Source organism: Vibrio sp. 397 (assembly GCF_033339395.1).
GTDB lineage: Bacteria > Pseudomonadota > Gammaproteobacteria > Enterobacterales > Vibrionaceae > Vibrio > Vibrio alginolyticus.
Map to the genome: position 1 here is coordinate 172,871 of NZ_JAWOUN010000001.1, position 57,671 is coordinate 230,541.

Here is a 57,671-nt window from a genome sequence, read left to right on the forward strand (position 1 = left end):
AGAACTGCTTGTCGAGTTGATCGCCCAATGATGTGAGAAATGACGAAACCAGTAGGTTAGAGATATTCAAGATGATTTCATTATGAGGCGTAAACTCAAGGAGGTAACCTAATTTTTCCCCAATCTGATTGATATCCCTACCACGTAAGCACACCAGTGCCTCTCCGTGAATACCACCACCGACAAACCTCTGCGCTACCGCAACGGAACTGTCACGCCCAACCACATCAACCAGTGTCATATGAAGCTCGCCGTAGGACAACGGTCCAACATGAGGAACAGGAAGTTGTATGAACTCATGTAAATGGTCGGCCATAATCGCAGCCCCTTTACCAAGGGCAATGTTCGCAATTTCACGGAATTTGGCTAGTAAGGAAAGCTCTTCGCAACCCTGGTTTTTAGAATCAACCGAATGACAAGGTTTGAACGCATAATGCAGTCCTAATTGTTCGTATAGTGGGAGCACCTGCTCTTCTGTCAGAGGCTTAGCGATAAAAGCTTGAGCACCAAGATCGAGACAGCGCTGTTTTGCCTCTTGTTGAACATCTCCAGAAATAATGACAATGTTGGTCGGGTACTGACTAACAGGTAATGATTCGAGGACCTCAAAACCATCCATTATGGGCATCGTTAAATCGAGAAACAAAATATCGATATTTTGCTCAGCAAGAATATTAAGCGCCTCATAACCATCTTGCGCTTCAATAAGATGCAATGATGTATCTTGTACGATAGAACGCGCAATAAGCTTTCTTGCAACAGCTGAGTCATCACATATCAGTATTTTCATGCCACCAATGGAACTAACGTCAAAAAAATCATAATACCTGTTGTAAACGTTCATCTCCATATGCTAAGCCAACAAATCAGAGGCTTATAAGCGATTTGATTCACATTTATACAAATTGACTACACTAAGAGGAAGGTTTCTTTACTAAGTATGCTCAACATAGCGCCAACTCCCTGCTATTTATCCTAAACTATTGGTAGTCAAATAGATTCGCGAGGTTTTGTATGTGGCAAGCAATATCGCAACAGCTTTCTGATACTTTATTGTTCGATTACCAGATCACGGAAAAAGTAAGGCTGTCTGGTGGGGATATCAGTGAAAGCTACATGATCAATGATGGCGAGCAACGTTATTTTGTGAAAATTAACGATCGCGAGTTTTTGTCTAAATTTGAGGTAGAAGCTGAAAGCCTGCATCTTTTGCGTGAAACATCAACCCTATTTGTACCTGAGGTGGTATTGGTTGGTAAAACCAAAAATGCCTCATTCCTAATTCTTAACTACCTTCCAACGAAACCATTAGAAGATGGTCCCAACAGCTTTAAATTTGGGCAGCAATTAGCTCACCTACACCAGTGGGGCGAGCAAAAAGAGTTTGGTTTTGATACCGACAACTATCTCGGTTCGACTCTACAGCCCAACAAATGGCACAAGAAATGGTGTGTATTCTTTGCTGAGCAACGCATAGGTTGGCAATTACAGCTCCTTAAAGAAAAAGGCGTCACCTTGGTTGATATCGATGACTTTATCGACGTCGTAAAACAGCGGCTAGCAAACCATGCTCCGAAACCTTCTTTGTTGCATGGCGATTTATGGAATGGAAATGCGGCACTCACTGCATTCGGTCCTATCTGTTACGATCCTGCGTGCTATTGGGGGGACAGGGAGTGTGATATTGCGATGACAGAGCTTTTTGGTGGATTTCAGCCAGAATTTTATCAAGGCTACGAATCGGTTATGCCACTTTCTTCAAGCTATGAGGAACGTAAAGATATCTATAACCTTTACCATGTTCTCAACCATTGTAATTTGTTTGGCGGCCATTACTTGGAACAGGCTCAACTGGTTATTAATAAAATCATTTCTTATTAATTTGGAAGCCACTGCATATTTCAAGATGTAAAATCTCGAGGCACATCACTACAGAAAATCACCCTAAGCTCAAGGTTGAGTTTGGGGTCAAGTTTTGTACTTATTTCGACTCAATTAGCAACAACTCTGCCTAATATCAAAGGAGACTTAACTTTGGATTGTGCCTATTTTCCTTGTAGGCAAAGTAAGTAAAGGGCTGTACTTCCTTGATGAATAGTGTGTTTAAAAGCCCTGCGAGATTAGGAGTTGTTGTATGAAAAATTATACCGAAAGGTATGTAAAGTGCCCGCATTGCGGACACTCTATCGGCATTACACTGGATGCAAGTAATGGTGACCAAGAGTTTTATGATGATTGCCCAGCTTGTTGCCACGCTATCCACCTAAATATGCGAGTGGATGAGTTACAAGATAAGGTCGAACTATTTATCGATGACAATTACGAATAGCAGCTCGAGCATGTGAACATCAGAAATATAAAAACGCTTAAATGAAAAAGGAGCACTAGGCTCCTTTTTCTCATTCTAAAGCTGTTTTGCTGCAAGAACGCGCTCAACAGTATCAACAATTGCTTGAGTCTGAGGATCAAACTCAATATTAACACGCTCCCCTACTTGTCTCACTCCGAAAAGCGTTCGCTGCAAGGTTTCTGGAATTAGGTGTACCGAAAAACGACACGCTTCAACTTCACCAATAGTTAGCGAGCAGCCATCTAAACCAATGTAACCTTTCGCTAATACATATTTCATTGATTCTTGCGGCAGTTGGAACCAAATCGTGCGGTTATTGGGCGTATCGATGATATCGACAATATCTGCCGTTAAACTAATATGACCAGACATGCTATGCCCGCCTATTTCGTCACCAAACTTAGCCGCGCGCTCAATGTTTACGCTATCCCCTTCCACCAGCCGACCTAAATTAGTAAGAGCCAATGTCGCTTGCATTAAATCAAAACTGATAAGGTTGCCTTCGATCTTAGTCACAGTTAGACAACATCCGTTGTGTGCAACGGATGCACCAATTTCTAACCCTTTACAAAGTTCATCGCTTAACTCGACAACGTGCGTTTGAAAGCGTTCTTTTTTATCAATTTTAACGACCTTCGCCGTACCCTGAACTATTCCTGTAAACATTTCTTTTTACCTATTGATTTCATACCAACTGTAGTTGAAGACTAAGCCTTAAACACTGCGCTACGGGCCGGAAATAAAGACCGCAGACGATAAAGCAACGGCTTAATGAACACTGGTTTGTTCTCATGCATGCTTCAACATTACCATGATTCGCTGCTGTTCTCAGTAAAAGCGTATCCTTAGCGTGGAGAGCGTCCAGTCAGTGTTATCGACTATTCGCTACCTAGCTATGGAATATAAACATACAATTGTTTATCATTTGCGCGGAGTTTCTCCGAGGCATTTTTTCACCTTATCGTGACTAAAATCAACCATCAGATCCGTTCACCACATCTTTTGCCCTCGAGTACTCTCATTCTTTCAACTTATTGTTCCGCTCTGGAGTATTTTTCGTGCATCGCTATAAAGAAGAAGCATCAAGTCTTATCAAATTGGCGACCCCGGTATTGATCGCATCTGTCGCTCAAACTGGTATGGGGTTTGTTGATACCGTAATGGCTGGCGGCGTTAGCGCCACCGACATGGCTGCGGTTTCTGTCGCTTCAAGTATTTGGCTACCATCCATTTTGTTTGGGGTGGGTTTATTAATGGCATTGGTCCCTGTTGTCGCACAGTTAAATGGCTCTGGTCGTCGAGTGAAAATCCCGTTTGAAATTCAGCAAGGCGTCGTTTTGGCATTGCTGATCAGTGTGCCGATAATTGCAGTCCTGCTTCAAACCCAGTTTATTCTCGGGCTGATGGATATTGAAGCACTGATGGCTGAAAAAACGGTGGGATACATTCATGCCGTTATATTAGCAGTACCCGCTTTTTTACTTTTCCAAACGCTTAGAAGCTTTACGGATGGTATGTCATTGACGAAACCGGCAATGGTTATTGGCTTTATCGGTTTGCTGCTCAACATTCCTCTAAACTGGATTTTCGTGTACGGCAAGTTTGGTGCACCTGAATTAGGCGGTGTTGGCTGTGGTGTAGCAACCACGATTGTTTACTGGGTCATGTTTGCCATGCTATTGCTGTATGTGATGACATCAGAGCGATTGAAAAGCATCAACCTATTTGGAGAATGGCATCGCCCACAATGGAAAGCGCAAGTTCGTCTATTCAAGCTCGGCTTTCCTGTTGCAGCAGCGCTGTTTTTTGAAGTGACACTGTTTGCTGTTGTTGCACTGCTCGTTTCACCACTGGGTCCTATCATTGTGGCAGCGCATCAAGTCGCGATTAACTTCTCCTCGTTGGTATTTATGCTACCAATGAGTATTGGTGCAGCAGTAAGCATTCGTGTCGGCCATCGACTTGGTGAAGAAAACGTCGATGGCGCGCGCGTAGCGTCACGAGTCGGCATTATGGTTGGTCTAGCATTGTCCGTTCTCACAGCGATTTTAACCGTCTTGTCTCGTGAGTGGATCGCCGAGCTTTATACTAGCAACCCAGAGGTAATCACTCTAGCGATGCACCTGCTCGTGTTTGCCGCTGTTTATCAATGTACGGATGCGGTTCAAGTGATCGCAGCTGGTGCATTACGCGGCTATAAAGACATGCGAGCCATCTTCAACCGTACTTTTATTGCTTATTGGATTCTTGGCTTGCCAATTGGTTACGTCCTTGGCCGTACAGACTGGATTGTTGAGCCAATGGGAGCACAAGGCTTCTGGCTTGGTTTTATCATCGGCCTATCTTCTGCGGCCTTTATGTTAGGCGTCAGAATGCGTTGGATGCATCGCCAAGAGCCAGAAGTGCAATTGAACTTTTCAGTTCAATAAAAAGTAAAAAAAGCCAGCATCCGCTGGCTTTTTTGATCGAATAATCACACGGTTGAGTATACTTATAACAAGATTACGAAGCGGTTGATTTTGCTCTCTAGACAACGGATACGAAGTTATAAAAAAGGATATTTGTGCGGTCTATTTTATTGTTCTTAATCTTGATTCTTAATGGTTGTGATAACTGGTTCAATCCAGAGAACGCCATGTTTGATAAGTATCATCAACGTGTAGCCAATGTATTGGACGTTCCTGCTATTCCAATAGAATTACAGTCTACGGTAACGATTCCTGCGAAACGCGTTTTGTTCGAGCCATTGCCAAGGCTATCTATTGGCCTGCTAGAGAGCTATCAATTACGACAGTGCGGACTCTTCAATTTACTTGCTGAGAAAAACTCGCAACTTGGAAAGGTGCAGGATGCCTTTCATGATTTTGATTATCAAACTGCCCTTTTAAGAGTCATGCATCGATGTTTATCCGAATTTCCACTTAGCGATGAAGAACGCGCGACATTGACAGAGCTTTACTCAACCAAGTGGCAACATTTAGACATTCATCTCGACAACTTACTACTCGTAAGTGACGCCATGCAAAAGCAACTAACTGCCTCTGATTGGCTATCTCAAAATACGACGAATGATATTGCACGCATTAACGATGTCTATCGTATTTTCAGCGAAATGTATGATTTACCCCACCGCGCGGTCTCACGTCTACCCGACGTGGAAGTTACGCAATATCAAGAAGAGTTAGAGAAATCTCGTTTACTCGGACGACTTTACTATTCAATGGTAAACACATCCCTTTGGTTAAAAGCGACAACTCAGCTACTTGAGCAGAACCAGAGCAATGTATTGTGCGGGCCGAACAGAGACACCACTCAGTTCCGCTACTTAAGAAATGTCTTTCAATCCATTTACGTTGAAGAAGTGCAACCTTATTTGGCTTATTTAGACAGTACCTATCAACAACTTAATGATGGTGCCACCTTGGTGGAGAACCGTATGCAACTCCATGGTCACCAGTATGGCATCATTGAGGCACATAGGAAATTTAGGCAAGAAACCCTAAACCACGTTCAGTTTTGGCAGGGTCTCTTCAAACGATGTGGCGTAACCGTTGGCAACTAGTAAGTGCAGAGCGTTCTATTCCTTCAACCTTTCACGCAAGAATCGAGCAAAACGTGGTTTACCAGTATGTGTAAAACCGTTATATCTAAATGTAATGGTTGAACCAATTTTCGGAGGCTGGCGACGCACTTCATCGGTAAATCCGCTACCGATGTAAAACTCAATGCCATTTGGTAAGCGAACTAACATTGCTCCCATCATACCTAATAAGCGCCCTGTTCCTGGCTTATAACCCACAACTAACGCTTCATCATCTGCGTATCGTTTTAGTTTAAGCAAATCACTACCGCGTCCAGCCTGATAGCGGCTTGATACCTTCCGCAACATCACCCCTTCACCGTCGGATATTGAAATTTTATCCAACTGTGTAAACAGATGAGCTTCATTTTGAATGGCTCGGTGCTCGACATATTTGATATGAGGCTGGTCGACTTCAAGCACTAAGGCTTTGATGTTGTAATAACGCTTCCGATAATCACCAGCGGAATATGGCATATCAAAGATCATAAAGTCGATATGTCGCCAAGCAGACTCTACAGGAGTTTTATCTAATACCGTTTGCTGAACAAGATGGAAGTTACCTCTCCCAGCCCAAAGTTCACCGTCCAACGGATAATCAGGCAAAGGTCCTGTAAACCAATCTGGGGCGTAGATTCGATTACCATTTCTCGTCACGAGATGTTGCCCAGTCCAATAAGCGCGAACACCATCAAGTTTTTCGCTATACCAATATTCAGACACATCAATGCCATCCTGATAGCTTTGTGCAAGAGAAACTGGTGGTGCGAGAGAAGTATCCGCTTGAAGCTGTGAAGACGCTGCCATAACAGCCAGCGCAATTAATGTCATTTTTAATGGCATAAGAAGACCTTGTACAAAAAATCGTCTTTATTGAAACGTAAGTCCTCTCGATGACCTATTTATTACTAGTTGTTCTTCGACTCATAACAATCAACATTAGTAATAATTTGCAAAGATAATCATAAACTTTAGACAGGTTTTGCATTTAGTCGTTACACGCTATTCACGTAAGGCGGATGGTTCGTCAATCGAGTTGGAATCTAATCATGACGAGATCCCCAGCTCTAAAGACTTCTTTCGGCTCAAAACCTCTTATAAGCAAACCATTTCTCTGTGCGTTTTTGATTCTCAATTTGAGAATCAGTCCTTTCTCAAATTGAACAACATCATTAACAATATTTAAGCTTTTGATTTTTAGCCAATTTAAAATTGGCACGTTACCTGCTCTATATTCAATTAGAAAAACAAACGGAGACAGAGCCATGGAATTACGCAAACTAGAAATCAATCAAAACAAGTTAGCCATTGAGTTTTTTGGTGACTTAGACGCAAGCGGCTGTCGACAAGCACAACATCACATTGATGAGGTAATTCACAACAATCATCACAAAGAAGTCGAAATTAACCTACAGCACGTCCAATTTCTTGATTCTTCAGGGATTGGTGCCATTGTTTACTTATATAAGCGTCTAGTTGAACGTGAAAGAAGCATGAGTATTGAAAACGTATCAGGCCAACCTTTAGAAATCATGAGCTTGCTTCGTATCAACCATGCCATTCCCGTTAACTCAAAAGGACACTAAAAATACCGGTTTAAACGGAGGTTGGCATGGTAAATCTTATACGACGATATGCAGTAAGCGGTCTTGTTGTCGGCATGTTTGGTTGTTCGTCGTTTGACTACCCAGAACACGGAAAAGGTGGCTTGGCGGAAAGCTATCAAGATATCTCGATCGAGAATTATCAGTTTTCCCCTGTGATGCCTGACGAGCCTTTAGGTCCAGAACATGGGTTAAGGTTTGATTGGCAACTGACCAAGTTACATCTAGACGCACTAATCCAAGAGGGAGCGCGCTGGTGTTTTCCTGCGGCAGTTGTTCAGGCCCTTGAAAAACAAAATAGAATTGCGCGCGAGTTAGAAGGTGGGCTTTTACTCGACGCTGCCAACGACCTTGTGATTCAGCGTCGACGCTTAAACCAGCTCGAACAACAACTCGACTACGTACTGAGCCAAACCACTTGCACACCGCCCGATGATATTGAAGCACTACGTAGCGACCTAAACATAGTCTCGGATATCTATGCACTACTTAATATCGACAACCAGTTTGCTGTCGATTCAGCAGAAATCAACCCGAAGTACATGGGACATTTGGCAGAAGCAGCCTACATTTTACGTGACCACCCCAACCTATCTCTTGTAGTAACGGGGCATGCGGATGCAACTGGAACACCCGATTACAACCAGAAACTTGCTCAAGCGCGTGCGGAACAAGTAAAGCGTTACCTAACCGTATTTGGTATCACTTCAGAGAGAGTCACTACCAAATCTGTCGGAGATAACCTGCCACTCTATGAAGGTGAAACATCCGCCGTGCGTTTAACTAATCGTCGAGTAAGCATCGAGGTTATTAGCCCTAATTCAGATAGCGATACCTCAATAAACCGCAACCCAACGGCAGGAGGCGCGCTATGAACACGATGAAACCATTTATCCTCTTAATGTTGTTGTGTCTGGTTGCGTGGGTACCATCTTCCATAGCGGATGAGAGCAATATTGTTAAGGTCGGTGATTTAATACAGATTAACTTACCCGGAGAGGCGTCGTTAAACCAAGGGTTTCAGGTTGATCGTCGTGGACGAATTAATTTACCAGAAGTCGGCCCTGTATTAGTGGCCGGCTACAATGAACAACAACTACAAGACGTGATTATCGACAGGCTAAAGACCGTGTATCGTGACGTTAACAACGCTCGAGTTTTTATTAAACAGCAACAGTTGTTAGTGTCCGTTCAAGGCTACGTGGTCAAACCCGGTGAATATACCTTACCTTCTGGGTCCAACATTCAAATGTTTGTGTACGAAGCTGGCGGCCTGCGCGCAGGGGCTCAGCTCGATAAAATGATAGTGAAACGTGGAAATAAAAACATTGAATTTGACTACAAACGCTTCCTTGATACGGGTGACAATAGCCAGCTGCCAAAACTAGAATCACTGGATGTCTTATTTGTCCCCGCTTCCCCACTCGTAGGGAATATTGAGCAAGAGTTTGATGCAGCAAAACTCGCGAATTCAGGTGACAGCGCAGATTCCGCTCGTGCAATCAAAGTCTTTGGTGAAGTCAACGCACCTGGCTCGTTCTCATACAAGCCAAACACCACGCTAGTTGATGTCGTAATGCGAGCTGGCGGCGTGACACGATATGCCAGTGTTGAGCAAATTCGCGTGATAACAAACAATAACCCAACCATGTTTAACCTGAAAAAGTACCTTGATACTGGAGACCAAAGCCTACTGCCAGAGATCCTGCCAGGTGCCACCATCTTTGTCCCAAAACAGGAAGAAGAAATCAAAGCAGGTGCAAATGTGGTTTACGTGATGGGTGAAGTCGCCCATCCTGGGGCATACGAAGGCAAGCAAGGCGCTAGCTTCATGGATATCCTCGCCAACGCTGGCGGGCCCACTCGCTACGCAGAATCTCGCCAAATTCGCGTTATAAAATCCGATGGCAAAGTCATCAAATTCGATCTTACCGCGCATACAGAAGGACTATCTTCAGCCAGACCACCAAATGTTGGACCAGGAGACGCGATTTTCGTACCGGAGAAAACCGATTTCAATGAGAAGTCTTGGTTAAAAGTAGCACCTAGTCGAGCGGTCGCAGTGATGGGAGAAGTTGTTCGCCCTGGACGCATCGAGTGGTCAGACGAAATGGATTTGATTGATCTGCTTGCACACGTTGGAGGCCCAACTCGACGAGCTGATACCACCAAAATTGAAGTCGCCAATAACGGTCAAATGACACAATTTGACTTAGACCAATACATTCTGGATGGCTCACCAACATCAAGCCTACCTCAAGTTTCCGCTGGTACAGTCGTAAGGGTACATGCATTGCCTGACGACCCATCCGATAATAAATCGCAATGGGTAAGCCAAAGCTCTGACGCATCGATATACGTTTTCGGGCAAATCAATGCACCTGGGCGCTATCGTTTCACTGAAGATATGCATTTTCTGGATATTTTGTCTGCCGCCGATGGACCGACAATGGATGCAGATATTCACAACATCCGTGTCACACACCGAGGCCTAGGTTATGCCAAAGTGAGTAAATTGAATTTATCGATGTACTTTGAAACAGGTGATGAATCAATTCTGCCCCACGTTCGTCCTGGTGATACCATTTACATTCCAGAAAAAAACAAAAACTGGTTAGATCGTTCAAAAGAGTCCACGGTACGCGTATTAGGTGAAGTAAGAGACCCAGGGCGATACGTATTCAATGACAACATGACTGTGCTTGATCTGTTAGCGGAAGCAGGAGGACCAACTGACAATGCCTACCTTGAAAAGATCAGTGTGGTCAATATGTCTTGCTGCCAGGGCCAAGCCCGAACATTTGATTTGGTGAACTTTAGTAAAACAGCCAACATTTATGAGCTGCCAGTCATTCGCGCAGGCGACACGATTTACATTCCCCATAAAGACGAAAGCTTTGTTGAAAAAGCGAGGGCCGGATTAAGAGATATTTTACAAATCACCACAACCATCGTGTTAATAGGAGCGTTGTAATGACTATTCCTGCAACTCACGCTGAGATTGAGCAAATTTATCTTCAGAGTGAACAGAAAGGCCACAAAACGATTTGTGTTGTGGGTTGTAAATCTGAAGATGGTGTCACTTCCGTGGCTTCATCTCTTGCAGAGCGCTTGGTTTTAGCAGGCCACAATACTTTGTATGTAGACCTTAACTTATTCAAACCCGCTTATCACACTGTTCACGAATTTGATGATGACGAGAAGGTTGGCCATTTGATCACACGAGAGAATACACACCAAACTTTAGTCGGCCTCCCTGCTCCATCTCTCGCCAGCACTCAGTTAGCGTACCGAGACCCAACAATGCTGAAACGAAACATTGCACAATGGTTAACGCAGTACGAGCGCGTCGTGATAGATACATCACCACTTCTCAGTGTCAACCGAAGCAATATTGCGCCTCAAGTGATTGCTGGCGTATGTGATGCTACTTTGTTAGTAGCGCATTATGGTTCTACGACTGCAACCCAGCTCGAGCAAGCCAAAAAGCTACTCGATGCTAGCGATGCGAACTTGATTGGTTCTGTCTTGAACATGAAGCATACACCAAGCCTGAAAGATGAGTTAATCCGCCAAGTTTCCAAGCTGCGTTTCTTACCAAAAAAGTGGAAAGAAAAACTGTCTCAGCAAATTAAAAAAAGCGAACTGTTTATGTTATAGGGAGCGCTATTATGACGATAAATAACACATTGACTATCGAGCAAGAATTAGTGGATGAGCATATTCTTCAGCAAATGATCAAAGATACGTGCGCCGAAATCATCCCTACCTTGATTGATCACTATGTCGAAGAGTCACGCGATCGCATGGAGAAAATAGAGCAAGCATTAAGCACAAAAGACCTTCAAACATTAGAGTTCGAGGTTCACACACTGGGCAGTTCTGCTCTCGCTCTAGGCAATCGAACGCTTTCAAGACAAGCAAGAATGATTGAGAAGTACTGTGTCGAAGGAAAAATACCAAAAGCATTGGAGCTTTGTGAAACACTTCCTCAACTCGCCAATGAATCGTTTGATGCGTTAGAAAAGCGAAAAGCTCAAGGGTTTGAGTAGTATCAGTGTCTTACTCCCTAGCGAAGCATCGCGTTTGATAAAGCGCGATGCCGACATCATCTCAGAAATTTAGGCTCCAAATTCAGTCACCCTCGCCAAGCCACACACCTTGAAGTTATTTGGGCATAACTTAATCAATTAAAAAGTATGGATTTTTCGCAAATTTCCTACCTTGTGCTAATACTTAAATAACGCTTTCTCAAATTGAGAATTTTCAGCACTAGAAAGCAATAAACCACTCATAACGCCAAATAGTAGTGCTGACAAAAATCATAAAAAATGAAACAAACTACGTTGGGATGGGACTATGAGACCAAGGGTGTTACTGGTAGAGGACTCTACTTCACTAGCCATACTTTATAAGCAGTATGTGAAAGACGAACCTTATGACATTTTTCATGTCGAGACAGGTCGCGAAGCGATTCAATTTATTGAAAGAAGCAAACCTCAGCTCATCATTCTCGATTTGAAACTGCCCGACATGTCTGGCGAAGACGTGCTGGATTGGATCAACCAGAATGACATTCCTACGTCCGTTATTATTGCTACGGCACACGGCAGCGTCGACTTAGCCGTTAATCTAATTCAAAAAGGTGCGGAAGATTTCTTAGAAAAGCCCATAAACGCTGATCGCCTAAAAACGTCAGTTGCATTGCACCTTAAACGCGCCAAATTGGAAGATTTGGTGGAAAATATTCAGTCCAAGTTTGATCGCCACAACTATCACGGATTCATCGGTTCAAGCCTCCCGATGCAGGCGGTATACAAGACCATTGATGCTGTTGCGCCAACTTCTGCCAGTGTGTTTATTGTGGGAGAAAGCGGCACAGGTAAAGAAGTTTGTGCTGAAGCCGTCCACCGCCAGAGCGACCGTAAAGACAAGCCTTTTATTGCAATTAACTGTGGGGCTATTCCACGAGATTTGATGGAAAGTGAGATTTTTGGTCACGTTAAAGGGGCCTTTACTGGAGCAACAACAGATCGAAAAGGTGCGGCGACGCTGGCACATGGTGGTACGCTTTTTCTTGATGAGCTATGTGAAATGGAACTTGAGATGCAAAAGAAGTTGCTCCGCTTTCTACAAACGGGCACTTACACTCCTCTTGGTGGCACTCGAGAAATGAAAGTGGATGTGAGAATCATTTGTGCCACCAACCGAGATCCATTAACAGAAGTAGAAGAAGGTCGTTTTCGTGAAGACTTATACTACCGTGTGCACGTTATACCTATCGATATGCCCCCATTACGTGAACGAGGAAGTGACATCGTCACGCTTGCCAAGCACTTCTTGACCACTTACGCCAAACAGGACAAAAAGAAATTCTCAACAATCGACAGCGAAGCTCAACATATCATCAAGCATTACGAATGGCCGGGTAATGTAAGGCAACTACAAAACATCATACGTAACATTGTGGTGCTTAATAACGACGAAAAAGTCACGGTGAGCCACCTACCCGCTCAACTTACTAAAAAGTCTAAAGTGACGAAAACAACGACGCCTGCGCATGTTGCTCAAGAGTCAGCAAACATTGCACCAATCACACCACCACCTGTTTATACTGAGGAACTTTCACCTTCTGCGGTCGAACCGTCGATTACCGCAGCGGAGCTGCCTGGTACACCGTCCTCTGCTGCTACCTCACCGTACTTTAACTCTGATGGAACCATTCGTCCTATGTGGCAAGTAGAGCGTGAAGCAATTCAAAACGCAATCGCGTACTGTGATGGCAACGTCCTCAACGCCGCTGTCATGCTGGAGTTAAGCCCATCTACGGTTTACCGAAAAAAACAAGCGTGGGAAGCGGATGAAATTAATCTCGAACAATCTTGATAAACCTGCCATTGGTGAAATTTGGATCTTGCTTGATAGCCGTCTATTCGGTGGCATTGAAAGTCACGTTATCGAGCTAGCTCGGGGATTAATCGCCTTTGGACACAAAGCTCGAGTTGTGCTAACCACTGAGTATTCACCAGCCGCTCAGATTGTACAGAAGGCAAAAGAAGCCGCGATCCCTGTGAGTTACTTAAACTATTTGTCTGGCGAGCCCAATAAAGCTTTAAAAATTAAACACCTAACAAGCGCCGTCGCCAATCACCAACCCTCAGTGGTTCACTCCCATGGTTATAAAGCGTCGATTTTGTCGCGCTGCGCCAAACTGCTCACCCGTACGTTTCCTCGTTTGATTTCAACTTATCATGCTGGTGAATCGTCCTCAGGGAAACTATGGCTATACGATTGGCTTGATAGAAGCTCAGGCAGCCTATCTGACCATTGCTTTGCTGTCAGTCCAAGTATTCAGCGCAAAGTTTTTTGTTCTTCAGAACTGCTGAATAACTTTGTTTCGATTCCCAACAGTCAACTCAACTATCAGGAGATCGCTTTTGTCGGCCGATTGAGTCAGGAAAAAGGCGCCGATCAATTTATTGAGGTAGCGAGGCTCTGTCCAACATTACAGTTTAGTGTGTACGGTGATGGCCCAGAAAAAGAGTCGCTTAATCAAACTGCCCCTTCAAACGTGACTTTCCTCGGCCATCAAACCGATATGGAAGGTGTTTGGGAAAATATCAGTGTACTTATCATCTCTTCTCGTTATGAGGGGCTTCCAATGGCGGCGCTTGAAGCCATGTCGAGAGGCATTGCCGTGATGAGCTTACGTGTAGGTCGTCTTCCAGATATTATCCAAACGGGTAAAAATGGTTTTATCGTCGAAGACATTCCCTCTCTTGCTAAATGTCTTCATGACTGGATGTCGATTGGTGAAGCGCAACAATCACTCATTCGCCAGAATGCTCGACAAACCATCATTGATGATTTCTCAGCGCAAAGTGTGATTCCCGTATTGCTACAAAAATATCAAATTGAAACGGATCACTAATCCATATTGGTTCTCAATATGAGAATGATGAGTTCCAAACATAAATATCATATAAGATTCAATCACATAAACTAATAGCATATTTTGGCATCTCTATTGCAGCTCAGCAGTTAACGCAGATTAATGATGAGACAGAGGTGACTTATGACTACGCCAAAACGCATTCTATATGTTCATTATGGTGATAATTGGATTCGCGGCAGTGAAGTGGTGCTTCTGGATCTCATTTCAGGAATCGACCGCAATAAGTTTGAGCCATTCGTATGGTCAAACTGCCAACCATTAATCGATAAGTGCCAATCGCTCGGAATTGAAGCGGAACATTCAGCCTTCAATTTGGTGGGTGGTTGGAGCGCTCCACGCTGGGATATTAGCGGGTGGAATAGCCTTATCAAACAAGGCTCAGCATTGATCGAAAAGCACAACATCGACTTGGTACACGTCAATAGCGGCGGCCCTTGTCAATGGATGTGTTTGGCTGCTCGCATGAATCATATACCACTTGTCACGCAACTTCATTGCCATTATACATTGCGCGATCGCTTCTCTCTCGGACTTCACCTCTCTCCAAAATTGATTTGCGTTAGCAAAGATGTTGGACGCGAAATTCTTCAGGACGGCTACCCACAAAACCAACTTCATGTCGTACACAACGGCGTGTCACTTCAAGGCGTGGATACACCCATCGACATTAAAGATCGCCTCGGAATCCCATCACAGGCCTTTACCTTTCTGTCGGTGGGTTCGCTGATTAAGCGCAAAGGGTTCGACCGCCTTATTCGCGCAATGCGCATGCACAACTACCACCACAACAACCCTCACCTTGTTATTGTTGGTGACGGCGAAGAAAGAGAAGCATTGCAACAGCTTGCATCGGATCTTGGTATCCAAGAACGAGTGCACTTTGTCGGAGAACAACACAATGCCGGAGCGTGGATGTGTGGTAATGCAGACGCTTTTATTAGCGGCGCCTATGAAGAGGCCTTTGGTCTCGTGCTCGGGGAAGCGGCTTTAGCTCAACTGCCTATCGTGGCTCCTAAAACAGGAGGCATTCCTGAGTTGTTCGAGCATAATCACTCTGCATTGCTGTACCAGAACAGTGGAATGGCGAGCCTGTTAAACGCGATTCAACAAGTCATGCAAGACGCGGCATTAAGAAACAAGCTGGCGGAAAACGCTTACCTACATGCTAGCCAGAACTTAACGACGACTGCATCTATCAACGCTATTGAACGTATTTACGAAGGTGAACTTAATAACAACGCCATTACACCAATGCCAATGACTCACTGCATGAAGCCTCTTTCACGCTGGTTGAGCATCAATTGAGGAGCCCGGTCATGAAACGTGTATTGATGTTCGACGCCATCCCAATGCAAGGTGGATCCAAAATCGCGAATGCAGAGCTCCTTAAGCAGTGCGATAAGCTGAACGTGATTGGTTATCTACTCACTACAAATCCAGAGCATTGGGCGTCACTGCTTAGTGATACACCGCGTGTGCAAGTTATAAAAATAAAACCATCACCATTTAACTCGACTCATGGACTGACCTACTGGTTGATGAACGCTTACTACTTTCTCCAACTTCTCTACGCGTGCATGAAGCTGCCAAAAATAGATAGCTTTTTGGGCCTATCTTGCCCAAGTAATGATATGCCTTTGTACTTACTACGATTAATTAGCAAAAAGCCTGTGGTACAGATGGTTCATGGCCCTATTGGACGATCGAGATCTGCTGGCTACTGCTTAGTAAAAGCATCGGCAATTTACTACTTGGCAAACACCCGCGAATCAATGGTAGAAGCATTACAGGCCTACCTCAAAACAGAGAAGCCAGCCACCGAACGCTATTGGTGTGGTTTGAATACATCTACATTTGTTAATGGATTATCGAAAGATCGCTGGCCAAAACAAGCGAATCCGATTTCAAGCCGCGTTTTCTGGGCAGCTAGCTTACTAAAATGGAAGAACATCGATCTTTTGCTTGATGCTTTAACACTTGATGAGTCGAAAAAGATCAAATCCACCGTGTGTTACATCAAACCTAACGTGGCAGGTGTGGAATATTCAACACCGGACTTCAACACACAAGGTGTTGAATGGCATGAGTGCCCAAACAACTTAGATGAATTGCGTTCACAGTGTGGTGTGTTTGTTTCCACCAGTCTCAACGAACCTTTTGGGTTATCTATTTTGGAAGCGCTCGCTGCAGGTATGTGTGTCGTCATTCCACATGATGATAGTTATTGGGACCGCGTGTTAACTCACGGCCGAAATTGTATTAAATACACGCCTAACAATGTGGCTTCGTTACACAACGCAATTCGCCTTTTGAATGAATCGCCGTGGATGAAAGTAACGATGGGTATCGAAGCACTCAATGTTTCTCAACTATACACAGCCGAACGTTGTTATTTGCCAATCGCCCAGCACCTTGCTGCCGAAATTGCTACCAACAATGATTGCACACTCAAGACACCGCGAGACATCAAAGGATATGACCATGTCTAAAGCAATGACCAACATGACGCTATTTGCTATCGCCTTAGTAATCAATAAAAGCATCAGCCTAATCATGCTGCCTGTATTGCCCCACTTTCTCTCACCAGAACAAATGGGCAAGCTTGAGCTTCTAACAACCTTTGGTGTTGTTACGACCTTGTTTGTCAGTTTCGCTTTGCATGAAGCGCTTTATCGATTCGTCGGCGTTGAAAAGGATAAAAATACGCGCACAAGCCTACTAAACCAGCTGTACTCACTTGCTTTACTCATCGCTGGCGTCGTTGCTCTTAGCTTGCTCACTATCATTTTAATCGCCCCCATTCCCGCGCCTTTTACGCGAGTCGAATTTGCTATTGTTATGTTTGCCATCGTTCTAGAAGGCAGTATTGCAATCGGCACTGCCTGGTTAAGAACACAAGACGACAAAGCAAGAACACTGCTTAACGTCATGGTCACTACCACCATTTTTCAGGTCATTTTTATCGTCGCGGCGCTGTCTGTTCATCCCCATGTTATTTCTGTTTTGTGGGGGGGCTTGTTGGCTGCTATTACTCAATTTGTTTGGCTGCACATCGTTAACAGTTACAATATCACCCTTCCTAAACTGACATTGGCAAAACAATACCTAAACTACTGCCTACCAATGATGATGGCCGGTTTAGTAGCATTTTGTCTCAATGGCGCTGAACGCTGGTTCATTGGTGCCAACACTTCTCTTGCGACGTTAGGGATTTACGCGATAGCGGTAAAATTTGCAGTGGGCATGTGTATTTTAGTGCAGCCATTTGGCATGTGGTGGATGCCACGTCGATTTAACTACTTAGAAGGGCGCAATAACACTGAAGCAGTGCGCATCTCACACTTAGGTATGATTTACATTACAGGTTTGAGTGTAGTGGTCGGCACATTAGCAATGGTGATGATCACCCACTTACTGCCAGAAACCTATCATGAGGCGGTACTATTCAGCTTATTCTTGCTGCCTATCGCTATGTTAAAAGAATGGAGCGAGCTGATTAACATCTCCATTTTGTACAAGCGTCGTACTCGCTGGCTACTGGGTATAAATGTCGTCTCTGCGTGCGTTGCGATTGCTTTGCTGTTTGGCTTATCTTCTCTGGGTATTTATGGTGTGTTCATTGCGCTTTATTACGCACAACTGTGTAAGCTGGGCCTGACTTATGTAGTAGGCCAACAATGTATGACGTTGCCTTTTCACCTAAGTCTGATGGTTTTATTACAGATTATATCCGGTGTGGCACTGTTCCTGCTTCACTCTTCACAATCAATAGGAATCGCCATCGCAATTTGCATTTTGACATGCAGTTTGCTGGCAGGGATAGCCACTCGCTACATGAGTAAAGAGACGCTAAATGCGCTCACTCGATACATAGTGAAAAGGCGTGGACAGGTGAAGAGATACTCGTTATGAATGAAACCAAGGTGAGAACAAAACAGTCCATCGCAGCACTGACGATCACTGTCTGTATCGGCCTGCTTTGGATTGTTATGCCTCATCCCATTTTGATTGTCGCGTTGTGTTTCGCACCACTCGCGTTACTGTTTGTTCTCAATCAAACGTTTTGGCTTGTCACACTGTTCGTTATTTTTTCATTCTTTCGTATTCACGAAGCCTTTCCTGTTATCTATAACTTCAAGATCCCATTACTGTTATCACTGGGGGCACTCGCCGCACTCGCTTTTCACCTTCTTATAAGCCGCCAGATTACAGCTTTTTGGCACCCTTCATTAAAGTGGCTGTGTATATTTTGGGGTCTGGTGATCATCGGAATCATATTCGCTTCTAGTCGTGATATCGCAATAACGGTGTTCAAAAATACCTATTGGAAAATCATCATTATGACGTTGGCCATCACCTGGCTTATTACTAAACCTTCACAGCTCGCACAGATGTCAAAAGCAATTATTTTCGCCGGATTATTGATTGGCTTAGTGGCATTACAAAACGCAGCGAATGGCATTGATTTAGTCGAAGGAACGCGCGTGTCAATAGGACGCTCCATAGGTTCTGTACTTGGCGATCCTAACGATTTGGCACTAGTACTGATGTTTCCCCTTGCCTTTACCGTTAGTCAATTGATGGAAAAACATTCCCCCAAACATCTCAGACTCTTTGCCCTTATCACCTGTTTGGTTTTGTTCTTTGCGATCATTGAGACGCAGAGCCGCGGTGGGTTACTAGGTTCACTGTCTGTATTTGCCTACTTTGCTTTTAAACACATCAAAAGCAAAACATTAGTCTTGGTATTAGGCGCTATCGCAGCGATCGTACTCTACGCATTCGCTGGTATTTCAGGACGAGAATCGGGGGGAGCCGCTGAGGATGGTATAGATGCCTCAGCGATGGGGCGACTTTATGCGTGGGAAGCGGCATTTAAAATGGCGCTGCATCACCCGTTGACTGGCGTAGGTCTAGATAACTTCTACTTTAATTACTATTTCTACAGCCCACACTGGGATGGTATCAACCACGCCGTCCATAGTACTTGGTTTGGCGTGTTAGCAGAAACGGGTTTTGTCGGGCTCGCGGTGTTCATTACTTTAATTGTGTCATTGATCCGCACCTCTTTGCATTCCATCTCATTGCTAACACCAAAATCAGATTACACCCTCTCTGTAGGAGCAAACGCCGTGTTAAGTGGGCTTATCGGTACCATCGTATCAGGCACGTTTCTGACTCAAGGTTTCACTTGGCCAATTTACATTCTAGCGGCGTTAACGGTTGTCGTTAGCCGAATCGTTCAAAGTGATTTTCAAAATGAGAAATCCTAGTTTCAAACATAAACAAAACCCATAACTCACTGTTTTAAAATGGCTAATTCCTTGGCACGCATTGTGATTACTCACTTAATTAGTAATCAAATAACCAAGACTCAAGGAGAGCCACATGACGGACATCGTAGTATTTGGAGAAGATTTTGGTGGGTTACCCTCTTCCACTCAGCATATTGTCAAGCAACTAGCAGCGAACCATCGAATCCTTTGGGTGAACTCCATTGGCCTTCGTCAACCTAAGCTGGATTCTAAAGACATACAGCGTGCGTTAAACAAACTCACTCGTGTATTTCATAACGTAGGCTCACACAAGCCAACATTGGACTCTGAAACAAACCCAAACATTCACATCATCAACTTGCTCACCATTCCTGCCCCTAGTTCTGCATTAGCAAGAAAAGTGGCCGCTAAGATGATGAAACACCAACTCAATAAACAATTACAAGCTCTTGGTTTTGATAAGCCTGTATTTTGGACGTCGCTCCCGACTGCTGCCGATCTTTGTGCAGAAATGAACCCACGTGGACTGATTTACTATTGTGGCGATGACTTTAGCGCTTTAGCTGGTGTTGACCACGACACGGTGGCCAAGCACGAACGTACTCTTGTTAATGCGGCCAGCGTTATCTTTACGGCAAGCGAAACACTCTCCACCAAATTTCCATCTGGTAAAACCGTCACTTTGCCTCACGGTGTCGACTTTAGTTTGTTCTCTGAGCCAGCACCTAAGGCTGAAGATTTTCCTAATAATGGTCGCAAAGTGCTGGGCTTTTATGGCAGTTTGTCTGAATGGTTAGACTACGACTTAATTGCCCAAGTCGCAGACCAAGCGCCTGACTGGGATCTCGTGTTCATCGGCCCCAACGAGTTCAGTGACAATCCACTTCCACAAAGAAGCAACATATACTACCTGGGCCCGAGAGCGCATCACACTCTGCCACGTTACTCTCAACACTGGGATGCCAGTTGGTTGCCCTTTGTTGATAACGCTCAAATCAAAGCGTGTAATCCGCTTAAACTTCTTGAGTACTTGGCAACAGGAACCTCTGTTATCAGCACACCCTTTCCCGCATTAATGCCGTACAAGCATATGCTCCACATAGTTCAAAATGTCGAAGATGTATGCGCCAGTCTCGATCACCTGATCCCACCCCCGGCAAACTCAAAGCAATACGTTCAACAGCAAAGCTGGGAAGCAAGAGCCAACCAAGTTGATAAATTAGTGAGGGCGCTATGAACGATTTAAGAGAAAACCTTAGTGTATTACTACATGGCGCTTGGCGACGTCGTTACATGATCGTTATCCCTATGCTTGTCTTGCCGGTGCTGGGTTTCATCGTAAGTAAGCTGGTTCCGACGACTTATGTTGCTCACACCAGCATGCTTATTCAAGAGACAGCGAAAATGAACCCGTTCCTTCAAGACCTTGCCGTCTCAACAATGCTTAAAGACCGATTGAGCGCACTCAGTACTCTGCTAAAAAGCCGACACGTTTTGTATTCTGTCGCAAAAGAACAATCGCTGATCAATGACGAGATGAGTGCAAAAGAGCAAGAGTTCATCATAAAAGATCTTGCGTCGCGCCTGTCTGTTCAGCCACTCGGTAAAGACTTCATTCAAATTCAATTGCAAAGTGGTAAATCAGAAGGAATGGAGTCGATGCTGCTGTCTGTCAGAGAGCATTTTGTCGAACAGCTTTTGGCTCCTGAGCGTTCTTCGATTAAAGATTCGAGCCATTTTTTGACTATCCATATCAACAAACGCAGGGAAGAACTAGACAAGGCTGAACAAGCCTTTGCAGAATATAAAAATACTTACTCAGACGCGACGCCCGAAATGCAAGCTCAAAGCCTTACTCGCCTTGCTAGCCTCAAACAAACGCTAGCCGAAAAGGAGGCGGAGCTTGCTGGTGTTTCACGAAGTCTAGGCAGTTTGGATCAACAACTATCCAAAACGAACCCGGTTATCGGTAAACTGGAAGAGCAAATCATCGACATTCGTAGTGAACTTACCCTGCTTCGCGCTAAATACACAGAGGCGCATAGTTTAGTGCAAGGTAAGTTGCGAGAATTAAACCGGTTGGAGCAGGAACGCTCGGTACTCTTGAACTCTAAACAACCAGAACTAAACAGTGCTCAACTATGGGATATCGCGAGCAATACCACAGTAAACAGTCTTGGCGAAGCACAGCCTCTACTTGTCTCCCAACTACATCAATTACAAATGATGCGCGGACGTTTTGAAGCACTTACGGAAGAAACCAACAGCTTGCGAGACATGATCCAAGAATTAGAGCGAAATGCGCACCAATTTGGGAGCACAGCAACAGAAATAAACCGCTTAGCTCGTGACGTCGCAGTGAAGAGAGAAATGTATGATGAACTCGTCGAACGCTATGAGATGGCCCAACTAACGGGTTCTTTGGGAGAGTTTGAAGAGAATAAGCGCGTAAAAATCATTGATGAACCGTTCACGCCAACAATTCCAACTAACTTACCTAGTTTTGTATTTGTCATTTTAGGATTTATTGGTGGCGCTGGTTTAGGCATTGGATTAGCGACGATACTAGAGTTAGCCGATAACTCTATCCGCTCTAAAAGAGCATTAGAAAAACACCTTGGTGTTCCTGTCATCACCACTTTACCTAACGTAGTGTACGGAAACTAACCGCCATAAGAACTCATTTACAAGCACTCGGTCGGCGAGTGCTTTTCTTTTACTACTGCCTTATACAGCCTCATAGCATGTCCACTAATATGAATCTCAAATTGAGAATAAACATAAAGCCTCACAAACATCAATATTAACTTATTGTTTTTAAATGATTAATTTTTTGGCACGCAGTCTGCAATTCCTAAATAAACAAAGAACTCAACGAGGGTTTGAAAATGGAATTCAGACAAAAACACAATAACACTAAGCACAGCAAAAAAGTGATATTACACGTCGTGCAACACTTAGCTCCTGGTGGTTTAGAAACGCTCGTACTAGAAATGCTTCGTTTTGCGCAGCCAAACCATTCCGTTTTTGTCGTGAGCTTAGAAGGAAGCAAAGAACATGCACTACAAGGCTGGCAAAAACTATTGCCCTACCAAGGCCAACTGCACTTTCTTAATAAGAAACCTGGATTCAGCGAAAAAACCATCAGTACGCTGACTTCCATGCTCAAAGGACTTAAGCCTGACGTGGTCCACACCCATCATATCGGCCCACTTCTGTATGGTGGTATTGCTGCACGTTTAGCGCACGTACCTGTAGTGATTCATACCGAGCACGACGCATGGCACCTTAATAACAAAAAATCAGCTCGACTACAGTCCCTTTTGCTAACGATGATTCGCCCGCAAGTAGTTGCCGATGCTAACTTTGTCGCCCATCAAATACAGACTAAGTTAAAGTATCGCAAAATTTGTACTATCCATAACGGGATTGACTGTCAGAAGTTTAAAAGCGGTGACCAAACGGCAACAAGACACTTGTTTGAACTTCCAACCGACAAAATCGTGATTGGCGTTGCCGGGCGTCTAGAAGCAGTTAAAGGCCATAAAGTGCTTATCGAAGCCTTCTCTCATCTTGCGCCAAACACACACCTAGCAATAGCCGGTGATGGTTCTCAGCGAACTCAATTGGAAGCACAAGTTAGAACGTTAAAACTTGAAGATCGAGTAACCTTTTTAGGTTTGGTGGACGATATGCCCAGCTTTTACCAAAGCCTAGACTTGTTTTGCTTACCATCACTTCAAGAGGGCTTTCCTCTCTCAACCCTCGAGGCTCAAGCATGTGACATTCCTTGCGTCGCGACGGATGTTGGCGGCGTGAAAGAGACGCTCTGTCCGAACAACAGCACACTGGTTGAAGCAAATCGCGTGTTTTCGTTGGCCGAAGCGTTATCACAACAACTGGAATCATCACACCGCTCTCCTCGAACTTTTATTCTCAAACACTTTGATATCAGAGACATGGTGAGTCGCTACTCACGTTTGGCCAAGGAGGCTAGCTATGATTGATTTACTTTGGATTATAGGGTTTGGTTTATCCGCATTTTTGATTGTCTATCATCACGTTGGGTACCCACTGCTCCTTAAATGGCTTCCTTTAAAACAGCAAGACGAAACCAAAGCACCATTTGTAGAGCGAGCTTACAAAGCCTCCAAAGCAGATAACCAGCTACCCTCTATTACTGTCATCGTGCCCGCCTACAATGAAGAACAATGGATAGCAGAGAAGATCCGTAACCTTGCGAGCCTAGATTACCCGAGGGATAAATTAAGGGTAGTGATCGCATGTGATGGCTGCACAGATAACACAGCCGAGATTGCTCAAGCGACAATTCAAGAAGCAATCTGCTCTGATACTCTGTTCATTATTAATGATCACCAAGTCAATCGCGGTAAAGTTGCCCTACTCAACGAAGAAATGCGTCATGTTAGCTCGGACATTACCGCACTGAGTGACACGTCGGCATTGATTTCTTGCGATTCTCTGTTGCTAGCTAGTCAGCATTATCAAAATGAGAACGTTGGAGTGGTTAACGCAACATATCAAATAATGAGCACTGATAACCAAGGTGAAGCGGCGTATTGGCAATACCAGTCTCGAGTAAAGCACCAAGAGTCCTTGTTAGGTTCAACGATTGGTTCCCACGGTGCGTTTTACACTTTCAGAACTCACTTATTTGAACCACTGGAAGTTAGCACCATTAATGACGACTTTATTCTCCCTATGAGAATCGTTTTGCGAGGCTATAGCGCTATTTACGAGCCAAACATGCTGGCTCTTGAACTAGAGCAGAGCTCAGACAACGCAGATTTCAAGCGGCGCCTAAGAATTTCAGCGGGTAACATGCAGCAGCTCATGCAATTAAAGAAATTACTGCTACCTCGTTATCGTGGCACTGCCTTTGCATTTCTATCGGGAAAGGTTCTGCGCTTAGCAACACCCTATTTGATGATTGTTTGCTTTATTTGCTCACTACTACTGGCACACAATCCGCTGTTTCAAGTAATGCTGTCCGCACAAGTTGGTATTTATAGCATCGCGCTTATCACTTACTTGATGCCAGCACTTAACACAATTAAACCTTTTAAGCTGATTAGCTACATCGTCATTGGTCATCTCGCCAACTTTATCGGCGGTATGAAGTATTTACTCGGAATGGAAAATGGACGTTGGAAACGCGTCAACCAATAAGGAAAGCATCATGAAAAACTCACGCTACGATTCAAATGTATGCCACGCGAAAAGAACGTTTGATGTACTGGTTGCAATGCTTATTTTGGTCGTCACTGCACCACTATTCCCATTTATCGCGCTAGCGATCAAAACCACATCGAAAGGCCCTGTGATTTATCGCCAATTGCGAGTAGGACGCTGCACACCAGAAAAAATGGATCTTTTTCAAATCATGAAGTTTCGCACCATGTATATTGATGCAGAGCAACGCTCTGGCGCAGTATGGGCAACTGAAAATGATCCCCGCATCACGCCAGTAGGACGCTTTTTACGCAAAACGCGTTTAGATGAACTACCTCAACTGTTTAATGTGTTGAGAGGTGAAATGTCGATGATTGGGCCGCGCCCAGAACGCCCAGCTTTCTACCAGAAATTGGAAGATGAAATCCCCTATTTTGTAGAGCGCACATATGGCGTGTTACCAGGTATCACAGGCTTAGCTCAGGTTAACCAAGGCTATGATGCATGCATTGAAGATGTAAGACGCAAAGTTGGGTTTGACCACAGTTACGCACTAAGCTTAGGTTCGTTTTACTCTTGGATTTCAATGGACCTTTCAATCATGAGCAAAACATTCGTTGTGATGATTGACGGACGAGGTCAATAACTTCCGGTTCTGGTAACGGTCATTCTTGCCACTGGCGTCGCATCTTTTCTATCGTCGCTGGTGGTACATCATGAATGCTTTGATACGCTCCGTGGCACACTTTAATTTCCACCTCGATGCGCTTCTTCATGCAGTAGTCCATGTAACGCTTCATCTCCCAATGTCGAACAAACGTATTGCTCACAATCACGACTCTCCCTTTGTTCAACCACTTTCTAGTTTGCTGAAAACACCACTCATGCGCTTGAGGTAATTGAACTGGTTCAAAGTGATAATCACCTTCATCATTTTCAAAATACATGTCAGCTTCAAAATGCTTAGCACCAAGCTCTATCGCTAGTTGTTTTGCTAAGGTTGTTTTACCTGAACCCGGAAGTCCACGAATAAGAATGAGTTTAGCCAGTGACATAATGCAGTTTAATGAGGTGGGAATAAGCCTAAACTGTAACGAAATTATTGGAAAAGAAAAGTAGAAATAAAAAATGCCGAGCACATTAGGCTCGGCATTTAAACTCAATCATGGATCGTGTTGTATTTATTTGTAAGCTGGCAGTTCTGTTCTTAACCCTTTCACCAAACTTACGCACATCAACAGCAGAACAAAAGTAAACGGTAATCCTGTTGCAACAACACCTGATTGCAATGCTTGCAGGGCTTCTTTACCACCAACCCAAAGCATTACGGCTGCAATTGCACCTTCAATACACGCCCAGAAAATGCGTTGCGGTACTGGTGCATCAATCTTACCACCGGCGGTAATACTATCGATAACCAGTGAGCCAGAGTCTGACGATGTAATAAAGAATACCAGAATCAGCACGATAGAAAGCATTGAAATCACTGAGCTATACGGAAGCGCATCGTAAACATGGAACAGAGTCAATGAAATATCAGTTAGGCCATTTGCACCTAGCTCACCAACTTTATTCACCACTTGGTCAAGCGCGATACCACCAAACACAGACATCCAAATCAAAGTAACAACTGTAGGAATAACGATGACTGCGAATAAGAATTCTCGAACCGTACGACCTTTAGACACACGCGCGATAAACATACCAACAAACGGTGACCAAGATACCCACCAAGCCCAGTAGAATACCGTCCAGCCGTGCATCCAAGTTTCATCTTCACGACCGTGAGGGTTACTCAATGGAATAATATTTTCAATGTAAGCCATTGTTGTGTCGCGTAGCGAGCTCCACGCCGTATCAAACGTGATGAAGGTAATGAAAATAAGCAGCGCAAACGCAACCACCATATTGACGTTACTCAGTAGCTTAACACCACCATCAATACCACGAATCACTGATAGCACCGCGATAAAGGTAACGAAGGTGATCACAATCATTTGTGTACCAATGCCGCCTTCTAGACCAAAGACATGGTTAATACCACTGGTCGCCTGCTGAGCACCCAGACCTAGCGACGTTGCAAGACCAAATAGCGTCGACAAAACGGCAAGGATATCAATAACGTGACCTAACCAGCCCCATGCACGGTCACCAAAAATTGGATAGAACGCCGCGCGCAATGAAAGTGGTAAACCTTTGTTAAATGCAAAAAACGCTAATGCTAGTGCAACGAGTGCGTAAATACTCCAACCATGCACACCCCAGTGGAACATAGTGGCACCCATCGCGAGGGATTTTGCTTCTTCGGTGTATGGTACTGCGTTCAGTGGCATTCCCCACCAATCAGTGAAATACGCGGTCGGCTCAGCCACACTCCAGAACAGAAGACCAATACCCATACCCGCGGCGAAAAGCATCGACAACCAAGAAACGGTTGAGTGATCCGGCGTTGCTTCTTTGCCACCTAAGCGGATTTTACCTAGCGGAGAAAAAAGAAGAGCAACGGCGAACAATAAGAAGAAGTTTGTCGACCACATAAAAAACGCATCAAACTGTTCGATAATTCCGTTTTTTAGACCGTTTAATACGTCTCGAGCAGTGGTTGGCTCAACAAGAAGAAGTGAAATCAGACAGAAAACAACGAGCCCCGCACTAATGCCAAAAACCGGGTTATGTATATCGAATCCCCACTTTTGAACGTTATCCTGTCCAACCTGATAATCGGTTGTATCAATACTATATTTTTTAAATGCATTATCCATAAATACAAATTTAACGTGAATTTGAAACGCCCCTCAGGTGAGAAGAACTCCAATACCGCCCTCCATTAATTTGAACTCTAAAGTTTTAAAGCGGGAAGAATTTTAGCAGCAATCACATATTTTTGCAAAAAGTCGTGATTTATTGCATTTTAAGCTCAATTCGAGACAGATGAAGGGGAAATAATATCAACACAAAAATTATGAGGTCTAACGATTGATTTTGTCGTAGGTTGTAGACTAGAAAAGACACAAGAAATACTTAAGTTCATAGCCAGTCACTGCGCAAATAGAGAAGACCTGCGCTGATTTGGTTTCACAATTAACGACGAAACCAAATCAGCAAACCTTTCATCCAGCGAGCGTTATAAGAAATGGAAGGTGATGTTCCCTGTTACGCTGCTAACGGTATCGCTATCGCCTTCAATATCCACGCCAAACGCTTGATAACTCGCGCCCACAGACACATTGTCAAGCAAGAAGTATTCGGCACCAACACCATACATATAAGAGACGCCATCATCTTTGTCTAAGTTTCTCAGTCCACCGTCATAATCAACGTTGAATGCATTGATGCCGCCTTTTGCGTAAACGTGTAACGGGCCGAAGTCGATACTAGGTTTCGCCGCTAAATAGAATGAATCAAAATCAGCGCTACCCCTGCTGCCACTCAAAGATAAATCCACTTTGCCGTGGTTAAAGTAGCCTGCCTCAATGCCAATGAATGGCAAAATACCAGTACCGACATGAATACCATAAGTTGTATCATTTTCGCTGTCGATATCGGACTGACCAATTTGGCCACCAGCGTAAATCCAAGAGTCAGCCATTGCTGACGTTGAGCACAACGTTAGAGCGAATAACGAGAGTGTTTTTTTCATACTATCCCTTCCTGATCGATTCCTAAGCGAAACATTACGCAAATATGCGCATTTAATCGCCACTATATATTGGAAAGCATAGGCATTTTAAGACTCTAAAAGTGAATAATTTATGTTCAACTTTTGTTTTGTGACTTCCAGACAAAAAAACACCGACATAAAGCCGGTGTGTTTCATATGGTGTTAGAAAGCTTGACGCTTATAGGAAATGTAGTGTTGCGTTAACAGAGAACGTGCTGATATCGTCTTTACCAGCAGTGTAGTTCATGTAGCTAGCACCAACAGACATTGGGCCAAAAATGAAGTACTCAGCACCCACACCGTACATTAGGTCCAAATCGTCATCGTCTTTGCCGCCTTTAACTTTTTTGTCCCACTGATGGAAACCACCTTTTGCGTACACGTGTAGCGGACCGAAGTCGATGCTTGGCTTAAGTGCTGCGTAGTAAGAAGTTAGCTTAGTGTCTTGACCATTTACGTTAAATTCACCGTGTTGTGTTACACCAGCTTCAACACCAATGATAGGTAGAATGCCTGTACCAACGTGAACAGAGTATGATGTGTCTGTCTCACCTTTGTAGTCAGACTGACCTACTGTTGCACCACCGTAAATCCAAGAATCCGCCATTGCCGCAGAAGATGCGCCAAGTAGCGCCACTGCTAATAGAGTTTTTTTCATCATCTACCTTTACTCTTTATTATTCCCACGTCTGCATAACTCAGTCGTTGGTACTACAAATAAAGGGAGGCGAACTATTGCCTCCCAGAACTAAAAAATAATGCTTATTGAGTTACTAGCAATTAGTGTACCAGCAACTTCTTAAGCGATAATTACAAACCTGACACTATTTTACTGGTTGATTAGCAAGCATCAATCGCGTTTTTGACTCGTTTATCAGAAACAGGATAAGGAGTGCCTAATTGTTGAGCAAAATAACTCACGCGAAGCTCTTCAATCATCCAACGCACTTCTTTTACATTTTCAGGAATGGCCACACCTTTCGGGATCTTGTTCAGCAACTCTTTATAGTCTTGAGTCACAGATTCAATCTTCAGCATATGTAAACGATCTTTGTTTGGATCGATTGGCAACTTCTCCATACGACGCTCTATCGCGCGCATGTAGCGAAGAATATCCGGCAAGCGTTTCCAGCCACATTCCGTTGCAAAGCCTTTGAAGATCAAGCCTTCAATTTGTGCTTTGATATCGGACAGAGCAAACGCCATTGTGAAGTCGATCTTGCCTTTTAGCTTCTTATTGATGCTAAACGCCGTGGTCAGAATAGTCTCAACCTGTTGAGCAATCTCTACAACGGTGTCACCCAATTCAGCACGAACGTGTTCTTTCAACGCTTCGAACTTCTCTGGCTCCCAAACTAAACCACCCTGCTCTTCAATAAGCTTATCGACACCACAGGCAATGCAGTCATCTATCAGATCAAGCACTTTGCCGTATGGATTAAAGTACAGACCCAGCTTCGATTTGTTCGGTAAGTTGGCGTGCAAATATTTAATTGGCGACGGTACGTTCAATAAAATTAGGCGACGCTGACCAGCACGCATTGCCGTTATCTGCTCGTACTCCGTTTCGTAGAGTTTGATTTCAACGCTGTCTTTGGTATCAACAAGCGCCGGATACGCTTTTACATCGTAGCCGCCACGTTTTTGTTGATACACTTTCGGCAATTCTCCAAAACTCCACGTATGCAGACCTTGCTGTTCGATATCGTCATCCGCAACTTTGGAAAGCGTTTCTTGAACTTTGTCTTTCAAACTTTCTTTCAGTTCATGAAGGTCTTTGTTTTCCTTCAGTTTACGATTTCGGTGATCAACCGCACGAAACGTGACTTTCAAGTGCTCAGGTACTTGTTCCAAGTTCCAGTCTTCACGCAGCACTTCTACGCCCGTCATGCGTCGCAACTCTTTCTCCAATGAATCTAACAGCGGAGCTTCCATTGGCGTAACGCGCGCTAAGAATGCATCGGCATAGTTCGGCGCAGGCACAAAGTTCTTACGAATTGTCTTTGGCAACGATTTAATCAAGCTAACCACAAGCTCATGGCGTAAACCTGGGATCTGCCAGTCAAAGCCCGCTGGTTCAACTTGGTTTAAAATCGGCAACGGCAAATGCACTGTGACACCGTCACTATCATCGCCTGGTTCAAATTGGTAACTCAATTTGAGCTTCAAACCATTTTGATGCCAGAAGTTCGGGTAATCCAAATCGGTCACATGGCTAGCATCACCCTTGAATAGCATCTCTTTTTCAAAGTTCAGCAGTTCCGGATTTTCTTTAGATGCCTTTTTCCACCACGTATCGAAATGCTTACCAGACACCACTTCGGTGCCAATGCGTTGGTCATAGAAATCAAACAGCTCATCATCATCCACTAAGATGTCTCGACGACGAGATTTATGCTCAAGCTCTTCCACTTCTTGCAGAAGCTTACGGTTTTGCTTAAAGAACGCGTGTTTGGTTTCCCATTCACCCTCAACCAATGCACTACGAATGAAGATTTCGCGACTTATGGTCGAATCGATACTGCCGTAGTTGACCAAGCGTTTCGGTACGATTGGTACGCCGTAAAGCATGACTTTTTCGTGCGCCATCACCGCAGCGCGTTTCTTCGACCAATGTGGTTCGCTGTAACTGCGTTTAATAAGGTGTTTAGCTAACGGCTCAATCCATTCTGGCTGAATCTTTGCGATGATACGACCCCAAAGTTTTGAGGTTTCCACCAACTCAGCAGACATGATCCACTTAGGCTGTTTCTTGAATAGACCTGATGCAGGGAAGATATGGAAACGAGCATTACGCGCGCCTTGATATTCATTCTTTTCTTGGTCTTTCATGCCGATGTGCGACAGCAAACCAACCAAAATGGCACTGTGTACGCCATGGTAAGAAGCGGGCTCGTCGTTAAGCTTGAACTCCATCTCACGCATCGACTGATGAATTTGGAAGTACACGTCTTGCCACTCGCGAACGCGCAAGTAGTTCAAATAGTCTTGCTTACACTGTTTGCGGAACTGATTGCTAGACAAGGCTTTTTGCTGCTTTTGGATGTATTCCCACAAATTCACAAATGTCAGGAAGTCCGACTCTTCATGGAAGAAGCGACGATGTTTATCGTCTGAAGATTGTTGTTTGTCGGAAGGACGCTCGCGTGGATCTTGAATCGACAAGGCAGCTGCGATGATCATCACTTCTTTAAGCGCACCATATTTTGGCGCTTCCAATACCATACGCGCCAAGCGCGGATCGATTGGCAAACGCGCTAATTGGCGACCAATGGAAGTCAGGCGCTTTTTCGGGTCTTTTACCTCAGAGTTAATCGCACCAAGCTCTTCCAGCAAACGCACGCCGTCTTGGATGTTACGTTTATCCGGTGCTTCCACAAACGGAAACGCTTGAATATCACCCAAACCAAGTGCCGTCATTTGCAAGATAACCGACGCTAGATTGGTACGTAGGATTTCAGGATCAGTAAACTCTGGGCGTGACTCAAAATCTTCCTCTGAGTACAGACGAATACAGATACCCTCTTCCACACGACCACAACGACCTTTACGCTGGTTCGCACTCGCCTGAGAAACTGGCTCGATTGGAAGACGCTGAACCTTAGTACGGTAACTGTATCGACTGATACGCGCCGTACCTGGGTCGATAACGTACTTAATGCCCGGAACAGTTAGCGAGGTTTCTGCCACGTTGGTTGCCAGTACAATTCGGCGACCAGTATGAGGTTGGAAAATCTTATTCTGCTCACCTGCCGACAAACGCGCGTAAAGCGGCACAATTTCCGTGCTCTTCAGATTACGTTTGGACAATGCATCTGCGGTATCACGGATTTCACGTTCACCGTTCATGAAAATCAGGATGTCACCTAAACCTTCATCGCACAGTTCATCTACCGCTTCGAAGATGCCTTCAAGCTGGTCACGATCATTGTCGTCATCACCGCTTAGTGGGCGGTAACGTGTTTCTACTGGGTAAGTACGACCCGATACTTCAATGATTGGTGCATTGTTGAAGTGTTTTGAGAAGCGTTCTGGGTCGATGGTTGCCGACGTGATGATCACTTTCAAATCAGGACGACGTGGCAGCAACTCTTTCAAGTAACCCAAGATGAAATCGATGTTAAGGCTGCGCTCGTGCGCTTCATCGATAATGATGGTGTCGTATTGATTCAAGAAACGGTCATGCTGAATTTCAGCCAACAAGATACCATCCGTCATCAATTTGATTTGGGTATTTTCAGAGATCTGATCGTTGAATCGAACCTTGTAACCAACAAACTCACCAAGCTTGGTTTCCATCTCTTCGGCAATACGGTTAGCAACCGAACGCGCTGCAAGACGACGAGGCTGAGTATGACCAATCAGACCAAATTTACCGCGACCAAGCTCAGCACAGATTTTTGGTAGCTGAGTGGTTTTACCAGAACCGGTTTCACCCGCGACGATAACCACTTGGTTTTCTTCGATCGCTTTCGCAATATCGTCGCGTTTTTGGCTTACAGGCAGGATTTCTGGGTATTCAATCGTTGGTTTGTAGTTGCTGCGCTGCTCTGCAACCATCATGGATTTTGCGATGTCTAATGCGATTTCGTCGAACACAGCATTACGCGCTGCGTCCTTCTTAATTTTGCTTGCACCAGAAATACGTTTACTCAAGCGGAAACGGTCGCGCATCATGCACTGATTCAACGCTTTACGCAGAGATGCCGCGCTATTCACTTGAGCCTGAGGTGTTTGAGCTTGTTTCGCTGTCGCTTTTTGCGCACCATTTGACGGTGTCGCTTGCTCTTCAGCTAGATTCTTTTTTGGGGGCTGTGACGAAGTCAAAGCGTTTCCTATTCTTTTCATTACAAAAACTGCGCGGATTGTATCACACAAGATCTGTAACAAGATAACCGAAAGCTCATTCAATTTTTTCGAACATGTTCAGCGAATCGCTAGGCTTTTGAACTCACTTACGTTGCTTATAATGGCTTCCATAGTCGAAAGCACTTATTTAAGGAATAACCATTATGTCTCGTGTACTAGCTCTAAAATCAAGCATCCTTGGCGATTACTCTCAATCAAACAAATTGGTTGAAGACTTCATCAAAAATGTAGACCAAGACAAGCTTACTGTTCGTGATTTGGCTGCAAACCCGCTACCTGTTTTGGACTTCGCCGTTGCGACTGCACTGCGCGCTACGGAAGATCTTTCACAAGAACAGCAAGCGGTGGTCGACTTGTCTGACACCCTTATTGAAGAAGTAAAGGCCGCAGACACTTTGGTTATTGCCGCTCCAATGTACAACTTTACCATCCCGACTCAGCTTAAAAACTGGATTGATTTGATTGCTCGTGCAGGCGTGACATTCAAATACACAGAAAACGGCGTTCAAGGTTTGATTGAAGGTAAAAAGGCGATTGTAATAACGACTCGTGGTGGTATTCATAAAGATTCACCAACTGACAACGTTACGCCATACCTACGCACTGTGCTGGGTTTTGTAGGAATCACTGATGTGGAATTTGTTTACGCAGAAGCGCTAAACATGGGTGAAGATGCGGCTGCAAAAGGCATTTCAGAAGCGCAAAGCCAACTTGCAACAATGGCGTAAGTTAGAATAAACCAGAATACAAAAGGGATTGGTTCGCGCCAATCCCTTTTTGGATCCTGATGCCTTGATCGTATTTATAGGGTCTCTAACATCGTCAAAAACGATTCACTTTCTCCAAGTTGCGTATTGCATCGAGGTAGACTTTTTCTAAAGACCGCTCAGCTTCGCTTATCATATTCTCGATCATCGCATTAAACGCGACATCGCTACGGATTTCTATATTGTCTCCCGCCTTAACGTCAAGAGAGTTGACGTACAACACCAACCATTCATCGCCCTCCAAGTGCCCTTCTCCGTGAATGGCAAAAAAGCGTTTGGCAAATTCAGCGTTGGTACAATTTATCGCTTCAATTTGAAGATGGAATGAGGAGTCGATACTCATGGTGCTCATGCCATCCGATTCATCAGATGCATCACAAACAGCCTTAACTCTGGCACGATATACGAAATTTCTCGTTGAAAGCAGCATAGTATTATTCATCATTACTCATAATGGGCGATAAATAAGTCAGTTGCAAATCCGACCTATATGCATCTCGCGATGCGCTAAAACTCGAACTGGAAATAAATAGTATTGTAGTTGCTCCCACCTTTAATTCGCCCAAACTGGGAAGCGCTTTCAAAAATCGCCGAGCGGTGATGCAATGAATAGCCCACCCACATATTGTTCCAGCTCTTTTGGTTGAAGAGATCGCCTACATTGACATCAAACGAGAAATCTAGGTAGTTGAGCAACTTGCTTGGTGTATAACCCTTGTCTTCCATTTCTGTGCCTTCAATATAGGTAATGCTATCAATGTATGACACACCTTCCGCTACACCAAATCGCCAAGTCGTAGGCCAATTAACCGTATAATAAGCCTTAATCGCCATGACGTATTCTGTGCTCGCAGGCTGAACACTGGACGACCAGTGATGAACCAACCCTGGCGTTAAATAAATATCAAGAGGAAAACCAAACAGCTCATCCGTTAATGGATGCCCATAAAACAATGAAGTAAGTTGATTGTCGTATGGGTCTTTTTCTCTCTCAAAGCTAAATATTTCACCGATGTTCGAAGGCGTCGCCCAACCATGCGCAATACGTAGATATGCTTTATTGCTCAGTGTCGGTTTCGGAGCTTTGCTTTTATCGTTGAAAAAGCCAAAACCGACAAACACTTCTCCCTGATATCGATCTTCTACAAGCTGACTGTTGTAGGCGTTATCATCTAAGCGAGTAACACTCGTCTCACCCAATAAATACAAATTTGAAGTTACATGGTAACGCGCTTTAATACCAAGATTGGTGTCAAGCCCAGCTCCAATTCTCTCGCCAGTAATATCCTTAAAGGAATAATATTCACTATTGAAATCAGCGTCTTTGTATCGAATCGTAATCGATGGCTCTAATTCCCAATCCCCAAATACATAATTGGCAGCAAGGCGGTAATTAGAGTGAAACTGGAGTTCGTCGTCCGCCATCAACTCTACTTCTGCGCGCCAATTGTCGTTAATGCTATAACGCACTTGCCCACCGAAATCGACTCTGTCCCCTTCATTAGCATTTTGTAGTGACATGGGAATATCGACAAATCTCAATCGCATGAGTGCGCTCGCACGCCAGTCAGAATCACTCTCGTTATACAAAAAAGCGCCACCTTCAATGCCATTGATATACACATGTTCGTTTTCAAAGAACATCATTGGTACAAATGTACTCACCGTAGAGTCATTATCGGCGGTATAAAACGGAATCGATGCTGTGCGATACATCGCAGCAATCCCCCACGTTTGTTCTTCTGAACCATGCGCAGAAGAAACTGCCGCAGCTAAAGGTAAAGCGAGTGTTGTTAGAATTAATCTCTTCATGAGTTCGAAAAATGTTGGTTGAGAAGCAGGCAAACATCAATGATTTGCCATTAAAAGCTTATGTTCTGCTGATGATAGCCGTTACAATGGCAAATGTTGTCATCCTCGTGACAGTTTGAGTCCCAAGATCATATTAATATTGCACGACTAGGTGAGCTTGTTTGCGAATATTTTACCATCACAACAAGCGCTTAAACTCTAGCTTAGTTCTAAATCAAACATAATGAAGTAAAAAGTGAAAGCATCAGAACTCATCTCTACCTTGAATCATTTACCCGCAGATACAGACCCAGACATTGTGATGGGAGAAGCATGGCTGCCAGAGAGGTTGATAGGGACTCAACTCGATGGTGACATGTTGTTTTTGCACTTTGATAATGCACCAGAAGATGGTCAAGGTGACGAAGAAGGGCGTGGCTTCGTCGAACACGAAATCGACCTAATTAGAACTCGGCTTCAGCAAATTTTGGATGACGACAGTGATAACGCGTCAAAAGCCGATGCGATGCTTGGTTTGTTCCTTATGGGACATGAACTTAGTAGCTCGCAAGTTATCGAAATATTAGAAGAAGAAGCTGACACATAAGGAGCCGTTTTGCCAGCATTGATGAACACGACTGAAATTTCTTCACTTCCTCTTGTCGTTGCAGGTCCGATCCTACGTAAAGTGACCGCAACTGAAATCAATATTTGGCTAGTCACCACCCAACGCTTGGAGGGTATGGTGCAAATTACGGATGAAAATGCCTCCATCCTTTATCAAGCCCCTTTAAGTGAACAAAAAGAACAGCTTCAAATCGGCCTCAATGCGTGGTGTTGCTTACTTAAATTAGAAGGCGAGTTTCCAACCCATCAAGCGTTACGCTATCAAATAAAAACGCAATATGGATTAGTGACGGAACTGCTCCCTCACCTGACTTATGAGCGAGATAATACGCCAAACTTGGGTATTGAGTTCCTCGTTAGTGAAAAAGCGGATTATCTCCTACATGGCTCTTGCCGTAATCCCCATCACTTCAGTGATGATACATTGGTCGCTGCGGATCATAAAATCGCGTCTCAATCCATTGAAGAAAGACCGGATATGCTCATCATGAGTGGTGATCAAATCTATGCAGACCATGTTGCAGGCCCCACTCTCGATGCCATTGAGCAAGTCATAGCTTTATTGGGTTTGCCAGGCGAAGAATTCGATCAAGCTCCGATAAAAAATACCAATGAGCTCTACCAACACCCTGCTTGCTATTATGGTCGAGATAAATTGTTGCCTCATTATGTGAGTGATGACAGTTTACTAAGTAAGTTTTTTCCACACCGAGGGACACCAATATTCAGCGCCAAAGAGTGTGAGAATCACCTAATAAGCTTTGCTGAGTGCTTTGCAATGTACTTATTGGTTTGGTCTCCGACCTTGTGGAAGCTTGTTCGAACGGATCGTTTATTAGAAAACGAATTTACTGTCGGCGGAGAAGTTCTTGAACCCAAATGGCAGCAGCAATGGCGCGAAGAAAAAAAACAAATTGATAAATTCGTCGCAGGTCTGGACAAGGTTCAACGCTTACTCGCTCACATTCCAACCTATATGATTTTTGATGATCACGATGTCACCGACGATTGGAATCTCACCATAGGCTGGGAACAAGCCGCATACAGCAACACGTTTGCAAAACGCATTATCGGTAATAGCTTGATTGCTTACTGGGTTTGCCAAGGTTGGGGAAATGCGCCAGAAAAATTCAATGATGAATTTATGAGCCTCGCTCAACGCTTTATCGATGAGCGAACCTCGCAAACCCAAGATGCATTTATTCAATATTTGTATCGCTTTGAGAATTGGCACTACACCATTCCTACGACACCAAAAGTTGTCGTGCTAGATACACGAACCAGACGCTGGCGTTCTGAGTCTAAAATGAACAAACCTTCTGGCTTAATGGACTGGGAAGCGATGATTGAGTTCCACCAAGAACTCGTGCACCAAGACAAAGTTGTTATTGTTTCTGCCGCGCCAATGTTTGGTGTGAAATTTATCGAAGCACTACAACGTGTGGTGACCATGCTTGGTAAACCATTGATGGTTGATGCTGAAAACTGGATGGCTCACCCCGGAAGTGCGAATACTCTTATTAGTATTTTCACACACACAAAGACACCAACTAACTTTGTTATTCTCTCTGGCGACGTACACTACTCTTTTGCATACGATATTAAGCTCCGCTATCGAAAAAACAGTCCGAATATCTATCAAATCACCTGTAGTGGAATTAAAAATCAGTTCCCTACACAACTGCTCAATATTTGTGATGGCCTAGATAGACTGCTATACAGCCCTCGCTCACCTTTAAACTGGTTAACAAAACGTAAACGACTCAAGATTTACAAACGCGCACCAAGTACGCACAACTTTTATCGCTTGGTTAACCATAGTGCCATTGGTGAGCTACGCCTTGATGATGAAGGCAAACCAAGTCAAATTAGTATTCTGACGAGTGATGGTGACGAAGTTCATTTTCCACCGACACGTGCTGAAAGCTGAGTATCAATCCCAAAATGACTTGCCCTTTGTAAGAGGCAAGTCACCTTGAACTAACTCAGGAGTTTAGTTTTTTTGGGGAGAAAGTGGCCGTTCTTAAATGTCAACGGCGTGCTAAATTTGGTATCGCACCTTGAGATCTTCCGTATTTATTACCATGTTAACCAAATAAACAATAGCTCGGTGTTCATTATGTTTAATTCTCTCACATCATTATTTAAACAACTCATTGATGGCTCTGATTTAAGCCAAACCAACACACTTTCCCCTAACATGGCTATCGCGTGTTTGCTTTGTGAAGTTTCTGGCGCAGACCATAGTGTCGATGATAGAGAACAAGAAACAAAGCGCTCTTTATTGATGAAACTGCTTTCGTTAAATGAAGAAGAATCAAATACTTTGTTAGAGCAAGCGCAACAGAAAATAAAAGATTCCGCTTCGCTGTACGACTTTACCTCTCAACTAAGAGAACTGACTCAAGAAACTCGTTACAACTTAATCAAAAGCATGTGGGAAGTCGCTTACGCAGACGGCGAAATTGACCCGCTAGAAGACGCGGTGATCCGTAAAACAGCAGAGCTACTCTATGTTGATCACAGCGAGTTCATTCGAGCGAAGTTACAGTCTCAGTAAAGTGACGAGATGAGTATATAAGTCGCTGGCTAACTCTAAGCTACCCCTAGAATGACAACAGATATCGCTTCTGTAGCCATAAAAAAACGCGCACTCTGCGCGTTTTTCAATAAGCCAACGACATTGTTATTAAAATACTGGTCAAGGTATGTGTTTAGCTCTTTCCACACTAAACAGACTGCATGACAAAACAACAATGGTTGGATGATTATTTAATTACAAGCTAGCTAGGTTCGAATAACTAAAACATGGTCAAAGCAAGCTTAGCTAAGTTGTATGCATCTACATAGCCAGAGTGTTGACGCCCTTCCCAGTCTATTCCTTTTGCTTCTTGAGCGGCTCGATGGCCTATACGTTTATCTTTAAGACGATTTTGAATACGGTAGAGTGTCGCTAAGTTGATGAACTCTGTGAACGGCGCTTCAATACCTTTTTGCTTACACTCTTCTAGAAGAATGAGGTCATCTCGCCCCCAAGATGCAAAGATTTTGTTGCGACCACCGAAGTTCTTAACCATGGATTTAAGCACTTCTTCTAGTGGGCGTCCTTGTTTTTCAATCTTACGTGGTGTGATGCCCGTTAACTCAGCGCAAAACAGAGACACTTCATCGTGTTCTGGTTTCACGTAGTATTGAGCACGCTTGACTATCTCACCTTTAGACAAATCTATTTCAGCTAACCCCACTTCGATAATTTCACCCGTGCTGCCGACGCCATTTTCGTTCCAGCAACACATTTCTAAATCGAAGCATACAATACGGTTATGGTTCATAGTTTGCCTTGGTTCCTAACATAAAATTTAAAGCGTGCGATTCTATCGTAACACGGCGTAAAACTCGAATTTGTGCGCCCATTTAATCGCCGATCGACACATTATTACGGCCGTTTTTTTTACTCAAATAGAGTTGACTGTCCATTTTGTGATACAAGCTCTCAGGATCTTCTTCTTTATGGATAACCGCACCGATACTCAACGTACAGATGATTGACGCATCACCATAATCAAAAGCCGTACTTGCCACAACACTCCGTAACTTTTCTAGGTAAGCTTCTAGCACCGCTCTATCAATGACTTTAGAAATAATACAAAACTCGTCACCACCAGCGCGGTAAAACTTATCTCCCGGTTTTAAATTAGCACTGACCAGCTTAGTGACATGTTGCAACGCTTCATCTCCACCTAAATGGCCGTGTTTGTCATTAATCACTTTGAAGTGGTCGATATCAAAACCAACCAAGGCGAAGTTAACACCTTTGTTTATCTGATTAAGCAAGTGATCGTTGAATGCTCGGCGATTCAGTAGTTGAGTTAGAGGGTCTCGCTCTGCCATTCTTTTTAATTCAACGGTTTTAAGCTCCAACATGACCGCTAAGCGCTCTTTTTCTCGAGACTGTAAATTCACAATCCAACTGATCAAAAAGGCGATTACCAATCCGGCTAGCGTCGTGCCCGCTAAAATAGAACGCTCCCAAGCTGAGACTGCGTCAGAAAGTTTAAAGTCAATACGCCATTCACGGTTAGGCAGTTGAATGGTTCGGCTTATAACGGTTCCTCGAATGTTATCCCAGCTAGAACTTTGAAAGAGAACAGGGTCATCTGCTGCGTCGAATCCCAAGTCTTCTACGCGCACCGACATATCGAGCTCCGTCGCGGTTTTCGTAATCAAATCCTCAAAGTAAACCGTACTTCGGATAACACCGGTCACTACTCCTAATAAATATTTGTTCTCGAAGTCGAACACTGGATGGAACACCAGCAACCCAGTCTTAGGTATGGACTTGTCATAACCATCTTGCAGTAAGCGAACTTTATCCGAGACATTCGCTCGCCCATTTTCGGAAATATCATCCAAGATTAAATCGAAGCGTTTGCGCGAAAAATAGAAACCCAATAGAGAAAGGTTTTCCGGTGTTCTTGGGTAGATATCCGACGCGATAAAAATTGGCTCATTGTGTTCAAAAATGTACCCGTAGGTTTTGGGACCATCTTTAGGAACGGTAAACGGTTGGAAGTTTGGAAATTTTTGACGGGTCTTTAAAATATGTTCATCAAGATCTTCGAATTCGACCTTTTGCATCCATTGAAGCCCAATGAGACTTCGCGAGCTGTTAATCACTTGTTCCGCATACATCGGAAACGATGGCCAATAGCGTCGCTCAATCGAATGGAAAAAGTTTGCGCCCGCACCAATGAACTTTAGATCATTCTCGACGTTTGCTTTAAGTGATTCTGCTTGTCGGTCGGCTAAAGTATCAAACGTCGTCTGTGTATACCGTTGCTGCATTGTATAAGCAGCACCTACTACACCAGCAGTGACACATAAAGTCGCCAAAAAAGCTAAAATAGAGTCTGAATGTCGTTTTATAAAGCTCTTATGAGCGGTGCTTTGTGTCATATCGTAATTTTTGATACTTCCGTAAGTTAAACTTCGGGATCTATTGAAATACTGCGTTAGCAATGCACAAACATCAAGCAACAACCTATATTGGGGAGTCTGATCGTCGATTTTTCACGCTGTTCGTACGGTATAGTCACGAATTATTACAGCCTTAAGCCTTGAATATGCTACCATCCGTCATCATTTTAATGTCTAAACTTGGTGCAAGATCGCAAAGACGATCGTTTTAGTGAACAAATATGAGCCAATACTGAGCACCAATAAATCAATAGAAAGAGAAAAAACGTCATGAACATTGATTTGAACCTAATTCCTCAAACGTTCGATATGCTTCACGCTGGCCTAACCGCATCGAGCGTTTTGCTTCTTCTAGTTGCAGTGTCGCGCAAATCAAAAGTGGTCGAGAAAGTGGTAGAAAAACCAGTCGAGAAAATCGTCGAGGTTGAGAAACCAGTTGAGAAGATCGTTGAAGTAGAAAAAGTAGTGGAAGTAGAGAAAGTCGTAGAGCGTGTTGTAGAAGTTGAATCAAAGCTTGCAACCGCATCAACAGACTCTGCAATGCAGCTGCTTTCTATCATGCAACAAGAAGCTCGTCTGATTGACTTCTTAAAAGAAGACCTAACGTCATTCTCTGATGAAGAAGTAGGCGCAGCCGCTCGCGTAATCCACACTGGTGGTCAGAAAGTACTGAACGACTACGTGACGCTAGCGCACGTTCGTAACGAAGACGAAGAAACTCGCATTACGGTTGAAGAAGGCTTCAACCCACAAGAAATCCGCCTAACTGGCAACGTAACAGGCAGCGCGCCATTCAACGGCACACTAGTTCATAAAGGCTGGAAAGCAACATCAATGACGTTGCCTAAACTGGCTGAGAACTACGATGCATCTGTGATCGCTCCAGCTGAGGTTGAGCTGTAATGGAACACATGAACCAAGAAAACCATTCTCAAGAAGCGTCTGTTGAAACTCAACAGACACCTAAATTCAGTGTTGGTATCGACTTAGGTACAACACACTGTGTCATGTCTTTTGTTGATACACACGACGAAGACGCTCGCGTTGAAGTGATGCCTATCCCGCAGTTGACTGCGCCGGGTACGGTAGAGACTCGTAGCCAATTAGGCTCTTTCCTATACCAGCCGCACGAGCACGAAATGAACCCGCAATCACGCGTTCTTCCGTGGTCGAGCGAGCCAAAAGCTCTGGTTGGTGCAATTGCACGTAACCTAGGTTCGAAAACGCCAATTCGTCTTGTTGCAAGTGCGAAATCTTGGCTTTGCCACGCTGGTGTGAACCGTCGTGATGCTTTCCTGCCTGCAGGTAGCCCAGAAGACGTGGAAAAAGTATCCCCTCTTCGTGCGACAGAGCTTTACCTAGAGCATCTAAAAGACGCTTGGAATCACACGAATCCAAATCACAACCTTGCCGATCAAGACGTAACTATTACAGTTCCTGCTTCTTTTGATCCTGCTGCTCGCGATCTAACTGCAGAAGCAGCACGTAACGTTGGCTTTGTGCACCTAACGCTTCTAGAAGAGCCACAAGCTGCACTTTACAACTGGATTGATAACAGCAACGACAAATGGCGCGACGAAGTTGAAGTTGGCGACATCGTGCTTGTAGTCGATATCGGTGGTGGTACAACCGACCTTTCTTTGGTTGAAGTAACCGAAGACGACGGCAACCTAACTCTGAACCGCATCGCGGTAGGTGAACACATCCTACTTGGCGGTGACAACATGGACCTTGCACTTGCGTACCGCTTGAAGATGAAGCTAGCGCAAGAAGGCAAAGAGCTACAGCCATGGCAAGTGCAGGCAATGACACACGCATGTCGCGACGCGAAAGAAGCGCTATTGAACGACAGCGAACTTCAGTCAGTGCCAATCGTAGTACCAAGCCGTGGTTCTAAACTGCTTGGCGCAACGCTGAAAACAGAACTGACTCAAGAAGAAGTACAACAAACACTGGTTGACGGCTTCTTCCCTCAAGTTGCGATTACGGACCACCCTGTTCAACGTAACCGTGGCGCACTAACGCAAATGGGTCTGCCTTACGCACAAGATGCAGGCATTACTCGTCACATTGCAGCGTTCTTGTCTAAGCAAGCCAATGCTCTTTCTGCTTCAGGAAATGGCGCAGAAGCAGCAGCTCAAGATTTCAACCCATTCGCTAACATGCCTGGTATGCCAGGTGCGGATGCAGCGCAATCAGCTGACTTCATCAAGCCAACCGCAATCCTATTCAACGGTGGTGTTCTGAAATCGAAACTTCTAGCAACTCGTCTAGAAGACACGATCAACGAATGGCTAATTGAAGCAGATGCTGAAATGGCAAAACGCCTAACAGGTGTGGATCTAGACCTTGCTGTTGCTAGCGGTGCGGCTTACTACGGCTCTGTGCGTCGTGGTCAGGGCGTTCGTATCCGTGGTGGTATTGCTTCGGCGTACTACGTGGGTATCGAAAGTGCGATGCCAGCTATTCCGGGCATGGCGCCGCCAATGGAAGCACTTTGTGTTGCACCATTTGGTATGGAAGAAGGCTCAAGCGTTGACGTACCAAGCCAAGAGTTTGGTTTGATCATCGGCCAGCCAGTTAACTTCCAATTCTTCGGCTCAACGGTTCGTCGTGATGACCTAGCAGGTACTCACCTAGACTACTGGGCACCAGAAGAGCTTGAAGAGCTACCAGAAATCCAAGTAACGCTGCCTGTATCTGAAGGTCGTCGTGAAGGTGAAGTGGTTCCAGTAACTCTTGCTTCTCGCGTCACAGAGCTTGGCACGCTTTACTTAGAAGCCATCGCCGCAGATAACGGGCAAAAATGGCATGTTGAGTTCGATGTGCGCGAAGACGCGAAAAGTGACTCAAACGAAGAACAATAATTAGAAGTCAAACGGCATCCAATCGGGTGCCGTTTTTAAATACACGAAGGTTTGGTTTTGTATGGCATCTCCTCGTTTTCTTGTTGGTATTGACCTTGGCACCACAAACACTGTGGTGGCCTACTGTGAAATAACCGACAACCTTGAACAATCCGAAGTATCCCTATTTGACATTGACCAACTGATTGGTCCGGGCGAAGTCGTTCGTAAACCACTTCTGCCCTCTTTCCGCTATCATCCAGCTGTAGGTCAAATCTCCCCTTCTGACCTCACTCTTCCTTGGGACAACGAACCTGTTGCTGGCGACATTAACAATGTCATCGTTGGTGAATGGGCTCGCGAATTAGGCGCGAAAGTAGAAGGTCGTCAGGTATCCAGCGCGAAAAGCTGGCTCTCACACCAAGCGGTTGATCGTAACTCAGATATTCTTCCTTGGGCTGGTGCGCAAGACGTGGATAAAGTCTCGCCAGTTATTGCCAGCGCAAGTTACCTCAATCATATTCGTCAAGCATGGAACTACCGTCATCCAAGTAACAAACTCGAAGACCAAGACGTAGTTGTCACCGTTCCGGCATCATTTGATGAAACCGCACGTAAACTGACACTTGAAGCCGCCGAGCTTGCTGGCTTGAAAAAAATCGTCTTGCTTGAAGAGCCACAGGCGGTGTGTTACGACTGGTACGCACGCCACCAGCAAACCGCGGCTAACGAATTAAAAGATCTGCCACTAATCCTTGTTTGCGATGTGGGTGGTGGTACCACCGACTTGAGCTTGATTGAAGCAAGTTTCTCTTCTCAAGATGAACTAGCCCTTGATCGTATTGGTGTTGGCGAGCACTTGATGCTTGGTGGTGACAACCTCGACTTAGCATTAGCACATCTTGCAGAGAGCCGCTTCAACCAAAGTAAGAAGCTCACTGCAGCAAGCCTAACTAAGCTGATTCAGCAAACTCGCAAGGCGAAAGAGAACCTACTTTCAGCGAGTGCACCTGAAGAAGTAAAAATCACCATGCTAGGCAGCGGCTCGAAACTTCTTGGCGGAACAAAGAGTATTGGGCTGAGCAAACAAGAAGTGCACCAAATCGCTTTGGATGGCTTCTTCCCGCTTTCTGATTTCAGTGAAGTACCAGACAAGCGCCGCAGCGCCGTTGTCGAGTTTGGTCTTCCATACGTTGCTGACCCAGCAGTGAGCAAACACGTTGCTGAGTTCTTAACTCAGCACCAACAAGTTGCTCGTGCCGCTCTCGGCATTGAAGACGACAAACAAAATGCAATTCCAGTCGGTTTGCTTCTTAACGGTGGTGTGTTCAACAGTGAACTTGTGACTGAGCGAGTCACTACCCTCCTTTCCGATTGGCGCGGCGCTCCGGTTACGGTATTAGATAACCCACATCCAGATTGGTCTGTTGCACTAGGTGCTGTTGCGTTTGGTAAAGCACGTCGTGGTGCACAGCTAAAAATTGGTGGTGGTGCAGCGCGTTCTTACTTCTTGCACCTTCAAGAGAAGAACAAGATGGGCAAAGCGCTCTGTTTGCTTGCAAAAGGTACAGAAGAAGGTCATGAGATCCGCTTAAGTGGTCGTCGTTTCTCGCTTACCCTAGGTGAACCCGTTCGCTTTAACCTGCTGACGTCTACCCACGACACCTTAACCAATAACATCGCTATTCAAAACGGTGTGATGGTGGACGTTGATCCTGACTTATTTGCCCCTCTTCCGCCTTATATCACCACCCTTGAAGGTGAAGGTGCCGAACTGCAAGCCAACCAAAAAGAGCGCGTAGAAGTACAACTGGCATGTCAGTTGACTGAAGTCGGCACACTTAAGATGGAATGTGTCAGCGCAGAAGATGACAGCAAACGTTGGGAACTGGAGTTCGAAGTTCGTAACAAGCAAACCGACGACAGCGAGCAAGTTAAGCTTCACCCTAAACTGAACGAATGTAAGGAGCTGATCGCTCGCCTTTACAGCGGTAATAAGAAAAGCGCGGAAAGCAAAGAGATCAAAACCTTAGCCAAAGATCTTGAGAAGAAACTTGGCAAACGGGACGAGTGGGATTTCACTACCCTACGTCAACTGTTTGATACCTTTGCACAAGGTCGTAAGCGTCGCCGTCGTTCTGAACAACACGAGAAAAACTGGCTTCGTTTGGCGGGCTTTGCACTGCGTCCGGGCTTTGGCGATCCAACCGACTCATGGCGCATTGAGCAAGTTTGGGGTCTCTACCAGCAAAACATTCAGTTTAAGAACCATCAAGGTTGGACTGACTGGTGGGTATTCTGGCGTCGTATCGCAGGTGGTTTAAGCCAAGAGCAACAAGAAACCATCTTGGCGGACATCGCGAAATATCTCCACCCTGGTGCGATGAAAAACCCACAATCCGCTAAAGCGGCACAAGATATAGGTTACGAATCAATGGTACGTTTGTCAGCCTCTCTGGAGCATCTAGAAGTCGAAGACAAGGTTCTATTGGCAACGTGGTTCTTGAGCAAAGCCATCAACCATAACCAGTTCGAACAAGCACACTGGTGGGCAATGGGTCGCTTGGCATCACGTACGCCTTTATATGGCAGTCAGCATAACGTCGTTCCTCGTGAACAAGCGGAACAGTGGTTGCCTAAGCTGTTAGAGCAGAACTGGCAGAAAGAGCCAATGATCGCGTTTGCAGCCGTAATGATTTGTCGTAAGACGGGTGACCGCCTATTTGATATCTCAGACGACTACCGTGAACAGGTATTGGCTAAGTTGAAGCAAAGCAAGGTACCTGAATCTTGGGTATCATTGGTTGAAGAAGTCAAAGAGTTATCTGAGAGCGAATCAAAACGTATCTTCGGTGATGCACTGCCAAGCGGTCTGACGCTGGTAAATAACTAGGCTCTCACGCTTATAAACGCAACAAAGCCCTTCTCGTGAAGGGCTTTGTTTTATCTGATTCTAATAGCTGACGAAAAACGACTCGTTAGTTCATTTCCGTATTGATCACCACATCACGCGTTTCATTATCCATGTCACTAATGCCGACAACTGAGATTTCACGGTCAGATAAATTCTCAATCATGCTGTCTTCTAACCCACCGTCCGTCATCCACGCATAGAATTTTTCTGCAATACGATCCGAACCTTCCCCGACAAACGTTAATGTGACCTTCTTCATTTGTGACACTCCATCAATTTACGATTCAGCCACTTAAGCGTAGTATGTTTCACAAATATCGACATAAACTAGGACTAACTTCTTTTATGAGTATCGAAAAATTTGACGCGATTTATCAGCGCGCTGCCGAGCGTAAAGGTGGTGAAGATCAACTTGAAGCGCTTTTGTCTCATCCACTAAGCAAAGAAGAATTGGCAGCGATTCCCGACGACCGTTGGCTAGCCGCTTTTTCGATGAAGGTATTCCAAAGTGGGATTTCGTGGAGCGTGGTTCGCAACAAGTGGCCGAACTTCGAAGAAGTGTTCTTTGGGTTTAAGATTGAGCCGCTATTGATGCTGTCAGATGAGCAATGGGAAACCAAAGCAACCGACAAACGCATCATTCGCCACCTCACTAAAGTCATGTCGATTCCTGCCAACGCTCGTATGATCCACGAAGCAAAAATCGAATATGGCTCGTTTGGCAAAATGGTTGCTGATTGGCCGCAAGAGAAAATCACCGACCTATGGGCGTATTTGAAGAAACGCGGCAATCGCCTAGGCGGAAATACTGGCCCTTACACACTTCGTCAAATGGGCGTTGATACCTTTATCTTGTCTAGCGACGTGGAAGCTTACCTGCGTAATTGCAAGATCATTGAAGGTGGCAAAGATACGAAAAAATCGCTCGATGCAACCAACAAAGCGTTTGTTCAATGGCAGCAAGAAAGTGGTAGAAGCCTGTCTGAGATCAGCCAAATCATTGCGTTCAGCACCGGCGATAATCGCATTTAACAGAGACTGAACCCAAAACAAAACGGCGCACCAAATATTGGATTTAGTGCGCCGTTTTTATGTTCATTGGTTCAAGTACAGACTTACTTTGAAGCCAGTGATTCCCACTCAGTCAGTAGCTGCATAATACGGTGAGAGTCTTCCCATGTTGCACAAGGGTTCTCTAACGATGTACGCCCTGCTTCAACCGCTTGGCGAATATTGCGCACTTGATAGAAGAAAGCGTCTCCAGCTGCCGATACAGACACCTCGCGCTTCGACGTCTCGTAAATTTCCACACTAAACTGGTTTTCTTGCGTTGGTAGCCATGGGTTTGAATCTAACGTAATACAGCCTTTGCTACCCAGAATGGTGAATTGGTGTTTCAATCCGTGATCTTCGGCAGTGTGTACGATCGCCGTTTGTTGCTCACCAAATTGCATCATTAAGCTCGATTCACAGATATTACCGTCATGGCCTCTTCGGCCAATCGCCGTCATAAAGCGGTTTCCAAAGGCTTGTTCACCCAACATGGTTTTCACCACCAAATGCACTAATGATATTGGGTAGCAACCTAAGTTATACAAAGCACCTTTACTGTCTGGATTCACAAACTGCGCAATCGACGCTATATAAGAAGTATGGATCGAGCGAAGTTCACCAATCTCTCCTGATTTAAGCACAGAAACCAACTCGCTGATCAACGGGTGATGCAAGTACATCAAACCTTCAGCAAAGAATACCTTGTGCGTTTCGACTGCTTTTAGTGCCAACTCGGTTTTTTCCATATCTACCGACAGTGACTTTTCACACAGGATCGCTTTCCCCTGCTCTGCCGCTTTGACGATAAAGTCATGATGAAGGTGATTTGGCAGTGCGATGTAAATAATGTCGACTTGCTCATCAGCAATCAACGCATCGTAATCGGTGAACGTATTCTCGATGCCATATTGCTCAGCGAATGTCTTTAAGTTCTGCTCCGAACGCCCAGCAACCGCGTACAGTTCACTCTTGTCATCGCCTTGGATTGCTTCAGCCATGACACCTGAGATAAAGCTTGTGCCTAAAATGCCCCATTTCATGTTCGCCTCTCCTATTGAGCTTGGGTTTCGAATGCTTGGACTAACTCTGCCACTTCAGCAGCAATAAACGCTTGTGTATGCGGCATAGCAAAATGCGCTTCAATCGCGGTGCGGTTTTCATATCGCTCCCAAAGAATCACACGTTGTGGTTCTGTAGAATCGTAGGTCGCATTCGCTTGCAAGCACCCCGCTTCGCTTTGCATATCAAGGCAAAATTGTTCAATGGCTTCAACCACTTGTTGTCTTGGCTTATCGGCATTCATTTTCAGTTCGGCGGTAACAAAAATCGTCTCGCTCATGATGGCTCTCTTTCTCCATTCTTAATCATACGTCCACTGTAATTAACCTCATTTGATTGATAAACTCTGCTTTAGTTATTTCTTTATCAACTCTGGGTGTGTAATGGATAAATTAACAAGCATGAAGGTTTTCGCTTACGTGGTCGAACACGGCAGCTTTCGTAATGCAGCACACCACTTTGATATTTCACCGACCATGGTTGGCAAGCACGTGAGCTTTCTTGAGCAAAGCTTAGGTACACAGCTAATTCATCGCACCACGCGCAAACAGTCCCTGACCGAAGCTGGCAGACTCTACTATCAAGAGTGCCACCGCATTATTGAAGACATCACCAACGCAGAGAACCTGATCCAGACGCTGATCAACCGTCCAACCGGAACTGTAAAAGTTAACTGCCCTGTCACGTATGGCAAAAAGGTCATTGCTCCTATCGTGGCTGACTTCTTAGCTGAATTTCCCGATTTGAACGTTGAGCTAATGTTGGACAACAATTTGATTGACCCATATCGAAGCGAAGCTGACGTGATTATTCGAATCGGTGAGTTGGTCGATTCGTCGTTAGTCGCGAGAAAATTGGGTGAATACCACATGACTTACTGCGCCTCACCCTCTTACCTTGAGCAACATGCCCCTATCCAATCACTTGATGACTTAGCACACCATCATTGTTTGGGGTTTCAGTATCACCAAGGAGAAAGCCAACAAGTGGTGAACATGCCATCTAATACCTTTGGAAACAGCAACACCCGATTAACGTCTAACAATGGCGATGTACTTAAGTTCGCCGCGTTAAAAAGCTCTGGTGTTCTTATGCAACCAAAGATCTTAGTTGAGCAGGAAATCCAATCTGGTGCCTTGGTAGAAATTCTCCAGCAACATGCTCCCAAGCCAAAACCGATCCACCTGCTTTACCGTTCAAAACAGCTTTCCCTTAAAAACCGTACCTTGGTCGATTTTATTCTTTCTCATGTGAATCCATAACGTCACCCCATAAAGCGGCGACAATTTAACCATTTAATTAACTTTTATTGTCGATATGACAAATATTATTGCTTGTTAATTGTCTTTATTTTTCATGTTGTTAGTCAGAGACACCCATTAACTAGGCATAATTTATTGATTCACACCAATTGCATTGCTCTGACAAAGTGACTAGGATTGCCGCCTTTCCTGAGTGAACTATCAAAAAAATATCGAGAAATTTAATCTAATTTCTCTTCCTGTTCGTGTGCAATCACAACATTTACACTCATTTCAAATTGCATAAGCACATTCCTTTGCTTATGAAAACGACATTGATTTCTCAACGCTTTTAGTCACGTATGTGACTTTTTGGCTTGAGAGAGATTTTTATTCAAGGTAGGTCACAAGGACGCTACCCCTTGACTGCATTTACTGGAGGATAAGATGCCTAAAGGTCTAATGCTGACTGACTTAGCCATCGCTGGCTTACTATTGATTTTGGCAAAAGTCATTCGCGTTCACGCGCCTTTACTACAGCGTATGTACATTCCATCGGCGGTTCTCGCAGGATTATTCGGTCTATTTTTTGGACCAGCCCTGTTAGACGTACTGCCTTGGACCGATACGTTTACCGCTAACGCAAGCCTATTAACTGCTGCACTTTTTTCTGCGTTAGGTCTGGCAACGGATGTTCCATCACCTAAAACCGTCGCACAGCGTGCTGGCTCATTGTGGGCGTTTAACCAAATCGCTTCTGTTTCTCAGTGGTTGTTTGCAGCAATGTTTGGTCTAGTTCTCACAACCTTCTTCTGGCCAGAGATTAATCCTGGCTTTGGTGTGACAATGTCTGCGGGCTTTATGGGCGGACATGGCTCTGCATCTGTTGTTGGTGAAATCTTCACGGGGCTTGGCTGGGAAGATGGCTTCACACTTGGCTTAACGTTCGCAACCGTGGGTATTTTCATCTCGATTTCTGTCGGCATGCTCATGCTGCAATTCGCATTGAAGATGGGTTGGATTCGTAGCTTTACGACCTTCGACAGCATGGACGAACACGAACGCAAAGGCCTTGTTAAGCCTGATGATCAAGAACCGGTAATGAAAGACACCATGTCTTCCCTGTCGGTTGATTCTTTCGCGATTCACGCTGCGTTAGTGGTTGTCGTAACCGCTTTCTCTTATGTCGCCGCCAACTACTTGTCTTCTTTCCACGATAAGGTGCAGATCCCGACGTTTGTAACTGGCTTCCTTGGCGGCATGCTCGTGCGAATCGTCGCGAAACAAACGAAAGCTTCACGCTATCTTTGTGACGGTGCATTCAAACACGCTGCGGGCATCAGTACCGATTATTTGATTATCTTTGGTATCTCAGCCATCAAGATTACCGTCCTAGCCCAGTATTTAATGCCGATGGTAGTGCTTGCAATCGGCGGTATCGCCTTCACACTATGGCTAATCTTCTGGGTTGCCCCACGTATCATGGGAGAAGATTGGTTCGAGAAAGGCATTTTCTCTTGGGGTTGGTTAACCGGTACAGTTGCCATGGGTATTGCGTTGCTTCGTATTGTTGATCCAAAAATGCGTAGCAAGGTGCTTGATGATTACGCCATCGCTTATGTCCCTGGCTCAATCACTGACATCTTCATCATCTCTTTGATGCCAATCGCGATGTATAACGGCATGCACTGGCAAGCGCTTGGTGTAGGATTAGGTTACATCGCAATTGTCTTATTTATTTGGCGATTCATTTTTAAACGTAACAGCAGTGCTCTGACACACGAATCTTAGTCGCTATACTCGGGAGGATTTTTATCCTCTCGAGTTCATTCCTTGGTTTTTATCAAAATCACTCCTCATCTCGAAAATAAGCAACTTGTTTTATATTTGAGATTTGCAATCCCGATCTCTTATTATCATTCTTTTTTAATACTTGACCTGAACGTTTCTATATCAGAATAGCCGCCTATTCGTTTCTAAAACATGGAGAAAGGCTGTGCGTCGCTCTCAAGGATTTACTCTTATTGAACTCATTGTGTGCATCATCATTCTTGGTATTGTAAGCGTCGTTGCATTTCCTAAATTTCTTGGCTTACAAAAAGATGCCAGAGTGGCGGTTCTATATGGAGCCAGAGAAGCACTCATGACCGCCAACAACTTTGTCTACACCAAAGCAGTGATTCAATCTCAAGAGACAGTAGATGGCGGCATACAATATAACATTGATCTAGATAATGACGGCCATAACGACCTAATTGGTTACTTTGGATTTATCAAAAATGTTATTCCAGCAAAAGAGCTAGCAGGCTTTGATCCGCAACTCACTATCAACACTTGGTATGGGGTAGACAGCCCAGACGAGCCCTACTTCCTTATTGGTTTTGCAAACAAGCCTGTTGGTCCAGAACATATGTGTTATGTCGAAGTTTACTACCCAGAAACTCCTGGTGGCCAAGTGAAATACAAAATACAAACTGACGATTGCTAATTCCCATATAGAGTGGCAGTAACACTTTTACTTTTGGTGTCTTCATCGTTATTGCAAGGTAATGGCTCCAAAACAACCATTAACAACTATTTCACATAATGTCGTCGCACAGTTAGCTCATAGAGATAAAACCAGTAATTTGCGCCGACACATGGCTATAATTGAAACAATCTATCGTTTTTAAACCCGCCTATAACTTGTGCTTGTAAACTCATCATTTCGCTCAATAATAGTTCTATAACAAATTCAATAATTTAAAGCGGGAGGCGTAATGAGAATATTCTGGCAGCTACGTTGGTATTTCCAACAAAAGTGGAGGCACTATGTCGGATCCATTCTGCTTTTCGCTGTGATATCAGCACTACAGCTTGTTCCGCCCAAAGCAGTTGGCATCATCGTTGATGGCGTCGTAGACAACACTTTAGATACAAATACGCTGATTCTATGGCTCTCAGGGTTAACTGTACTGATCTTTACTATTTATGGGTGTCGCATCTTATGGCGAATTTGGCTTTTCGGCGCAAGCTGGGAGCTCGGGACCATTCTACGTAACCGTCTATATAGGCATTTATCGACACAGCCACCTCGTTTTTTTGAACGTTACAAGACGGGGGATCTGATGGCTCGTGGCACTAATGATGTGCGTAATATCGTTATGACAGCCGGCGAAGGGGTTTTAACCGCCGCAGACTCTTTGATCACTGGTATTGCGGTTTTAATCATTATGCTAACGCAAGTAAGCTGGAAGCTCACCGTAATGGCGCTTCTTCCAATGCCATTTCTTGCCATCATCATCTTCTTTATTGTGCGTATCCTACATCAACGCTTTCGTGTCGCTCAGGAAGCCTTTTCTACCATGTCAGACATGACACAAGAGTCACTTAATGGCGTGCGAATGCTGCGTGCTTTCGGATTAGAAAACCAAGAGCAGCAACGTTTTGAAGAGGTTGTGGATGATACTGGCGAGAAGAACATCGCTGTCGCAAGAGTCGATGCTAGATTTGACCCGGCAATTCAGTTAACCATCGGTCTTTCTTTCCTTCTTAGTGTCGCTGCTGGTGCTTACCTTGTTGATAAAGGTGAGATCACGCTTGGTGATCTGACCGCATTTACGATGTATTTAGGGTTGATGATATGGCCGATGCTGGCATTCGCATTCCTATTTAACATTTTAGAAAGAGGCTCTGCCGCATGGAACCGACTACAAGAGATCTTTGATGAAAAGCCAGAAATTATCAGTGGTAATAAGCCAATAGAAAATAAACCACTTCCGTTAAAAATTGATATCGACGATTTCCACTGGTCTAGTGATTTACCGCCCGCTTTGACGGAAGTAAACATCGAACTTGAACCCGGAAAAATGTTGGGAGTTGCAGGGCCTGTAGGAAGCGGAAAATCGACCCTGTTAACACTACTTTTGCGTCAACATGATTTAGAAAACGGCTCAATTAAATTCGGGGATGTCGAGATCAAGGATGCCCTACTACCGCAGTGGCGCAACCGTTTTGCTGTCGTTAACCAAAGTCCGTTTCTATTCTCCAAATCTATCTTCGAAAATATTGCCTTAGGCAACCCTAATGCAGAGAAAGAAGAAGTCTATAGAGCAGCAAAGTTAGCCTGTATACATGACGATATTGAAAAGTTTCCTGAAGGCTATCAAACAGAAGTTGGTGAAAAAGGCATTACACTCTCCGGCGGGCAAAAACAACGTATTGCGATAGCACGCGCTATGCTGCTGAATGCTCAAGTGTTGGTTTTGGACGATGCACTTTCCGCTGTTGATGGACGGACCGAACATCAAATCCTTAAGAATTTGGAAACATACTACCGTAATCAGGCCCTAATCGTTATTGCGCACCGCCTCACCGCTTTGGAAGCAGCAGACGAGATCATTGTATTGAATCACGGACACATTACTGAACGTGGGCAACATAGCGCGTTATTAGCGCATAAAGGCTGGTACGCCGAGATGTTCGAGTATCAGAAACTAGAGCAGGCGATGGAGGAATAATGAATGAACCAGACCAGCACGTTTAAACGGTTAATGTCTTACCCATTATCTCAACCAAAGCCAATGATTAAAGGACTCGCCTTGCTGTTTATTGCAGCGTTAGCTAGCGCCGGCGGCCCTTGGTTGATTCAATATTTCATTGATGAGCACATCGCTAAAGGTGACTATTCACAAAGTGTTCTGATTTCGCTAGCAGTAGGTTATATCGCTCTTCAGATCGTATCGGCAACATTCCAGTATTTTCAGTCATTGCAATTTAGCATTGTCGCGGCTAACACGATCAAAGCGATTCGTAAGCAAGTATTTTCTGGCGTGATTAAGCAGCCGTTATCTGCGTTTGATTACACTCCTGCTGGAAAATTGGTGTCGCGAATCACCAACGATACGGAATCTTTACAGCAATTTTATGAGCTTTTGATCGCGACCGTGGTGAAAAACGTGGTCATGATTGTCGTAATGCTTGGCGTTATGTTTTTCATGAGCTGGAAGCTCACACTCGTTGTGCTTGTATTGCTGCCGATCGTCATCGGCTTTATGTACTTGTTTAAGCAGCTAAGTACAGAAAGCTACCGAAAGATGCGTGACCTATTGACCGATATAAATGCGAATCTGAGTGAATCCATTCAAGGGATGAGTGTCATTCAATTAATGCAACAAGAAGAGCGTTTTAATAAACAGTTCAACGAGCTAACCGCAGAGCATCTGGTGGCATCTAAACGAGTGATTCGGCTAAACGGCTATCTGCTAAGACCATTAATGGACTTACTCGCTGGTCTTGCGTTGCTTTGCTTGGTTGCGATCTTTGGTTTTAATGGTATTGAGTTGATTGGTGTGGGGGTACTGTATGCATTTATCAGTTATCTTGCGCGAGTTACTGAACCACTAATTGAGATGACTCAGCAACTTGCTCTACTTCAGCAGGCGTTAGTGTCAAGCGAACGTGTTTTTGAATTGATTGACGCGAAAGAACAAACTTACGGGGACGATCATCAACCATTAAGGTCAGGTGCTATCGAACTTAAAGACCTCACATTTAGCTACGATGGTAAACAGGACGTCCTAAAAGACATTTCGTTGAAGGCCAACCACCAAGACTTTATCGCGCTTGTCGGGCATACAGGAAGCGGTAAAAGCACATTAGCGTCACTGTTAATGGGCTTTTATCCAACGCAATGTGGTGAACTGCTCATAGATAGTCGTCCACTTAAAACATTAGGGAAAGACGTACTTCGCAAAGATGTGGCAATGGTTCAACAAGATCCACATATTCTCCCTGCTTCAGTCAGAGAAAACATCTCTCTCAGTCGGGCAGTTGATGACAATCAAATATGGGATGCGTTAGACAAGGTTGGTTTGGCAGAACAAATTCATCGTTACCCTAACGGGCTAGACACGCAGTTAGGTCAAGGCGAAACTAATTTATCTGCGGGTCAGAAACAGCTTTTGGCGTTAGCACGTGTGCTTGTGGTAAAACCTAAGATATTGATATTGGATGAAGCAACCGCAAATATTGACTCAGGAACAGAGGCTTTAATCCAAAAGAGCTTGGCGGTACTCAGACAAGACATGACGCTCGTTGTTATTGCTCATCGGCTTTCAACTATCCTAGATGCAGACCAAATCATTGTTCTTCATCATGGGGAGTTAGTCGAGAAAGGCACACACAAAGCACTCTTAACGCAAAATGGTCGCTATGCCCAAATGTATCAGTTACAGCAAGCAAACCGACATCTACAACAGATTGAAGAAGACACCAAGCAACTCGAAGAAGCGGTGTGATTTTATGCCCGTGCCTTCTTTTTATTTAGTCGGCATGGGCATAATTGGTGTAACTTCAAAATTTAACCTGTTAGCTTCCAATTTCTTCATAATGTGAACTAATTTTCTATTTCTTACCTATTATTGACATAACCCCTCGCTATATCGCGCAAGGTCGTTGTAAAATCGTACGGTACTTAAGTCTACTGCCTGTGGCATTGGACTGAATTCCGCTTTCTAATTATGCACATTAATCTCATGACACAAGTCCATGGACAAAGATAAGTTTACTAACATCTATCGCTTGCCTGGTTCGATTCAAATTCGTATCGGTAAATGGCAAAAGACGTTCCGCGGCACCTCTGATTTAGTTTTACATCAGGCGCTAATGGAGCGTAATAAGCAATTTAAGAAGCCAGACTTTTTACCTAAAGGCTGGTGTGTCACTCCTATTGATGAAAACGACATTACCATTACGCATCACGGTAAATATATCCAAACCGTTATGCGCACAATGCTGGACAGAAAGGTCTCATACAAGCGACTGTTCCTATCTCGAATGAGTCTCGAAGATGGTGAAAAAGTGCTCCACAATTACAAGCTGGAGTGGGTAAGAAAACATAACCAGATCGCCAAAAAGTACAATCAAAT

General features: G+C 44.5%; 49 protein-coding genes (2 of these 49 running past the window's edge). 34 read left to right on the plus strand and 15 right to left on the minus strand.

Annotation, left to right across the window (positions count from 1 at the left end; translation table 11 throughout):
• On the minus strand, positions 1-790 hold the 5' portion of the coding sequence (locus R7P36_RS00850) for a response regulator (RefSeq protein ID WP_318121987.1). 185 nt of this gene lie to the left of the window's left edge; 790 of the gene's 975 nt are visible here — the first part of the coding sequence; its start codon is at positions 788-790; its stop codon lies off the left edge, out of view.
• 224 nt (positions 791-1,014) lie between these two features.
• On the opposite strand from R7P36_RS00850, the gene R7P36_RS00855 reads away from it, so the two are divergent.
• Together R7P36_RS00855 and R7P36_RS00860 are read left to right on the plus strand one after the other, a co-directional pair.
• Complete coding sequence (locus R7P36_RS00855; RefSeq protein WP_042522943.1) at positions 1,015-1,881, plus strand: fructosamine kinase family protein; 867 nt, start codon at positions 1,015-1,017, stop codon at positions 1,879-1,881.
• A 253-nt stretch (positions 1,882-2,134) separates the two neighbouring features.
• Positions 2,135-2,329: a CPXCG motif-containing cysteine-rich protein gene (locus R7P36_RS00860; RefSeq protein WP_017634925.1), complete on the plus strand. Its 195-nt coding sequence runs from the start codon at positions 2,135-2,137 to the stop codon at positions 2,327-2,329.
• 75 nt (positions 2,330-2,404) lie between these two features.
• Here R7P36_RS00860 and R7P36_RS00865 read toward each other — a convergent pair whose 3' ends face one another.
• On the minus strand, positions 2,405-3,016 hold the full coding sequence (locus R7P36_RS00865; RefSeq protein ID WP_005377625.1) for a riboflavin synthase: 612 nt from the start codon (positions 3,014-3,016) through the stop codon (positions 2,405-2,407).
• Positions 3,017-3,408: 392 nt separating this feature from the next.
• Between R7P36_RS00865 and R7P36_RS00870 the strand changes: the two genes are divergently transcribed.
• Together R7P36_RS00870 and R7P36_RS00875 are read left to right on the plus strand one after the other, a co-directional pair.
• Positions 3,409-4,779, plus strand: a complete 1,371-nt coding sequence (locus R7P36_RS00870; protein ID WP_213911361.1) for an MATE family efflux transporter — start codon at positions 3,409-3,411, stop codon at positions 4,777-4,779.
• 134 nt (positions 4,780-4,913) lie between these two features.
• The gene (locus tag R7P36_RS00875; RefSeq protein WP_213899357.1) at positions 4,914-5,912 is read left to right on the plus strand and encodes a DUF3080 domain-containing protein; all 999 of its coding nucleotides are present in this window, start codon (positions 4,914-4,916) and stop codon (positions 5,910-5,912) included.
• Between the two features lie 15 nt (positions 5,913-5,927).
• On the opposite strand, the gene R7P36_RS00880 is transcribed toward R7P36_RS00875, so the two are convergent.
• Positions 5,928-6,773 carry a DNA ligase gene (locus R7P36_RS00880; protein WP_005389571.1) on the minus strand — a complete coding sequence of 282 codons (846 nt, stop codon included), beginning with the start codon at positions 6,771-6,773 and terminating at the stop codon, positions 5,928-5,930.
• A gap of 422 nt (positions 6,774-7,195) precedes the next feature.
• On the opposite strand from R7P36_RS00880, the gene R7P36_RS00885 reads away from it, so the two are divergent.
• The 16 genes from R7P36_RS00885 (at position 7,196) to R7P36_RS00960 (ending at position 25,604) form a co-directional block, all read left to right on the plus strand.
• Positions 7,196-7,516 carry an STAS domain-containing protein gene (locus tag R7P36_RS00885; protein WP_005389573.1) on the plus strand — a complete coding sequence of 107 codons (321 nt, stop codon included), beginning with the start codon at positions 7,196-7,198 and terminating at the stop codon, positions 7,514-7,516.
• A gap of 26 nt (positions 7,517-7,542) precedes the next feature.
• Positions 7,543-8,409 carry an OmpA family protein gene (locus tag R7P36_RS00890; protein ID WP_005377631.1) on the plus strand — a complete coding sequence of 289 codons (867 nt, stop codon included), beginning with the start codon at positions 7,543-7,545 and terminating at the stop codon, positions 8,407-8,409.
• Positions 8,406-10,508: an SLBB domain-containing protein gene (locus R7P36_RS00895; RefSeq protein WP_005377634.1), complete on the plus strand. Its 2,103-nt coding sequence runs from the start codon at positions 8,406-8,408 to the stop codon at positions 10,506-10,508. The genes R7P36_RS00890 and R7P36_RS00895 overlap by 4 nt, the downstream gene beginning before the upstream one ends.
• The gene (locus R7P36_RS00900; protein ID WP_017820661.1) at positions 10,508-11,194 is read left to right on the plus strand and encodes an AAA family ATPase; all 687 of its coding nucleotides are present in this window, start codon (positions 10,508-10,510) and stop codon (positions 11,192-11,194) included. The genes R7P36_RS00895 and R7P36_RS00900 overlap by 1 nt, the downstream gene beginning before the upstream one ends.
• An 11-nt stretch (positions 11,195-11,205) precedes the next feature.
• Positions 11,206-11,586, plus strand: a complete 381-nt coding sequence (locus tag R7P36_RS00905) for an Hpt domain-containing protein (RefSeq protein ID WP_005377636.1) — start codon at positions 11,206-11,208, stop codon at positions 11,584-11,586.
• A 307-nt stretch (positions 11,587-11,893) separates the two neighbouring features.
• Positions 11,894-13,420: a sigma-54-dependent transcriptional regulator gene (locus R7P36_RS00910; protein WP_031777249.1), complete on the plus strand. Its 1,527-nt coding sequence runs from the start codon at positions 11,894-11,896 to the stop codon at positions 13,418-13,420.
• Complete coding sequence (locus R7P36_RS00915) at positions 13,395-14,465, plus strand: glycosyltransferase family 4 protein (protein WP_017820658.1); 1,071 nt, start codon at positions 13,395-13,397, stop codon at positions 14,463-14,465. Before R7P36_RS00910 ends, R7P36_RS00915 begins: the two co-directional genes overlap by 26 nt.
• A 144-nt stretch (positions 14,466-14,609) precedes the next feature.
• A complete protein-coding gene (locus tag R7P36_RS00920; RefSeq protein ID WP_213899355.1) occupies positions 14,610-15,794 on the plus strand; it encodes a glycosyltransferase in 1,185 nt (394 codons plus the stop codon).
• 11 nt (positions 15,795-15,805) lie between these two features.
• Entirely contained in the window at positions 15,806-16,978 is a 1,173-nt protein-coding gene (locus tag R7P36_RS00925) for a glycosyltransferase (protein ID WP_005377641.1), read from the plus strand.
• Positions 16,971-18,401: a lipopolysaccharide biosynthesis protein gene (locus R7P36_RS00930; RefSeq protein ID WP_213899354.1), complete on the plus strand. Its 1,431-nt coding sequence runs from the start codon at positions 16,971-16,973 to the stop codon at positions 18,399-18,401. The genes R7P36_RS00925 and R7P36_RS00930 overlap by 8 nt, the downstream gene beginning before the upstream one ends.
• The gene (locus R7P36_RS00935) at positions 18,398-19,762 is read left to right on the plus strand and encodes an O-antigen ligase family protein (protein ID WP_213899353.1); all 1,365 of its coding nucleotides are present in this window, start codon (positions 18,398-18,400) and stop codon (positions 19,760-19,762) included. Before R7P36_RS00930 ends, R7P36_RS00935 begins: the two co-directional genes overlap by 4 nt.
• 115 nt (positions 19,763-19,877) lie before the next feature.
• The gene (locus tag R7P36_RS00940; RefSeq protein WP_213899352.1) at positions 19,878-21,002 is read left to right on the plus strand and encodes a glycosyltransferase family 1 protein; all 1,125 of its coding nucleotides are present in this window, start codon (positions 19,878-19,880) and stop codon (positions 21,000-21,002) included.
• Positions 20,999-22,432, plus strand: a complete 1,434-nt coding sequence (locus R7P36_RS00945; RefSeq protein ID WP_005377649.1) for a GumC family protein — start codon at positions 20,999-21,001, stop codon at positions 22,430-22,432. The genes R7P36_RS00940 and R7P36_RS00945 overlap by 4 nt, the downstream gene beginning before the upstream one ends.
• 221 nt (positions 22,433-22,653) lie before the next feature.
• A complete protein-coding gene (locus tag R7P36_RS00950) occupies positions 22,654-23,772 on the plus strand; it encodes a glycosyltransferase (protein WP_213899351.1) in 1,119 nt (372 codons plus the stop codon).
• Positions 23,765-24,955: a glycosyltransferase family 2 protein gene (locus tag R7P36_RS00955; protein ID WP_213899350.1), complete on the plus strand. Its 1,191-nt coding sequence runs from the start codon at positions 23,765-23,767 to the stop codon at positions 24,953-24,955. The genes R7P36_RS00950 and R7P36_RS00955 overlap by 8 nt, the downstream gene beginning before the upstream one ends.
• 10 nt (positions 24,956-24,965) lie before the next feature.
• A complete protein-coding gene (locus R7P36_RS00960; protein WP_005377654.1) occupies positions 24,966-25,604 on the plus strand; it encodes a sugar transferase in 639 nt (212 codons plus the stop codon).
• A gap of 19 nt (positions 25,605-25,623) precedes the next feature.
• Here R7P36_RS00960 and R7P36_RS00965 read toward each other — a convergent pair whose 3' ends face one another.
• From R7P36_RS00965 to hrpA, 5 genes are all read right to left on the minus strand, one after another.
• The gene (locus R7P36_RS00965; protein WP_005377656.1) at positions 25,624-26,013 is read right to left on the minus strand and encodes an ATP-binding protein; all 390 of its coding nucleotides are present in this window, start codon (positions 26,011-26,013) and stop codon (positions 25,624-25,626) included.
• Between the two features lie 126 nt (positions 26,014-26,139).
• Complete coding sequence (locus R7P36_RS00970; protein WP_005377659.1) at positions 26,140-27,720, minus strand: BCCT family transporter; 1,581 nt, start codon at positions 27,718-27,720, stop codon at positions 26,140-26,142.
• A 362-nt stretch (positions 27,721-28,082) separates the two neighbouring features.
• Complete coding sequence (locus R7P36_RS00975; RefSeq protein WP_005377661.1) at positions 28,083-28,598, minus strand: outer membrane beta-barrel protein; 516 nt, start codon at positions 28,596-28,598, stop codon at positions 28,083-28,085.
• A 199-nt stretch (positions 28,599-28,797) separates the two neighbouring features.
• Positions 28,798-29,277 carry an outer membrane beta-barrel protein gene (locus tag R7P36_RS00980; RefSeq protein ID WP_021033871.1) on the minus strand — a complete coding sequence of 160 codons (480 nt, stop codon included), beginning with the start codon at positions 29,275-29,277 and terminating at the stop codon, positions 28,798-28,800.
• A gap of 182 nt (positions 29,278-29,459) precedes the next feature.
• The gene (hrpA, locus tag R7P36_RS00985; protein WP_213899349.1) at positions 29,460-33,446 is read right to left on the minus strand and encodes an ATP-dependent RNA helicase HrpA; all 3,987 of its coding nucleotides are present in this window, start codon (positions 33,444-33,446) and stop codon (positions 29,460-29,462) included.
• A 185-nt stretch (positions 33,447-33,631) separates the two neighbouring features.
• On the opposite strand from hrpA, the gene R7P36_RS00990 reads away from it, so the two are divergent.
• Positions 33,632-34,216, plus strand: a complete 585-nt coding sequence (locus tag R7P36_RS00990) for an FMN-dependent NADH-azoreductase (RefSeq protein WP_025766683.1) — start codon at positions 33,632-33,634, stop codon at positions 34,214-34,216.
• Between the two features lie 94 nt (positions 34,217-34,310).
• Here the strand turns inward: R7P36_RS00990 and R7P36_RS00995 are convergent, their stop codons facing one another.
• Both R7P36_RS00995 and R7P36_RS01000 read right to left on the minus strand, forming a co-directional pair.
• On the minus strand, positions 34,311-34,685 hold the full coding sequence (locus R7P36_RS00995; protein WP_213899375.1) for a hypothetical protein: 375 nt from the start codon (positions 34,683-34,685) through the stop codon (positions 34,311-34,313).
• A 77-nt stretch (positions 34,686-34,762) separates the two neighbouring features.
• On the minus strand, positions 34,763-36,067 hold the full coding sequence (locus tag R7P36_RS01000) for a MipA/OmpV family protein (protein ID WP_213899348.1): 1,305 nt from the start codon (positions 36,065-36,067) through the stop codon (positions 34,763-34,765).
• 235 nt (positions 36,068-36,302) lie between these two features.
• On the opposite strand from R7P36_RS01000, the gene R7P36_RS01005 reads away from it, so the two are divergent.
• The 3 genes from R7P36_RS01005 to R7P36_RS01015 all read left to right on the plus strand — a co-directional run bounded on the left by R7P36_RS01005 (position 36,303) and on the right by R7P36_RS01015 (position 39,233).
• On the plus strand, positions 36,303-36,653 hold the full coding sequence (locus tag R7P36_RS01005; protein ID WP_213899347.1) for a hypothetical protein: 351 nt from the start codon (positions 36,303-36,305) through the stop codon (positions 36,651-36,653).
• Positions 36,654-36,662: 9 nt separating this feature from the next.
• Complete coding sequence (locus R7P36_RS01010; RefSeq protein WP_213899346.1) at positions 36,663-38,603, plus strand: alkaline phosphatase D family protein; 1,941 nt, start codon at positions 36,663-36,665, stop codon at positions 38,601-38,603.
• Between the two features lie 189 nt (positions 38,604-38,792).
• Positions 38,793-39,233, plus strand: a complete 441-nt coding sequence (locus R7P36_RS01015) for a TerB family tellurite resistance protein (protein ID WP_017820644.1) — start codon at positions 38,793-38,795, stop codon at positions 39,231-39,233.
• Positions 39,234-39,474: 241 nt separating this feature from the next.
• Here R7P36_RS01015 and R7P36_RS01020 read toward each other — a convergent pair whose 3' ends face one another.
• Positions 39,475-40,005, minus strand: coding sequence for a 3'-5' exonuclease (locus tag R7P36_RS01020; RefSeq protein ID WP_005377684.1), 531 nt, complete (start codon positions 40,003-40,005; stop codon positions 39,475-39,477).
• Between the two features lie 82 nt (positions 40,006-40,087).
• Positions 40,088-41,629, minus strand: coding sequence for a sensor domain-containing diguanylate cyclase (locus R7P36_RS01025; protein WP_213899345.1), 1,542 nt, complete (start codon positions 41,627-41,629; stop codon positions 40,088-40,090).
• 291 nt (positions 41,630-41,920) lie between these two features.
• Between R7P36_RS01025 and R7P36_RS01030 the strand changes: the two genes are divergently transcribed.
• From R7P36_RS01030 to R7P36_RS01040, 3 genes are all read left to right on the plus strand, one after another.
• Positions 41,921-42,553, plus strand: coding sequence for a DUF2760 domain-containing protein (locus R7P36_RS01030; protein WP_017634945.1), 633 nt, complete (start codon positions 41,921-41,923; stop codon positions 42,551-42,553).
• Entirely contained in the window at positions 42,553-44,517 is a 1,965-nt protein-coding gene (locus R7P36_RS01035) for an Hsp70 family protein (protein ID WP_318121988.1), read from the plus strand. The genes R7P36_RS01030 and R7P36_RS01035 overlap by 1 nt, the downstream gene beginning before the upstream one ends.
• 61 nt (positions 44,518-44,578) lie before the next feature.
• Positions 44,579-47,389, plus strand: coding sequence for an Hsp70 family protein (locus R7P36_RS01040; RefSeq protein WP_005377690.1), 2,811 nt, complete (start codon positions 44,579-44,581; stop codon positions 47,387-47,389).
• A gap of 85 nt (positions 47,390-47,474) precedes the next feature.
• Here the strand turns inward: R7P36_RS01040 and R7P36_RS01045 are convergent, their stop codons facing one another.
• Positions 47,475-47,669, minus strand: coding sequence for a hypothetical protein (locus R7P36_RS01045; RefSeq protein ID WP_005377692.1), 195 nt, complete (start codon positions 47,667-47,669; stop codon positions 47,475-47,477).
• Between the two features lie 86 nt (positions 47,670-47,755).
• On the opposite strand from R7P36_RS01045, the gene R7P36_RS01050 reads away from it, so the two are divergent.
• The gene (locus R7P36_RS01050; RefSeq protein ID WP_005377694.1) at positions 47,756-48,442 is read left to right on the plus strand and encodes a DNA-3-methyladenine glycosylase I; all 687 of its coding nucleotides are present in this window, start codon (positions 47,756-47,758) and stop codon (positions 48,440-48,442) included.
• 83 nt (positions 48,443-48,525) lie between these two features.
• Here R7P36_RS01050 and R7P36_RS01055 read toward each other — a convergent pair whose 3' ends face one another.
• Complete coding sequence (locus tag R7P36_RS01055; RefSeq protein WP_033905244.1) at positions 48,526-49,503, minus strand: Gfo/Idh/MocA family protein; 978 nt, start codon at positions 49,501-49,503, stop codon at positions 48,526-48,528.
• 11 nt (positions 49,504-49,514) lie between these two features.
• A complete protein-coding gene (locus R7P36_RS01060) occupies positions 49,515-49,802 on the minus strand; it encodes a putative quinol monooxygenase (protein WP_005377698.1) in 288 nt (95 codons plus the stop codon).
• 103 nt (positions 49,803-49,905) lie between these two features.
• Here R7P36_RS01060 and R7P36_RS01065 point away from each other — a divergent pair, with 103 nt between their 5' ends.
• From R7P36_RS01065 to R7P36_RS01090, 6 genes are all read left to right on the plus strand, one after another.
• Positions 49,906-50,784 carry a LysR family transcriptional regulator gene (locus R7P36_RS01065; protein WP_005377700.1) on the plus strand — a complete coding sequence of 293 codons (879 nt, stop codon included), beginning with the start codon at positions 49,906-49,908 and terminating at the stop codon, positions 50,782-50,784.
• 426 nt (positions 50,785-51,210) lie between these two features.
• Positions 51,211-52,554 carry a sodium/glutamate symporter gene (locus tag R7P36_RS01070; RefSeq protein WP_005377703.1) on the plus strand — a complete coding sequence of 448 codons (1,344 nt, stop codon included), beginning with the start codon at positions 51,211-51,213 and terminating at the stop codon, positions 52,552-52,554.
• Between the two features lie 205 nt (positions 52,555-52,759).
• A complete protein-coding gene (locus R7P36_RS01075) occupies positions 52,760-53,251 on the plus strand; it encodes a type II secretion system protein (protein WP_005377704.1) in 492 nt (163 codons plus the stop codon).
• Between the two features lie 271 nt (positions 53,252-53,522).
• A complete protein-coding gene (locus R7P36_RS01080; RefSeq protein WP_031778970.1) occupies positions 53,523-55,262 on the plus strand; it encodes an ABC transporter transmembrane domain-containing protein in 1,740 nt (579 codons plus the stop codon).
• A 3-nt stretch (positions 55,263-55,265) separates the two neighbouring features.
• Positions 55,266-57,041, plus strand: a complete 1,776-nt coding sequence (locus R7P36_RS01085; protein WP_005377709.1) for an ABC transporter transmembrane domain-containing protein — start codon at positions 55,266-55,268, stop codon at positions 57,039-57,041.
• A 250-nt stretch (positions 57,042-57,291) separates the two neighbouring features.
• Positions 57,292-57,671: the 5' portion of a hypothetical protein gene (locus R7P36_RS01090; RefSeq protein WP_005377712.1), read on the plus strand. It continues 169 nt past the right edge of the window; the window shows 380 of its 549 coding nt (coding positions 1-380); its start codon is at positions 57,292-57,294; the stop codon falls past the right edge of the window.

Excerpts from the sequence above, each read along its gene's own strand:
- R7P36_RS00855 (WP_042522943.1), top strand. The coding sequence starts at position 1,015 with ATGTGGCAAGCAATATCGCAACAGCTTTCTGATACTTTATTGTTCGAT.
- R7P36_RS00860 (WP_017634925.1), top strand. The coding sequence starts at position 2,135 with ATGAAAAATTATACCGAAAGGTATGTAAAGTGCCCGCATTGCGGACAC.
- R7P36_RS00865 (WP_005377625.1), bottom strand. The coding sequence starts at position 3,016 with ATGTTTACAGGAATAGTTCAGGGTACGGCGAAGGTCGTTAAAATTGAT.
- R7P36_RS00880 (WP_005389571.1), bottom strand. The coding sequence starts at position 6,773 with ATGCCATTAAAAATGACATTAATTGCGCTGGCTGTTATGGCAGCGTCT.
- R7P36_RS00885 (WP_005389573.1), top strand. The coding sequence starts at position 7,196 with ATGGAATTACGCAAACTAGAAATCAATCAAAACAAGTTAGCCATTGAG.
- R7P36_RS00890 (WP_005377631.1), top strand. The coding sequence starts at position 7,543 with ATGGTAAATCTTATACGACGATATGCAGTAAGCGGTCTTGTTGTCGGC.
- R7P36_RS00895 (WP_005377634.1), top strand. The coding sequence starts at position 8,406 with ATGAACACGATGAAACCATTTATCCTCTTAATGTTGTTGTGTCTGGTT.
- R7P36_RS00900 (WP_017820661.1), top strand. The coding sequence starts at position 10,508 with ATGACTATTCCTGCAACTCACGCTGAGATTGAGCAAATTTATCTTCAG.
- R7P36_RS00905 (WP_005377636.1), top strand. The coding sequence starts at position 11,206 with ATGACGATAAATAACACATTGACTATCGAGCAAGAATTAGTGGATGAG.
- R7P36_RS00910 (WP_031777249.1), top strand. The coding sequence starts at position 11,894 with ATGAGACCAAGGGTGTTACTGGTAGAGGACTCTACTTCACTAGCCATA.
- R7P36_RS00915 (WP_017820658.1), top strand. The coding sequence starts at position 13,395 with ATGAAATTAATCTCGAACAATCTTGATAAACCTGCCATTGGTGAAATT.
- R7P36_RS00920 (WP_213899355.1), top strand. The coding sequence starts at position 14,610 with ATGACTACGCCAAAACGCATTCTATATGTTCATTATGGTGATAATTGG.
- R7P36_RS00925 (WP_005377641.1), top strand. The coding sequence starts at position 15,806 with ATGAAACGTGTATTGATGTTCGACGCCATCCCAATGCAAGGTGGATCC.
- R7P36_RS00930 (WP_213899354.1), top strand. The coding sequence starts at position 16,971 with ATGTCTAAAGCAATGACCAACATGACGCTATTTGCTATCGCCTTAGTA.
- R7P36_RS00935 (WP_213899353.1), top strand. The coding sequence starts at position 18,398 with ATGAATGAAACCAAGGTGAGAACAAAACAGTCCATCGCAGCACTGACG.
- R7P36_RS00940 (WP_213899352.1), top strand. The coding sequence starts at position 19,878 with ATGACGGACATCGTAGTATTTGGAGAAGATTTTGGTGGGTTACCCTCT.
- R7P36_RS00945 (WP_005377649.1), top strand. The coding sequence starts at position 20,999 with ATGAACGATTTAAGAGAAAACCTTAGTGTATTACTACATGGCGCTTGG.
- R7P36_RS00950 (WP_213899351.1), top strand. The coding sequence starts at position 22,654 with ATGGAATTCAGACAAAAACACAATAACACTAAGCACAGCAAAAAAGTG.
- R7P36_RS00955 (WP_213899350.1), top strand. The coding sequence starts at position 23,765 with ATGATTGATTTACTTTGGATTATAGGGTTTGGTTTATCCGCATTTTTG.
- R7P36_RS00960 (WP_005377654.1), top strand. The coding sequence starts at position 24,966 with ATGAAAAACTCACGCTACGATTCAAATGTATGCCACGCGAAAAGAACG.
- R7P36_RS00965 (WP_005377656.1), bottom strand. The coding sequence starts at position 26,013 with ATGTCACTGGCTAAACTCATTCTTATTCGTGGACTTCCGGGTTCAGGT.
- R7P36_RS00970 (WP_005377659.1), bottom strand. The coding sequence starts at position 27,720 with ATGGATAATGCATTTAAAAAATATAGTATTGATACAACCGATTATCAG.
- R7P36_RS00975 (WP_005377661.1), bottom strand. The coding sequence starts at position 28,598 with ATGAAAAAAACACTCTCGTTATTCGCTCTAACGTTGTGCTCAACGTCA.
- R7P36_RS00980 (WP_021033871.1), bottom strand. The coding sequence starts at position 29,277 with ATGAAAAAAACTCTATTAGCAGTGGCGCTACTTGGCGCATCTTCTGCG.
- R7P36_RS00990 (WP_025766683.1), top strand. The coding sequence starts at position 33,632 with ATGTCTCGTGTACTAGCTCTAAAATCAAGCATCCTTGGCGATTACTCT.
- R7P36_RS00995 (WP_213899375.1), bottom strand. The coding sequence starts at position 34,685 with ATGCTGCTTTCAACGAGAAATTTCGTATATCGTGCCAGAGTTAAGGCT.
- R7P36_RS01000 (WP_213899348.1), bottom strand. The coding sequence starts at position 36,067 with ATGAAGAGATTAATTCTAACAACACTCGCTTTACCTTTAGCTGCGGCA.
- R7P36_RS01015 (WP_017820644.1), top strand. The coding sequence starts at position 38,793 with ATGTTTAATTCTCTCACATCATTATTTAAACAACTCATTGATGGCTCT.
- R7P36_RS01020 (WP_005377684.1), bottom strand. The coding sequence starts at position 40,005 with ATGAACCATAACCGTATTGTATGCTTCGATTTAGAAATGTGTTGCTGG.
- R7P36_RS01025 (WP_213899345.1), bottom strand. The coding sequence starts at position 41,629 with ATGACACAAAGCACCGCTCATAAGAGCTTTATAAAACGACATTCAGAC.
- R7P36_RS01030 (WP_017634945.1), top strand. The coding sequence starts at position 41,921 with ATGAACATTGATTTGAACCTAATTCCTCAAACGTTCGATATGCTTCAC.
- R7P36_RS01035 (WP_318121988.1), top strand. The coding sequence starts at position 42,553 with ATGGAACACATGAACCAAGAAAACCATTCTCAAGAAGCGTCTGTTGAA.
- R7P36_RS01040 (WP_005377690.1), top strand. The coding sequence starts at position 44,579 with ATGGCATCTCCTCGTTTTCTTGTTGGTATTGACCTTGGCACCACAAAC.
- R7P36_RS01045 (WP_005377692.1), bottom strand. The coding sequence starts at position 47,669 with ATGAAGAAGGTCACATTAACGTTTGTCGGGGAAGGTTCGGATCGTATT.
- R7P36_RS01050 (WP_005377694.1), top strand. The coding sequence starts at position 47,756 with ATGAGTATCGAAAAATTTGACGCGATTTATCAGCGCGCTGCCGAGCGT.
- R7P36_RS01055 (WP_033905244.1), bottom strand. The coding sequence starts at position 49,503 with ATGAAATGGGGCATTTTAGGCACAAGCTTTATCTCAGGTGTCATGGCT.
- R7P36_RS01060 (WP_005377698.1), bottom strand. The coding sequence starts at position 49,802 with ATGAGCGAGACGATTTTTGTTACCGCCGAACTGAAAATGAATGCCGAT.
- R7P36_RS01065 (WP_005377700.1), top strand. The coding sequence starts at position 49,906 with ATGGATAAATTAACAAGCATGAAGGTTTTCGCTTACGTGGTCGAACAC.
- R7P36_RS01070 (WP_005377703.1), top strand. The coding sequence starts at position 51,211 with ATGCCTAAAGGTCTAATGCTGACTGACTTAGCCATCGCTGGCTTACTA.
- R7P36_RS01080 (WP_031778970.1), top strand. The coding sequence starts at position 53,523 with ATGAGAATATTCTGGCAGCTACGTTGGTATTTCCAACAAAAGTGGAGG.
- R7P36_RS01085 (WP_005377709.1), top strand. The coding sequence starts at position 55,266 with ATGAACCAGACCAGCACGTTTAAACGGTTAATGTCTTACCCATTATCT.